This window comes from Nocardiopsis lambiniae (genome assembly GCF_031845465.1).
In the GTDB taxonomy this organism is placed as follows: domain Bacteria; phylum Actinomycetota; class Actinomycetes; order Streptosporangiales; family Streptosporangiaceae; genus Nocardiopsis; species Nocardiopsis lambiniae.
Genome location: NZ_JAVREP010000008.1, coordinates 171,913 through 229,583 on the forward strand (window position 1 = coordinate 171,913; position 57,671 = coordinate 229,583).

Sequence of the window (57,671 nt, forward strand, 5' to 3'; positions counted from 1 at the left end):
CCCCGGTACCGCAGTGGGGACACCCCGAGGCGTGGCCGCAGCCGCAGCCCGGAAGACGGGGGCGCGGGGTGCTGGTGGCGTCCGCGCTGGCCGCGACCGTGGCGTTGGCGGCGCTGGCCGCCAGCATCGCCATCGTCGTCGCCACGCCGCAGCCGGAACCGACACCGACGGGCGAGGACCTCTCGGCCTACTACGACGAACGGCTCTCCGAACCGCCGGAGGAGGTCGTCGTCGACATCGCCGACCACCCGCTGTACGACACGGCCACGCCCGCGGAGATCCCCTGCGACGTCCCCGACCTGGAGATGGGCTCCGACGACTCCTGGGAGGAGTTCGCCACGGCCACCGGGCACTGCCTGGACGAGCTGTGGGCCCCCGTCTTCGACGACCTGGGACTGAGCGTGGGGCCCCCCGAGATCACCGTCACCCGCGAGTCCCCCGACTCCGGTGACGAGGAGGGGTACACCCTCGCCTACTACGAGGGCGACTACGAGCGCATCACCGTGGTCCTGCCCAACGTGCGCACGCTCGGCGGACAGATCCCCGCCGAGGCGCGCGAGGACGTGTGGATCGCCCTCATGGGCCACGAGTACGGCCACCACGTGCAGTACGTGACCGGCATCCTCGACATCTCCCACGACCTGCGCCGCACGGCGGCCAGCGAGGACGAGGAGCTGGACACCCTGCGCCGCACCGAACTCCAGGCCGAGTGCATGGCCGGGATCGGGCTGCGGGCCATCACCGACGCCGACCGGCGATCCCTGAACCGGGTCAACGCCAACTTCAACGGCGGCGGCGACCTGCCCACCCACGGCACGGCGACCAACCGGGCCGAGTGGTTGGAGCGGGGCTGGGACGAGAGCACCGTGGGTGGCTGCAACACCTACGGCGCCGACCCGGACCAGGTCACCTGATCCGTTCGCCGAGGATCTCGCGGTAGGCCGACCACCCGTGGAGCTTGACCCGTTCGCCGCGGTCGAGCTTGCGGGCCTGGTCGGCCTCGGCGGCGTCGATGCGCAACCAGTCGTCGTAGCCGCCGCGGTCTTCCACGACATCGTAGAGGTCGACGAGGTCCGGCGCGGACGCGCGCAGCACGGACGCGTCATCGAGCAGGGACCGCACGGTGCCGGCGGCGTCGGACTTGTTGGTGCCGATCACCCCGGTGGCACCGCGTTTGATCCAGCCCGCCACGTAGTCCCCCCGGACGACCTCGCCCCGTTCGTCCAGGACCCGGCCGTCGCGCTGGGGCACGGTGCGGGCGTCCGCGTCGAAGGGCACTCCCGGCAGGGGCACGCTCGCGTAACCCACCGAGCGGAGCACCATCCCGGCCGCCAGATCGACCGTCTCGCCGGTGCCGACCAGGTTGTCGCCCTCCAGGCGGGTGCGCTCCACCCGCACACCCGTGACCCGGTCGGTGCCCAGGATCTCCCGCGGGCGGGCCCAGAAGTGGAGGTGGACCGAACGCGGTCGCCCCTCGGGCGCGAGAGCGGCCCGTTCGCGCAGCAGGCGCAGGTTGGTGCGCGCGGCACGGGCGACGTCCCCTCTGATGGCCGTGTGGTCGATGTCGACCTGGGCCGGGTCCACCACGACGTCCACGCCGGGCAGGGACAGGAGGTCGCGCAGTTCCGGCGCGGTGAACCTGGCCTGGAGCGGACCGCGCCGGGACAGCAGGCGCACGGTGCGCACCCGGCTGGCCGCCAGCACGTCGAGCACGGGCTGGGGGATGTCGGTGTGCCGTAGTTCGTCGGCGGTCTTGACGAGGATGCGGGCGACGTCCAGGGCGACGTTCCCGGCGCCGACGACCACCACCTCCTCGGCGTTCAACACGAACCGTTCCAGCTCGCTGTCGGGGTGACCGCAGTACCAGTTCACGAAGTCGGTGGCGGCGGCGCTGCCGGGCAGGTCCTCGCCGGGCACGCCCATGCGCCGGTCGACCGAGGCCCCGGTGGCGTACACCACGGCGTGGTGGGTGCGCGCCAGGTCGGCGCGGGTCAGGTCGGTCCCGAACTCCACCCCGCCGACGAACCGTACGTCGGGGTGTTCCAGCACACGGCGCAGCGAGTGGGCCACACCCTTGATCTTGGTGTGGTCGGGGGCCACCCCGTACCGCACCAGACCGTACGGGGTGGGGAGCCGGTCGACCACGTCGACCCGCACGGGCACCCGACGCTGCCGGGTCAGGGATTCGGCCGTGTACAGGCCCGCGGGTCCGGAGCCGATGACGGCCACCTTGAGCGGTGCGGTTTCCCCATCGCGCTGCTGTTCGGGAGAGGTCATACCCCCATTCTGACAGTCGGGGGCGCGACCTCTCCCGTTCCGGCCGGAGCCGAGGCGTGTTCCGGGGGCACCGACCCCGCCGCGCGACGCCCCGGCATCCGGACACGCCTCAGGCGTTCTCGTCCTCCAGGGCCGGGTCGGTGGCCCCCTCGGTGTGACGCGAGACCGTCTCGGTGAGCTTGCGCGAGAGCTCCTGCGGGGTCAGCCCCTGCTGCTGGAGGATGGTGTCGCGCTTGGCGTGGTCCAGGAACTCCTGGGCGATGCCGAAGGTGCGCACGGGCACGTCCACGTCGTGGTCGCGCAGCAGGCGGGCCACGGCGTCGCCGACGCCGCCGGTACGCCCGTTGTCCTCGACCACGGCCACGACCCTGTGCCGGGCGGCCTCGGCGATCAGCGCCTCGTCCAAGGGCTTGACCCACAGCGGGTCGATGACGGTGACGCCGATGCCCTGGTCGGCCATCCGGTCGGCGACCTCACAGGCCACCTGGGCCATGGTGCCGACACCGACGATGAGCAGGTCCTCGGAGTGGCCCTCGCCGGCTCGGCGCAGCAGGTCCATGGAGCCGACCTCGCCGATGGCGGGCAGTTCCTCGGGGACGGCGCCCTTGGGGTAGCGCACGACGGTGGGGGCGTCCTCGACCGCGACGGCCTCGCGCACCAGGGTGCGCAGGCGCTCGGCGTCGCGGGGCGCGGCCAGGCGGAGTCCGGGGACCACCTGGAGGATGGACATGTCCCACATGCCGTTGTGGCTGGCACCGTCGTTGCCGGTGACGCCGGCCCGGTCCAGGCAGAAGGTGACGCCCTGGCGGTGCAGGGCGGCGTCCATGAGCACCTGGTCGAAACAGCGGTTGAGGAAGGTCGCGTAGACGGCGACGACCGGGTGCAGGCCGTTCATGGCCATGCCGGTGGCGGCGGTGGCGGCGTGCTGCTCGGCGATGCCCACGTCGAAGATGCGGTCGGGGTAGGCGTCGGCGAACCTGTTGAGCCCGGTGGGGTGGAGCATGGCCGCGGTGATGGCCACCACGTCCTCGCGCTCGGCACCGATCTCGACCATGGTGTCGGCGAACACCGACGTCCACTTGAGGGCCTTGGACCCGGGCTTGGCCTCGCCGGTGGCGACGTCGAACGGACCGGGGGCGTGGAACTGGTCCTCGTCGTGGTTCTCGGCGGGGGCGTACCCCTTGCCCTTCTGGGTGATGACGTGGACGATCACCGGTCCGCCGAAGTCGCGGGCGCGGCGCAGCGCCTTCTCCAGCGCGGGTTCGTCGTGGCCGTCGATGGGGCCGAGGTACTTCAGTCCCAGGTCCTCGAACATCATCTGGGGCTGGATGGCGTCCTTGATGCCCTTCTTGAGGCCGTGCAGGGCCTCGTAGAGGGGCTGGCCGACCACGGGGGTCCGGTTGAGGGTGTTCTTGGCCAGGTCCAGGGCCTGCTCGTAGCCGGGCGTCATGCGCAGGGAGGCGAGGTGGTCGGCGAGGCCGCCCATGGTCGGCGAGTAGGAGCGCCCGTTGTCGTTGACGACGACGACGAGGCGGCGGTCCTTCTTCGCGGCGATGTTGTTGAGCGCCTCCCAGGCCATACCGCCGGTGAGGGCGCCGTCGCCGATGACGGCGACGACGGAGCGGTCGCTCAGGCCGCGGACCTCGTTGGCCTTGGCCATGCCGTCGGCGTAGGACAGGGCGGTGGAGGCGTGGGAGTTCTCGATGAAGTCGTGCTCGGACTCGGCCCGGGAGGGGTACCCGGACAGACCGCCCTCGGACTTCAGGTTCGTGAAGTCGTGCCGGCCGGTGAGGACCTTGTGGGCGTAGGCCTGGTGTCCCGTGTCGAAGAGGATCGGGTCCTTGGGGGAGTCGAAGACGCGATGCAGCGCGATCGTGAGCTCGACGACGCCGAGGCTGGGACCGAGGTGGCCGCCGGTCTGCGAGCAGGACTCGACCAGGAAGTCCCGGATCTCCTGGGCCAGGACCGGGAGCTGATCGGCCGGAAGCCTCTTGAGGGCTTCCGGATTGTGCATCGACTCGAACAGTGTCACTGTCTCGTCAGTCCCCTCGTCCAGCGTGTCGGTTCAGTGTGCCGCGCCCGGCCCCTGACGTGGGTCGGCGTCGGCTACCGGCAGGTATACATACCCGAGTTTATGGCCCTACGCGCACGGGTCCCGCCCGCCCTCGGCGTGGGCCGCGCACCGGTGGGGTGCCCGTGCGTCGCCGTTCCCACGTCGAACCATGGGAACGTTGCCCCGTGCCACGGTTTTCGGCGTACATTACCCGCTTTCGAGAGCGGCTTCCGCCACCCGATCACCCCGGCAGAGGCTATCTCAGAACCGCCTGGACCAGCAGCGCGAACGCGGAGGCGGTCACGACGACGAGCATGCCGACGCGCAGTCGCGCGGCGTTGACCCTGCGACGCAGGAAGACCCCGGCCCCGAATCCGATCACGACCAACGGGATCGCCGTGAGCCCCACCACGACGATCCGGGTGTCGAGCTGACCGCCGACGGCGAGCGCGAACAGCGAGAGGGCACCGCCGAACAGGAAGAACGCGGCGAGCGTCGCGCGGACCCTGGCGGGTTCCTCGTACTGGTAGAGCAGGGCCATGGGCGGGCCGCCGACGGAGGTGGCGGTGCCCGCGAAGCCCGACAGCGCGCCCGCGGTGACGAGCGAGGCGGGGGTGATGCGCACCCGGAAGGAGCGCAGGGACAGGCCGACGGCGACGAGCACCATCACGCCGACCATTCCCGCCAGGGCCCGGGGCGGCAGGACGGCGACCACCCACACCGCCAGGACCGTCCCGGGCAGACGGGCGGGCAGCCCCCAGGCGATGCCGCGCCAGTCCACGTGGCGGTACTCCTGGAACAGCGTGAGGATCGGCAGGACGATGACGGTGACCAGGAGGGCCCCGGGCATGAGGGTGGGGTCCAGCAGGGACAGGACGGGCGCGGCGACCAGTCCGAGGCCCAGCCCGACGGTGCTCTGCACGGCCGCCCCGGCGATGACGGCGAGGGCGGCGGCGACCACGAACGTCCACGTGTCGCCCGCGGGGAGCACCCCGTGGCCGGTGGGTGAGAAGAATTCCGGGAGCACGGGGTGCGACGCTACACCCCCACCTCTCCGATCGGGATCACGAGGTGGGGGCGGAGGACGTTCCGCGTCCGCCCGCGCGACCGCCGCCGGACGCGGTCAGCTCGCGGTACCGGCGACCGGCGCGGTGTCCGGCACACCGTCGATGTACTCCATCGCCCGCTCCGGGTGCAGGAACCACTCGATGAGCCCGGTGGGGTCGGCGAAGGAGTTCGCGAACCGGTCGGCGGTGGCCTGGTGGCGCGCGGCCAACCGGTACAGCTCCCACACGTGCGGGGGACCCGAGAGCATCACCCGGCTCCACGCGACGACCTGACGGGCCCGCCGCCAGTGCTCGGCGAACGTCTCGCGCATGAACCGTTCGTCGAAGGGGCGCGTGCCGTGGTCGACGATCGCGCGACGGTGGACGTCGGCGGCCAGGGAGGCCATGTTGGCGCCCTGGGCGGTGATCGGGTCGGTGGCGACCACGGTGTCGGCCATGCCCAGGACCGGGACGCCGCCGTCGAGGCGGGCGACGGGAACGCGGACCACGGGCGTGTGGCCGCCGGTGAGGGCGGCCATCGGGTCGGCGGGCCGCGCCGGGGCGAACCGCTCGTACTCCCAGGGCGCGTAGCGGCGTACCACCCGCAGCAGGTGGTCCAGGACCTCCTCGGCGCGGGCCGTGGCGGGCAGCGGTCGGTCCAGGGGTCCCCCGGGCACCGCCTCGACCATGAGGGCGTCGCAGGGACCGTTCAGGGACAGCGTGGGCAGGCTGAACACCTCGCCCGCGCCGGGGACGGCGGTGCGGGCGAGCACGGGGCCGTCGGGGTGGGGCGCGGCCCCGGCGGCGTAGACCAGCGCCAGGGACCGTTGGGGCGCGTCGTGCGGCGAGCGGCGGTGGTCGATCGGGAAGACGTCGGAGAGGCCGCCGCGACCGGTGGCCACCACGACGAGTTCGTACTCGGTGGCCAGTCCGGCCAGTTCCCCGGGCCGGACCGGACGGCGGATCAGGTGGCCCCCGTCCCGGACGAACAGCTCCAGCCAGGTGGAGAGCTTGAGCCGCTGGTCGACGGAGCGCGCGGGTTCGTCGAGGCGGCCCCGCCAGGCCAGGTCGGGGAGGTCCGCGCCGGTGGGGTCGGCCACGCGCAGGCCGACGCCGTGGACCTCGGGCGCCCGGTCGTCCCAGAAGGCCAGGCCGTGCCGGCGCTCCCGGCGCAGCGCGGGCCCGAACAGGCACTGGGTGGAGGTGATCCGTCCGGCGCGGATCTCCGCCGGCCCGCTCGGAGAGACCAGGGTGACGTCGTAGCCCTCGGCCAGCAGGCCGAGGGCGAGTTGGAGACCGGACTGCCCGGCGCCGACGACGAGGATCCTTCGCATGCTTCCCGCTCTCTGGTTCGCGCCCGCACCGGACACCCGGCCGTGTTCCGGGCACGGCGAGAAGGGGCGTACGCGTGTTGCCCCGTGTACGACCCCGTGCGGACGGTGGTGTTCGCGGCGAACCTAGCAGTGCCGTCACGAAGGGTTCGGGCACCCCCGCCGACCGGGACCTTCGCCCCTGTGAGCCCAGGACCTGCGACATCACCGCGATGGGCCGATGGTCGGCGCGTTCGGGGCCCCGGACGCGACGAGGCCCCGGTCCGGCTACCGGGGCCGGACCGGGGCGGGGGCGGCGGGGAGTGGGCGCCGCCCCTTTCCGGGAGGGAGTGGAGGATCCGGGTGTCAGGCACCGCCCCTGGCGTGGGACTTGCGTCCACGCCGGGAGATCGCGTCGATGATGACCGCGATCAGCAGGACCGCCGCGGTGATCATGAAGCGCACCGAGGTGTCCATCTGGAGCAGCAGCAGACCGGAGGTGATGGCGCCGAGCACCAGGCCGCCCAGCAGCGCCGAGTAGGCGTTGCCCCGACCGCCGAAGAGGCTGGTACCGCCGATGACCGCGGCGGCGATCGCCATCATGAGCTCCGCGCCGCCACCGGTGGACACGCTCGCCGCGAAGTTGCGCGAGACGAGCATGATGCCGCCCAGGGCCGCCAGGGTGGAGGCGATGCCGAACACGGAGATCCGGATGAGGTCGACGTTGATGCCGGCGCGCCGGGCCGCCTCGGCGTTGCCGCCGACCGCGTACACCATGCGGCCGTAGCGGGTCTTGCGCAGGACCAGGTCCAGCACGACCACGAAGCCCACGAAGATGAGGAAGGCCAGCGGCACGCCCTTGTACTGGTTGAGCACCCACACCCCGCCCAGGATCGGCAGGGACAGCAGCGCGGCCCGGAAGACGATCTCGCTCGGCGGCTTGTAGGGCAGACGGGCCCGTCGGCGGCTCCGCTCGACCACGAACACCGAGAGCGTGTACAGGACCACGGTGATGGCCGCGATCGCCCAGCCCATGAACGGGACGAAGTAGGTCTGGGTGAGCATCGCGATGGCCCCGTTGGGGCTGGTGTTGATGGTGCCGTCGGAGCCCATCAGGTACAGGTGCACGCCCTGCCAGCCCAGCAGACCCGCCAGGGTGACCACGAACGCCGGTACCCCGAGTTTGGCGAAGACGGTGCCGTGGATCAGGCCGATGAGCAGACCGACGCCGATCGCGGCGGCGATGGCGCCCCATTCGGGAACGCCCTGCTTGACCGCGAGCACCGCCAGGACGGCCGCGGACAGACCCGCGACCGAGCCGATGGACAGGTCGATCTCGCCCAGCAGCAGGACCATGATGACGCCGGTGGTCATCAGACCGATGGCGGCGATCTGGACGGTGAGGTTGGACAGGTTCTGCGGCGACAGGAACCGATCGTTCATCGACTGGAAGACGACGGCGATCAGCAGCAGCCCCACGATGACGGGGATCGGGCCCAGTTCGCCGCCGCGCAGCCTGCGGCGCAGCGCGTCGAGCCAGCCCTTGGGCGAGGCGACCGTGGTCAGGAGCCGGGGGTCGCGCACGGGTTCGGCCGGTGCGGCTCCGCCCTCACCTGACGCCTTGGATACCGGGGTCTGCTGGGTCATCACTTGTCCTCCGTGGCCAGGGCCGAGGAACCGGTGCGCTCGGAACGGCGGCTGACCGGGTTGTCGGCGGCACCGGTGATGGCGGCCACGATCTCTTCGTAGCTGGTCTCCGCGATGGGGAAGTCTCCGGCGTTGCGGCCCAGCCGCAGCACCACGGCGCGGTCGGCCACCGCGCGGACGTCGGCCATGTTGTGGCTGATCAGGACGACGGCGTGGCCCTGGTCGCGCAGTCGCTCGATGAGGTCCAGGACCTGGGCGGTCTGGGCGACGCCGAGGGCGGCGGTGGGCTCGTCGAGCATCACCACGCGCGGCTGGCCCAGGAGGGAGCGGGCGATGGCGATGATCTGGCGCTGACCTCCGGAGAGGGAGGCGACCGGCACGCGCAGGCTGGGGATGCGGACCGACAGGGAGTCGAGGAGTTCCCTGGCCCGGCTCTCCATCTCGACCTCGTCGAGGGTGCCGGGGAAGTGCAGCTTCTCGTTGCCCAGGAACAGATTGGCGACGATGTCCAGGTTGTCGCACAGGGCGAGGTCCTGGTAGATGGTCGCGATCCCCAGACGTTGGGCGTCGGAGGGGGAATGGATGCCGACCTGGCGGCCGTCCCAGCGGATGACTCCGCCGGCGTCCGCGGGGTGGGCTCCGGAGATGACCTTGACCAGCGTGGATTTACCGGCGCCGTTGTCACCCAGGAGAGCGACGACCTCTCCCTCGGCGACCTGGAAGTCGACGTCGCTGAGCGCGCGGACCGCCCCGAAGGTCTTGGAGATCCCGGACAGTTCCAGGACTGGTGTACTCATGCGTTCGTTATCTCTTCTCTCGTCCCGGGGCGGGGCGGGCGGGCGGCGGGGGCCCGCCCGCCCCGTCGGGGCGTCGCACCGTGCCTAGAGGGCTTCCTGGCAGAAATCCGTGTCGGCGTAGTCGTCGGTGCAGATCTCCTCGATGGAGTAGATCCCGTCCGAGACGACGGTGTCGCCGACGTTCTCCTCGGTGACCGCGATGGGCTCCAGCAGGACCGCGGGGACCGTCTCGCCGTTGGCGTCCTCCACGTCGGTGAGCCTGTACTCGCCGAGGTCGGGGTCGGTGTCGGTGGCCAGGGCCACGGCCATGGCGGCGGCGATCTGCGCCTCCGGCTTGATGGCCTTGTAGACGGTCATGTACTGCTCACCGGCGATGATGCGCTGAATGCCGGCGAGTTCGGCGTCCTGACCGGTGACCGGCGGCAGGTCGTCCACGTCGACGCCGGCGCTGCGGAGCGCGGAGATGATGCCCGAGGCCATGCCGTCGTTGGCGGAGTAGACACCGATGATCTCGTCGACGCCCAGGGCGGTGATGGCGCCCTCCATCTGGGAGTTGGCCTGGTCCGGGGACCAGTCCGGGGTGTCGAACTCCTGGCCGATGTCGACCTGGTCCTCGAAGATCTCGTGGGCGCCGGCCTTGAAGTCGGCGGCGTTGGGGTCGGTGGGCGAGCCGTTGATCATGACGATCTGGCCTTCACCGGCGGTGCCCTCCTCCTCCAGGGCGGCGATCAGCGCCTCGGCCTGGACCTGGCCGACGCGGTGGTTGTCGAAGGAGACGTACATGTCCACGCCGCCCTGGGCGAGGCGGTCGTAGGCGACCACGGGGACGCCCTGGGCCTTGGCCTCACTGACGGTGCCGGCGGCGGCGGCGGAGTCGACCGCGTCCAGGACCAGCACGTCCACCCCGTCGGTGAGCATGGCCTGGGCCTGGGTCTGCTGCTCGTCGACGTCCTGGTCGGCGTTGGCGTAGGACAGTTCGCAGTTGGGGCAGAGCTCGGCGAGCGCCTCCTCGAAGAAGGGCTTGTCGAACGCCTCGTAGCGGGCGGTCTGGAGTTCGGGGAGGAGGAGGCCGACGTGGAAGCCCTCCTCGACGGTGTGGGTCTCCCTCTCGGCGTCCTCGCCCGAGGTGGTGAGCGAACCACAACCGGAGACGAGCAGGGTCAGAGCGGCGCCGGCGGCGGCGAGGCCGCCGACGACCGTGCGCTGGTGGACGGTGCGTGTACTCAACGCTGCACCTTTCGTAACGGGGGACGGATGTGAACTCGCGAGTGATGGTGTGAAGTAGACCCCCGGCGCAGCCTTGTCGTCAACTCCTGAACACATAACCGAAACATCACGGATATTGCGTTCATACCCTAAAGACAAAGAAAGCGCAGGTCAGAGGGGCTGCCCTCGATGGGTCACCCTCTCAGCATGCGCGGAAAGAACATGATCGAACACGCACGGGCAGCACAAACCTTCACCAGGAGAACCCCAAGGAAGGGTTTTCCGTGACGGTGCGTCGTTCAGTGGGCGCTCTGCGCGGCCATGCGCAGGGCCCCGTACAGGGACGCGTCCCGGCCCAGCGCGCTCGGCACCAGGTCCAGCCGGGACAGGGCACTGCCCAGGGCTCCCAGCTCCATCGCCCGGCGCATCGGGTCGAGCAGCAGCTCGCCCGCCTCGGCCAGTCCGCCGCCCACGATGACCCGGTCGGGGTTGAACAGGTTGGCCATGATCGCCACGCCCTGGCCCAGCGCCGTGCCCGCCTCGGCGATGATGCGCCGGCAGCCCGGATCGCCGGAGCGGGCGGCGCCCACCAGGTCGTCGACCCCGGCCGGGCCGGGGCCGTGGGCGACATAGCTGTTCTGGGGCAGCATCTCCATGAGGTAGCCGGCCCCGACGAACGTCTCCAGGCAGCCCCGGTTGCCGCACCGGCACACCTGCCCCCGGGGGTCCAGCGCTATGTGCCCGATCTCCCCGGCGGTGCCGCCGGCCCCGCGGAACAGTCCGCCCGAGACGATGATGCCCGCGCCCACCCCGTCGCTGATGATCAGGTGGACGAGGTGTTCGGATCCCTGACCGGCGCCCTTGTGCAACTCGGCCAGGACCGCGAGGTTGGCGTCGTTCTCCGCGACGACCGGGACGCCCAGCCGCTCGGACAGCGCCTCGGCCGGGCGGAAGCCCGCCCATCGGGGAACGCAGGAGATGCCGCCGACCTCGCCGCTGTGCGGATCGATCGGTCCGGGCACCGACGCCACCACGGAGGCCACCGTGGACAGGTCGACGCGGGCGCGCACCAGCGTGGTCTCGACCAGCCAGGAGGCGCGGCGCACCCCCCGGTCGGGATCGGCCGCCACGTCGTAGTCGATCTCCTCGCGGGCCAGCATGTTGCCCTCGCTGTCACCGATGGCGACCGTGACGCGCTCGGCGGTGAAATCGACGGCCACCACGGTGCCGGGCGGGCGCACCAGGGTGACGGCGCGGGCCCGACGGCCGTTGGAGGAGGTGTCGTGGACCGCCACCGTGCCCGCGGCGCGCAGTCCGCGCACGATGTTGGAGACGCTGGCGGCGGACAGACCGGTGGCCCGGGCCAGTTCGGCCTGGGTACGGGTGCCGTCGCGGCGCAGTACCTCGACGACGCGACGTTCGTTGGCCTGGCGCAGGGCGGACTGGGACCCCGGTGTCACTGCGGTGTCGGTCACCGGGCGTCCCCTTCGATCGGTCATCGGCACGGCACGGGCGTGCCTTGTGCGTCGAATGCTACAAGGATTGAACGCAAGCGGAAACCGCCCACCTGAGCACGTTAAGGTCCGAAGGTGACCGTAACGCGTGTGGACACCGGCCGGGCCGGGTGGGTGGCCCGACTGGCCGAGACCGTCGCTGAGGGCTCCGGGAGGGGCCGCGCGCGGGTCGTGGTCGTCGAGGGCCGGTCCGGTTCCGGCAAGAGCACGGTGGCCGGGCGGCTGCGCGCGGAGCTGGAGGCGCGGGGCGTCCCGGCGGCCGTGTTGTCGATGGAGGACCTCTACCCCGGGTGGCACGGGCTGGCCCGGGCTCCGGAACTGCTCGTGTCCTGGGTGTTGGAGCCGCTGCGCGACGGCCGCCCGGCGTCGTGGCACCGCTACGACTGGGAGCGCGGGGAGTTCACCGCCGCGCGCGTACCGGTCCCGTCGGAGGTGGCGGACGGCGGGGTGCTGGTGGTGGAGGGGTGCGGCTCGGGCGCCCGGATCGCGCGACCGTACCTGGACCTGTCGGTGTGGGTCGCGGCCCCCGACGCGGTGCGCGCCCGCCGACTGGACGCTCGGGGGGACGCCGCCGTCTACGCCCCCTACCGGCGGGTCTGGGCCGAGCAGGAGGCGGTCTTCTACGCGGCGGAACGCCCCCGGGAGCACGCCGACGTCATCGTCGACAACCCCCGGGGGGCGTGAGGGGGTCAGCCCGCCCCGACCGGAACGGGGGCGAGGAAGTCGGTGATCCGGTCCAGGACGTCGGGGTCGGTGAGGATGCGGTTGTGCCCGAGGCCGACCGTGCTGACCAGCCTGGTGCCCGCCCCCATCGCGGAGAGGACGCGCAGGGACTCGGCGTGGGAGATCACCGGGTCGTCGACATCGTGGAACAACAGCACGGGCGCCTTCAGGGTCTCGGCGTCGCGGTCGGTGGCGAAGCGTTCCCAGATGTCCCGGTCCCCGGTGAAGAAGGCGTCCTCGATGGCCCGGCGCAGGGCCTTGTTCACCCGGGGACCCCAGCCGAAGGCGGTGACGAAACCGTCCACGGTGCCCTCGAAGTCGGCCATCGCCGACAGCAGGACCAGGCGGTCGGCCCGGACCCCCTCCCTCACCAGGTGGGTGGCGAACAGCCCGCCCAGGGAGTGGCCGACCACGGCCGCGAAGTCGCCGTGTCGCTCCTGGAGCCGGCGGGCGATGGCCAGGGCGTCCAGGACGGTGCCGGCCGGTCCGCCGGTGGCCCCGTGGCCGGGCGCGTCCCAGGAGACGACGGTGTGTCCGGCCCCGGTGAGGGCGCGCACGAGCGGGGCCATCCGGGAGGCGCGCGAACCCCAGCCGTGGACCAGGAGTACGGGGCGGGCCCCCTCGCCCCAGGTGTACGTGGCGACCCGCCACCCCTGATGGCCGAAGTGGGCGACGCGGGCGCGGTCGTGCACGTCGCGGTCACGGTCGACCAGGGGGGTGTCACCGGGGTCGCTCCACAGGCGCAGGGCCCGTTCTCCGGCCACGCGCGGAGCGGTGACGGCGAGGACCTCCAGGTCGATCGGGTGCGGGGTGGTCATGGGAATCTCCTTGTTCGGGTCGGTGGCGCGGATCGGACGCGGTCCGTCATCTTCCGAGGGCGTGCGCGGGCAGGTCGGTCCCCTGGACGAAGGAGGTGATGGCGTCCAGGTGCTCTCCCACGGCGAGGGCACCGCTGTGGCCGAGACCGGTGGTGGCGATCATCCGCCCCCGTGCTCCGAGGTGTTCGAGGGTGCGCAGGGAGTGCGCGAAGGGCACGACCTCGTCGGTGTCGTCGTGCAGGAGCAGGAAGGGCCGGCCGAGCGTGTCGATCCGGTGGGTGGTGGAGAAGCGTTCCCACACCGTCGGGTCCGCCTCGAAGTAGTGGCGTTCCACCTCCGTGCGCAGCGCTTCCCGGGCGCGGGGGCCCAGCCGCAGGGCGTCGGAGAACGCCGTGAGGAGGTAGTCGAAGTCCGACACCCCGGACAGGAGGACCACCCGGTCGGCCTCCACGCCCTCTCGCAGCGCGTGGACCGCGAAGGGCACGCCCATCGAGTGGGCGACGACGGCGTGGAAGCGGCCGTGGCGCTCCTGGAGGAGTCGCTGGATCCGGAGCGCGTCGAGGATGGTCCCCACCGGCCCGGGCGTCGCCCCGTGGCCGGGGGCGTCCCAGGACACCGGGCCGTACCCGAGGTCGACCAGGCGTCGGATGAGCGGGGCGAAGCGCAGGGACCGCGAGCGCCACCCGTGGGCGAGCAGGACGGGGCGGGTGGTGTCGCCCCAGGCGTAGGTGGTCACGTCCCAAGCGCCGACGCGGATGGTCGCGGTGTCGGCGCTCTCGTGCAGCGCCCGATCCTCCTCCGGGATCGAACGGGGCGGGCCGGGGGCCGCCCACATCCTGCGGGTCAGTACTCCGGCCAGGCGCGGGGCGGGCAACGCCAGCGCGTTGACGGCGGCACCGATGAGGGGAAGTGGCTTGACTGCGCTCATGATCTTCTCCGGTTCACAAACTATACGAACGATCGTATTATTTGTTTGGGAGGAGGCTGCCGTCAAGTAGCGGCTATTCTGGCCTGGTAATCGACCTGTCGTTCGAACAAGGGCCGTCCGGCGAGAGACGGTGTGGGAGGCGCGCATGAGGACGGGGACCGACGGCCGTGTGCAGCGGGGCGACCAGACCCGGCGCGCCGTGCTGCGCCGCGCGGTGGACATCGCCTCGGTGGAGGGGCTGGAGGGGCTCTCCCTGGGCCGTCTGGCCAAGGAGCTCCAGGTGAGCAAGAGCGGGGTGTTCGCCCACTTCGGCTCCAAGGAGGAGCTGCAACTGGCCGCGATACGGGCCGGTCGGCGCATCTTCGCCGACCACGTGGTGATCGGGGCCATGGAGGCCCGCCCCGGACTCGAAAGGCTGTGGCGGCTCTTCGAGAACTGGTCGGAGTACTCGCGCGGACGGGTGTTCCCGGGGGGCTGCTTCTTCTACACCGTCAACGCCGAGTTCGAGTCCCGCCCCGGGCGGGTGCGCGACGCCCTGGCGCGGATCCGCGGCGAATGGCGCGACCTGCTCACCCGCGGTGCCACGGACGCCGTGCAGCTGGGCGAGCTGGCCGCCGACACCGACGTGGACCTGCTGGTGTTCGAGCTGGCCTCGTTCCTGGAGACCGCCAACTCCGACTCCCTGCTGGAGGACGACCTGGAGAGGCCCTACCGGCTGGCCCGCGCCGCGGTCGTGGCCCGGCTGTCGGCCCTGGCCACGGAGACCGCCCCCCGCCCGTGGGCGGAGAGCGGTGCGTGAGAGGGGCCGGGAACGAGGAGGGCACCGGACGCGGGACCCGGTCAGCCGCCGGTGAGTCGGCGGGCGTGGAGCAGGTCGGCGCGGATGCGCTCCACACCGGAGGTGAGTTCGGGGAGGCGGGCGGCGGCGTTGTTCAGCTCCATCACCCGCTGCCCGCGACGGACCGGATCGCCGTAACCGACCCGTAGGACCACCGAGAGCACGACCGAGGCGCAGAACGCGAGGACGGCCACCGAGACGAGGAACCCGCCGAGCACCTCGGCCCGGCCGGAGAGGTCGAGCACCAGGCCGATGGGGAGACAGAAGAGGGCGTGGTTGCAGTAACGGCGGATCCGGAAGAAGCGCTGCTGCTGTTCGACCTTGGCGTGCAGCGTCTCGTGTTCGGTGGAGACCTCGGTGTAGCGCTCCTCCCAGTAACGGCGTTGGCGGGCCAGCGCCTGAAGGGTGGCGAGGGCGCCGTAGATCGCGGTCGCGTGGCCCACGCCGACCGGACCGGGCGAGGCGTCCACCCGCCGCCACAGGATGTCGATCCACTCCCCCACCCCGTTGTCACCGCCGTTGGAGGGCGGTGTCATCCGTTCCGGGTGCAGCAGGAAGGTGAGGATGAGCGCGGGGTTGACGTTGGGGACGGCCGCCCGCCACCCGGCGAGCCCGCCGGTGAGCTCCTGGTGGAAGGCGTTGCCGGCGTGCTCGGCGGTGTCCAGGGAGTCGGCCAGGCGCTGATACGCCCCCGGGTCGGCGCCGTGGTGCAGGCCCATGAGCCGTAGGACCGCGGGGCGGGCCAGCAGGGCCATCTCGTTGGACCTCGGCGCCCCGGTGATCACCGGGCGCGGGTCCGAGAACAGTGCGGCCAGTTCGGGCAGGGTGGCGCCCAGACCGCGGAAGACCGGCGGCAGGTCGGGGCGGAGCTGGGCGATGAAGGAGGCCAGGGCGAGGTTCGCGTCGTCGGCGTGCCGACGGAACAGGGCGCGGTCGACGACCGTGTCGCCCAGGTCGTTCATGAGCCAGGCGCCCAGGGCGGCGCGCTCGGTGGCGTCGCCGAACACCCGGACCGCGGCGCCCCAGTCCCCCTGCATCGCCTCGGCGAGCGCGCCCGGGTCGGTGAAGCGGATCCCGACGAAGTGGTAGGGGGGCACACCGCCGATGCCGGTGTGGCGGGCCGACCCGCCGGCGGCCCCCGGAGCGGTGTAGGGCGGCGGGGCGGGCACCGGGGCGCCGGGGCCGGTGTAGGAGGCGGGCGACGGCGCGGCGGGAAGGGCCCGGCTCGGGGCGAACCGCGTGTAGGAGCGCGTGGGGTCTGCGCCGTGGTGCGGTGCCACCCGGGTGGGGTCCACCACCGGCGCGGGGGCGGCCCGGGTGGGATCCACCACCGGCGCGACGAGCGTGGGCGCCGCCGAGGCGCCCGGGAGGACCGGACCGGACGCGGTCACCCCGTTCGGGCCGGCGATGAGCAGGGTGAGCAGGGCCGAGGCGTCCGGTCTGCGCTCCGGGTCCTTGTCCAGACATCGGTGGACGATGCCCCGGAGGGGTTCGGTCAGGTCTCCCAGGTCCGGCGTGCCGCCGAGGATGCGGGCGATGCGCGAGGCCTGGGTGGGGGCCTGGAAGGCCTCTTCCCCGGTGGCGGCGTAGACCATCACCGCACCCCAGGAGAAGACGTCCACGGCGGAGGTGAGCCGGGCGCCCTCCAACTGTTCGGGCGCCATGTACCCGATGGTGCCCACCACACCGCTGGCGGTCACCGAGGTGGTCTCCACGGCTCGGGCGATGCCGAAGTCGATCACCCGGGGACCGTCGGGGGCGAGCATGATGTTGTCGGGTTTGAGGTCCCGGTGCACCACCCCGGCGGCGTGGACCGCCGCCAGTGCCGTCGCCGTGTTGACGGCCAGCCGCTGCAACTCCACGCCTCGGCGCGGTCCCTCCTCGGCGACGGCGCGCTGGAGGGTGGGTCCGTCGATGTACTCGGTGGCGATCCAGGGCCGTTCGCCCTCGGGGTCGGCGTCCAGGATCGCCGCCACACAGAACCCGCTCACCCGCCGGGCCTGCTCCACCTCGGCGGCGAACCGGCGGCGCATGTCCGCGTCACCCGCCCAGGAGGCGTGCAGTACCTTCACGGCGGCCCGGGTGCCGTCCTCGGCCTCACCGAGGAACACCTCGCCGAACCCGCCGCGCCCCAGGGAGCGCACCAGGCGGTAACCGCCCAGGACGGAGTCGTCCGCAGCGTCGTTCAACATCATGCCTTTCCGAACACGGACCGCCCGGGGTGACGGTGATGCGCCGGGCGGTGGTCGGGGCCTTCCCCGAACGGTGCGACCGGGATGAACGGGGCAGGGACATCGCGAACACGCGTACGTGGCGCCGACACACGGTGGCGCCCCGAGGGCGGGGCGACCGGGACCGTCTCACGGGCCGAGGAACATCGCGGGTTCCGTCGGGTCCGAATCGACCGCTTTTCCAGGACCACCTTACGACGGATCACCGTCCCCACCGCAACGGCGGTCACGTGAACCCCGTCGCCGTCATGGACCGGTCAGCGGGCGGGTCGGTGCGCACCGCGCAGGATCCGCTCGACCAGGTCGTCGGTGAGGACGCCGTACCCGGTCGCGGCCCACACGCTCTCCTCGGCGGGCACCTCGTAGTAGGGGACGGACCTCCCCTCGTACTCGGCGGGCAGCACCGTGGGGCGGACCCGGTCGCGCACGGCGCGGGCGCACTCCGGGCACAGCGGCACCCGGATCGTGCGGGAGCCGCCGAACTCGCGCCACTGGATCTGCCCGGTGTCGTTGCCGTGCAGCGGGTTGGCGTAACAGGGGCGTCGCGGGGTGCGCGACCCCGCGAGGGCGTCCTCGGCGAGGTCCAGCAGGACGAGCACACCGACCGCGTCGGTCAGGGTGGGCCCCTCGGCGATCATCCGGTCGTGCACCCGCGCGGCGGCGTCGCGGGCGTCCAGGGCCCGGGACAGATTCCCCCGGGCGGCACCGGAGTCGGCGCTGAGCCGCTCCCCCAGTTCGATGAGGTCGCGTTCCCCGCGCTCGACCAGGGACTCCAGGCGGGCGCGGTCGGCGTTGTCGAACGCGGCGTGCTGGGTGAGGGGCGCGGACGCGCGGCGACGGTCCCGTGGACGGACGGCGATCCGGTACAGCGGGACCGCCAGGCCGATCAGGACGAGGGCCCCCGCGACCGCGACCCAGGGGGTCCATGCCGCGCCGGCCGGGGTACCGGAGACGTCCGGTGGCCCCCCGATCTCGTCGTAGTAGGCCTCCTGGGCCTCCTCGTAGGCGGCCTCGGGATCGTCGGAGAGGGCGGCCTCCACGGCGGCGTCCACCAGCGTGGGCGGTGTCCTCTGCCCGCCCATGGTCACGTAGCTAGCGGTGAGCGCGCCGTAGAGGGCGGGGCGGCCCCGGTCGTCCGGGGCGCCGCCCAGGTCCTCTCCCTCGATATCGCCGCGACGGTCGTAGACCAGGTAGTGGCGTTCGCCGCCGCCCATGCGGTCGTGGACGGCCGAGGCGAGCGCCGAGGCGTCCCCGTCCCAGGGGTCGCCCTCGACGAGCGGGACGACGATGACGTACAGGTCGAGGTCGCCCTCCTCGATCCGCCGCACGGTGCGTTCGCGCGCCTCGACGGAGAAGGCGTCCTCGTAGGCGGGGTCCACCAGGACCGGGGACTCGGCCAGTGCGGCGGCGATCTCCTGCGCCGGGCTCGCGGGCGCCTCCGTGTCGGCGGCCAGGACCGGGGGGCCGTCGAGCAGGACCGCGGCCAGGATCATGAGCGGTACCGACGCCCGCAGGGCCGCCCGGAAGGGGCGGTCGGGCGTCTCACGGGGGTCAGTGGACACGCGTCTCCTTGAGCAGCAGTTCGACCATCTGATCGGGCCGGCGGGCCCCGAAGCGGTGACGGATCCACGGGGTGTCCGGGTCCCGCCGGTAGGAGTGCGCCGTGCTCCGGGTGCGGAGTCGGAGCATCCGCTTCTCGCGTTCGGAGTCGTGGAGTTCCGCGCACGCGCCGCACAGGGGGGTCCGTCCACCGCCGCCGATCCGGGAACGCGCGCGTTCGACGGCGAACGGGTGCAGCGGGTCGACGGAACAGGGCTCCGTCTCGGCGTCCGGGTCGTCGGCGACGGCCAGGACCCGGCGGGCCAGTACGGCGACCCCGAGCAGGTCGAGCGCTTCGGGATCACGGTCCATGAGCATGAGCGCGGCCTCCGCCTGCGCCATGAAGGGGGTCGGGATCCGATCCGGCTCCCTCTCCAGCAGTCCGCGCAGCAGACCCGTCTCCCGGAGCGCGACGCGGCGCAGCGCGCGCGGGCTCCGGATCGTGGGGTCGGCCCCTGCGGCGCGAACCCGTGCCAGGAAGACGGCGAGGTAGGTGAGGCCGATCGCGCAGGCGGCCAGGAAGGGACCCACGATCAGGAGCGCGGGGACGAGCCCGCCCGACCAGTAGCGTTCGCCGCGCGGACCGGGCAGGTGCGGCTCGTCGTCGGCGAACAGCGGCTCGTACCCGTCGCCCGGGGTGAACTCCATCTCCGCCACGTCGGCCACGGCCTGCTCCAGGGCGGCGGCCGGGGTGGCCCCCTCGTTGAAGGCCATGGGGGACCACAGCGTGTACGGGTCGATCTCCAGCCCGTGCGCGGCAGCCCCGACATCGGGTGCGACGATGCCGGAGCCGACGACGATGTACACACCGTCCTCCTCGGCAACCGACGCCAGCGCGGCGGCCAGGACCTCGGCGTGGCCTTCGGCCTCATCGTGGTGGTTCATCGTCACCACCGCCGCGTACACGGGCACGGGGGCGTCGGCGAGGAGCCCGGGCACCCTCTCCAGGCCCTCCCGTGGCAGGGGCATGATCGGGTCGACGTACAACGGTTCCTCGGCCAGGTGGGCGGCGATGGCCTCGACCCGCCCGGTGGACACCACGTAGGGGGCCTCCAGCCGGACCAGGTCCTCGGCGTCGGCCACCTCGTGCCCGCCGACGGGCGCGCTCATCATCCACTGGTAGCTGGAGGCGACGGCCACGCCGGTCAGGGACAGCGGGACCAGGACGGCCACGATCGACCCGACGAGTCGGCCGCGGCGTCCCTGGCGCCAGGCGACCCAACCGCCCACGCACAGGATCGCGCCGCCCGCCGCCCCCACCAGGAAGCCGAGGTTCTCGGGTCCGTTGTGACGCGTGGGGTCGATGTCGTCCAGGAAGGCGCTCAGCGCCCCCTCCCGCGGCTCCTTCTCGTCGCGCGCCGCCTCCACCGAGGAGGGGTCGGCCATTCCCTCGACCATGACCCGGGCGACCTCGTGGGCCGGGGAACCGTACACGTCGGCGGCGTACACGGCGTCCCGTCCGGCGTCCACCGGCAGGTCGATCCCGTAGGCGCGCAGTTCGGTGACGCCGCCCTCCGGCGGCAGGATCACGTAGAGGCCGTCCGCGCCGAGTCGGTCGTGCACGGCGGGCAGGATCTCGTCCATGCCGGCGTCGCTGCCCGCACCGAGGAAGGGCGTGACCACCACGTGATAGGGCACCCCGAGGGACGCGAAGGCCTCGTGCAGCGCGTCGGTCATCTCCTCGGGGGGCGTCATGCCGCCCACGGCTCCGTCCACCACCACGGCCGCGCCCTCGGGGTGCTCGGCCAGCAGTCCGGCGTAGTGCTCGGCGTAGGTCGCCTGTGGCCCGACGGTCGCGGGCCCGGAGTCGGTGGGATCGACGGTATCGGCCGCGGCGGGGGCCGAGAGGAGCAGCAGGGCCGGCGCCACCGTGAGGAGAAGTGCGCGGAGAGGGCCGCGGGCACGGTGAGGGAGGGGCATGGGCAGAGCCTAGTACCTCATTACGGACATCCGTAGGGCGGATCCTCGTTCGTCTCCCCCGCACCGATCCCCTCCGACCGGCGACGATGGCCGGTCCGGCCTCGAAGGGCGGGGAAACGGAGAAGGGGCCGCCATCGTCGTTCGGACGATGGCGGCCCCCTGGACCGCGCCCCGCGCCGATCGGGCGCGCGGGCGGGGAACCGTTTCCGCTACTGGGCGATCAGCTGGCGCAGCACGTACTGCAGGATGCCGCCGTTGCGGTAGTAGTCGGCCTCACCCGGGGTGTCGATGCGCACCACGGCGTCGAACTCGACGCCGGTGTCGGTGCTCACCTTCACCGTGGCGGGGATGCGCCCCTCGTTCAGCCCGGTCACGCCGGTGATGGAGAAGGTCTCCTCACCGGTCAGACCGAGGGAGTCCGCGCTCTGCCCCTCCGGGAACTGTAGGGGCAGGACGCCCATGCCGATCAGGTTGGAGCGGTGGATGCGCTCGTAGGACTCGGTGATGACGGCGCGCACGCCCAGCAGGCTGGTGCCCTTGGCCGCCCAGTCGCGGGACGAGCCGGAGCCGTACTCCTTGCCGCCCAGGACGACCAGCGGGGTGCCCTGCTCCGCGTAGTTCTGCGCGGCGTCGTAGATGAACGACACCGGGCCCTCGGGCCGGGTGAAGTCGCGGGTGTAGCCGCCCTCGGTGCCCGGCGCGATCTGGTTGCGCAGGCGGATGTTGGCGAACGTGCCGCGGATCATCACCTCGTGGTTGCCGCGACGGGAACCGTAGGAGTTGAAGTCGCGACGCTCCACACCGTGGGCCTTGAGGTAATCGGCCGCCGGGGTGCCCGGCTTGATGGCACCGGCCGGGGAGATGTGGTCGGTGGTGACCGAGTCGCCCAGCTTGGCCAGCACGCGGGCACCGGTGATGTCGGTGACCGGGGACGGGCTCTGGTCCATGCCCTCGAAGTACGGGGGCTTGCGGACGTAGGTGGACTCCGCCTCCCACTCGAAGGTGTTGCCGGTCGGGGTGGGCAGCGAGCGCCACCGGTCGTCACCGGCGAAGACGTCCGCGTAGGCCGACTCGTACATGTCGGCGGCGATCGCGGAGTCCATGACCTCCTGGATCTCCTCGGCGGTCGGCCAGATGTCGGCCAGGTGGACCGGCTGTCCGTCCTTGCCGATGCCCAGGGGCTCGGTGGTGATGTCCACGTCGAGCGAACCGGCCAGGGCGTAGGCGACCACCAGCGGCGGCGAGGCCAGGTAGTTCATCTTGACGTCCGGGTTGATCCGGCCCTCGAAGTTGCGGTTGCCGGACAGCACCGCGGTGACGGCCAGGTCGTTGTCCTGGACGGCCTTGGAGATCTCCTCCGGCAGCGGGCCGGAGTTGCCGATGCAGGTGGTGCAGCCGTAGCCGACCAGGTTGAAGCCGAGCTTGTCCAGGTACGGGGTCAGGCCGGAGCGCTCGTAGTACTCGGTGACGACCTTGGAGCCCGGGGCCATGGAGGTCTTGACCCACGGCTTGCGGGACAGGCCCTTCTCCACCGCCTTCTTGGCCAGCAGGGCGGCGCCCAGCATGACCGACGGGTTGGAGGTGTTGGTGCAGGACGTGATCGCGGCGATCACGACCGCGCCGTGGTCGACCTCGGTCTCGGTGCCGTCGGCCATGGTGACCTTGACGGGCTTGTGCGGCCGGGCGCCGTTGGCGGTCTGGGCCGGGGCGTCGGAGGCCGGGAAGGACTCCTCGCCCGCCTCGTCGACCTCGTCCTCGACGTAGTCGCGCACGTCGTGGCGCCAGGTCTGCTTGGCCTCGGTCAGGACGATGCGGTCCTGCGGGCGCTTGGGGCCGGCGATCGACGGGACGACGTCGCCCAGGTCGAGCTCCAGGTACTCGGAGAACTCGGGCTCGACGGCGGGGTCGTGCCAGAAGCCGTTGGCCTTGGCGTAGGCCTCGGTCAGGGCGACCTGCTGCTCGGAGCGGCCGGTCAGGCGCATGTACCGGATGGTCTCGTCGTCGATCGGGAAGATCGCGGCGGTGGAACCGAACTCGGGGCTCATGTTGCCGATGGTGGCGCGGTTGGCCAGCGGCACGGAGGTGACGCCGTCGCCGTAGAACTCGACGAACTTGCCGACCACACCGTGTCGACGGAGCTGCTCGGTGATGGTGAGCACGAGGTCGGTGGCGGTGGTGCCGGGCTTGAGCTGCCCGGTCAGCTTGAAGCCGACCACGCGCGGGATGAGCATGGAGATCGACTGGCCGAGCATGGCGGCCTCGGCCTCGATGCCGCCCACGCCCCAGCCCAGGATGCCCAGGCCGTTCTGCATGGTGGTGTGCGAGTCGGTGCCGACGCAGGTGTCGGGGTAGGCCTGGCCGCCCCGGCTCATGGTGACGCGGGCCAGGTGCTCGATGTTGGCCTGGTGCACGATGCCGGTGCCGGGCGGGACGACCTTGAACTCGTCGAAGGCGGTCTGACCCCAGCGCAGGAACTTGTACCGCTCCTGGTTGCGCTCGTACTCGATCTCGACGTTGCGCTCGAACGCGTCGGGAGTACCGAACAGGTCGACGATGACGGAGTGGTCGATCACCAGCTCGGCGGGGGCGAGCGGGTTGATCTTGTCCGGGTCGCCGCCCATGTCGCGGACGGCCTCGCGCATGGTGGCGAGGTCGACGACACAGGGAACGCCGGTGAAGTCCTGCATGATCACCCGGGCCGGGGTGAACTGGATCTCCTGGTTGGGCTGGGCCTTGGGGTCCCAGCCGCCCAGGGCGCGGATGTGGTCGGCGGTGACGTTCGCGCCGTCCTCGGTGCGCAGAAGGTTCTCCAGGAGGACCTTCAGGCTGTAGGGAAGTCGGTTGGAGCCCTCCACGGCGTCCAACCGGAAGATCTCGTACGACTCGTCGCCAACGCGCAACGTGTCACGGGCGCCGAAGCTGTTCGCGGACACGGTGTCTGCCTCCTGATCTCGCCACTTTGTCCCTGGCATCCTGCCCCATGGGACGGATGCGGGACCCATTGAGGCCGCCCTAACCGGTCGCCGGGTGGACGGAGGGCCGCGGGGGTGTCCTCCGACCGTATCCGACCTCTCGGAAGCGGCCATGACCTGCGACGACACCACTCGTCACAGGTCAGGCGGTCCGCTGCGCGCGGACGCCCGTGATGCTCGGGGCCGGGCGACGTCGAGAGGTCGACGTCACACACCCGGGCGCCCGGCCCGGGTCGGGGGGAACCCTCTTTTATCTTGATATCAAGTTATCCCACTTGTATCTCGATATCAAGTTATCGGGAGGGCCCCGACCCCCCGTCGGCGGCCCCCCGTTCAGCCCAACTGCGGCGCCACCCGGGCCGCCACCAGTTCCAGGTGCTCCAGATCGGCCATGTCGAGCAGTTGCAGGTACATCCGCTCCGCGCCGAGTTCACCGAACCGGCCGATCTTCTCGACCACCTCGTCGGGCGTCCCGGCCAGACCGTTCAGTCGCAGCTCCTCCACCTCGCGGCCGATGCGCTCGGCCCGCCGGGCGATCTCCGCCTCGTCGCGCCCCACGCACAGCACCTGCGCCGCCGAGTAGACCATCGGCTTCGTCCGCCCGAGGTCCACGACGGCCTTCCGCGTCCGCCCGAAGGCGGCCCCGGTGTCGGCCACCGAGCAGAACGGCACGTTGTACTCATCGGCGAACACGGCCGCCAGGCGGGGCGTGCGGCGCGGACCGGTACCGCCGATGACCACCGGCGGACCGGGGGTCTGCCACGGCTTGGGCAACGCGGGCCCCTCCGCCAGGCGGTAGTGCACGCCCTCGTGACGAAAGGTCTCGCCGACCGGTGTGGACCACAGGCCGGTGATGATGTCCAGCTGCTCCTCATAGCGGTCGAAACGCTCCCGTGCGGTCCGCGGGAACGGGATGCCGTAGACGGCGTGCTCCTCCTCGAACCACCCCGCGCCGAACCCGAACTCCACCCGACCGCCGCTCATCCGGTCCACCTGGGCCACCGCGATCGCCAAGGGCCCCGGGTGGCGGAAGGTCGCCGCCGTCATCAGCGTGCCCAACCGGACGCGCGAGGTCTCCCGGGCCAGACCCGCCAGTGTGATCCACGCGTCCGTCGGTCCGGGCAGGCCGCCGGAGCGATCGCCCATGCGCAGATAGTGGTCCGAGCGGAAAAGAGCCTCGAATCCGGCCTCCTCGGTCGCGCGGGCGACCGCGAGCTGGTCCTCGTAGGTGGCCCCCTGCTGGGGCTCAAGGAAGATCCTCAGGCGCATAAGGCCCATTTTCTCCCACCACGGAGGACGATCGCCCCTCGCCGCGCGGGTAGCGTCGAAAAGGCCCCCTTCCCGTGAACCGACCACCGATCGACGAGCGATAACCCGACCGTGAAGCTGCTTCGACGCGCACGCCGCCGCGTACCCTCCTACGGCCCCGACAGCGCCGACCCGGTGTTGTTGACCGCCATCGCCGCGGGCGAGGCGGAGGCCCTGGAGATCCTGCACCGACGACACGCCCCCTGGTTGCGAGCCCGTCTGAACTACCGGTGCTCGGATCCCGACCAGGTCGACGCGGCGCTCCAGGAGACCTTCCTGGCCGTGTGGAAGAGCGCCGGGTCCTTCACCCCCCGACCGGGGGACACCGACGCCGGCGCCTGGTTGTGGACCATCGCCATCCGCCAGCTCATCTCCCAGTTGCGCAAACGGGCCAACCGATGGATCGGCGAACTGGAGACCGAACCCTACGAGACCATCGGGGACGCCTCCGCGGAGGACACGGTGCTGCTCAACATCGAGCACGGACCGTTGGGTGCGGCGCTGCACTCCCTGTCCCCCGAACTGCGGGCCGCCATCCAGGCGACCATCCTGGACGGTCTCACCGTGAGAGAGGCCGCACAGATACTCCAGATCCCCGAAGGCACCGTCAAGACACGGGTGATGCGCGCCAAGGCGCGTCTACGGGAGGCATTGACGTCATGAGCGGTTGGCACTTGACCCCGGCCCAGGCACACGACTACGCGGCCCGAAGAACCGACGAGATCACCGCGATGTCGGTGGAGGCCCATCTGATGCACTGCCCACCCTGCCGTTCCATGCTGCCCGCCGACGAGGAGTGGCTGGCCGACGGTTGGGCCTCGCTCCGCGACGTCGTCGACCGCCCCCGTCGGGGCGTGGTGGAGACGCTGCTGTCGCACACCGGACTGCGCGCGGAGACCGCCAAGCTGCTCGCCGCGACGCCGCGCCTGTACCAGGCCTGGCTCGGCTCCACCGTGGTGGTGCTGATCGCGGCGCTGGCCGCCGCGCACACCCTGCCGCGCGGCTCCCTGATGTTCGTCTTCCTGGCACCGGTGGTGCCCCTGGTCGGGGTGGCCCTGGCCTACGGGCGGGGGATCGACCCCGCGCACACCCTGGCCTCCGTCACGCCCATGGCCGGCCAGCGCCTGCTCTTCCTGCGCACCTGCGCGGTCCTGGTACCGGCGCTGCTGCTGTGCACCGGGGCGGGGCTGCTGCTGCCCCACACCGTCACCGCCTGGGACGCGATCTTCTGGTTGCTGCCGGCCCTGACCCTGGTCTCCGGTTCCCTCCTGCTCGGCCGGGTGATGCACCTGAGCGTGGCCTCCGGGGTCGTGGGCGGACTGTGGGTGCTGGGCCTGATCCTGGTCTCCCTGTCCGGACAGGGTGTCCCCCTCGGGGTGTTCGCCCCGCAGGCGCAGATGTGGTGGGGCGTGCTCCTGGCCACCCTGGTCGGCGCGCTCGTGTTCAGGGTGAGGGTCGCGTGAGCCTCACCCTCACCGGGCCCGTGCGCCTGCGCGGGGTGACCCGCCGCTACGGCACCCGGGCCGCCCTGGACGGGGTGGACCTGGACCTGCGTCCGGGGGTGACCGGTCTGCTGGGCCGCAACGGCGCGGGCAAGACGACCCTCATGCGCTGCCTGGCCACCGACCTGGACCCCACCTCCGGCGAGGTGCGGCTGCTCGGCCGCGACCCGGGCAGGACGAGCGAACGCACCGAGATCCGGCGCAGACTCGGCTACCTGCCGCAGAACCCCGACTTCTACCCGCACTTCACCGCGTTCGCGCTGCTCGACTACATGGCCGTGCTCAAGGAGTTGGGCGGGCGCCGGGCCCGGCACGACGAGGTGCGCCGGGTGCTGCGCCAGGTGGGGCTGTACGACCGGCGGCACAGCCGGGTGCGCCGGCTGTCGGGGGGCATGCGACAGCGCCTGGCCTTGGCCTCGGCCCTGATGGGCGACCCCGACCTGTTGCTGCTGGACGAGCCGACGGTGGGGCTGGACCCCGAGCAGCGCATCCGGTTCCGCAACCTGGTCTCGCACCTGGCCACGCGCAGCACCGTGGTCCTGTCCACCCACCAGATCGAGGACGTGGCCGCGCTGTGCGGGCACATCGTGTGTCTGGACGGGGGGCGCGTCGTCTTCGACGGCGCCCCGGGCGACCTGGTCGACCGCGCACGGGGGCACGTGTGGGAGGGCACCGGGGATCCGGGGACCGGCCTCACCTCCTGGCGGCTGCCCGACGGGCGCCACCGGGTCCTGACCCCGGAGACGGCGGGTGCGCCCGGACCGTCCTTCACCGCGGTGGAACCCACCCTGGAGGACGCCTACCTATTGCTGATCGGTGTCTCGGGGACGGAGGGGCGGTGAGGCGCACCGTCATCTTCGCCCGGCTGACCCTGTTCAACATGCTGCGGCTGGTGCGCGGGCCGTTCCTGCTCCCCGGGGCCCTGCTGGCCGCCCTCTACGTCTGGGTGGTGTCCAACGAGTACTCCTCCTCCGTCGAGGAGTGGTACGGCATCCTGTCCCTCATCGGCCTGCTCTTGGGAGCCGTCGGGTTCGCCGCCGTGACCCCCTCGGCCGTGCGCGAGGCACGTTATCCGGGCACCTCCACGACCCCGTTGGAGCGCACCGGCCGAACCCTGTCGGTGGCGCTGTCCGCGCTCCCGCCCCTCTGGCTCCTCCTGGGCGCGATCGCCCTCTTCATGTACACGGACGACCCCGGGGGCCCGGTGGGGATCGTCAGTCCCTTCGCGCTGCCGGTGCCCTTCCTGATGGTGGCGGCCGGTCCGCTGGCGTCCCTCCTCCTGTCCGTGTGGACCCGGTCGTACCTGCCGCTGATCATCGTCGCCCTGTGCCTGCCCGTGTACCTGGTCTACAACGGCTTCCTGCTGTCGGAGCGGTTCAACAACGCGGTGTCGCGGGCGACGACCGCCGCCCAGCAGGTCATCAGCCCCTTCCAGAACCCCTCCGTGTCCCTGGCCGAACCGACCCTGTTCTCGCTGGTCTACACGCTCCTGATGACGGGCGTGCTGACGGCCCTGGTCGTGGGCGCCCGTCGGCGGGGCCGGGTCCTGGTCACGTCCACGGTGACGGCGGTGGTGCTGGGGGCCGGCGCGTTCGGGGTGACCGTCCAGGGGAACCGGGCGAACCCCTGGGACCGGTCGTACACCGACGACGAGGTCTACGGGGTCGACGGGCCCGCCCCCTGCATGGAGCTGGACGGGCTGACCTACTGTCCGCTGCCCGGTTACGAGCCCTGGGTCGAGAACTGGCACTCCACCTTCTCCGAGGTCCTGGGGGAGCTTCCGGCCTCCGTCCGGGAGGGGGCGCCGCTGGTGTGGCAGGACGCCCTCTACTACGACCGCTCCCTTCCCGAGACGGACCGGCCGGTATTGGTCCTCTACGACGACCTCGACCCCGACTGGGCCTACTGGCAGGGGTACGTGTTCCTGGACTTTTTGCGCAAGGCCCTGGGGATGGCGATATCGGACACCGGTCCCTACGGGGATTCCTTCTGCCGGTCCAACGGTCAGGCACGGACCCCGGTGATCGCCTGGGTGGTGGACACCGTCACCTCCCGGCACGGCCTCGAAGGGCTGGACCGGGCCGACTCCCTGGCGGGCGTCCTGAGCGAGCTGACCGCCTCGCCCATCGACCTGGAGGTGGCACGGGCCCTCACCGAACGGCCGCACGACGAGGTGTCGGCGATGGTGCACGGGCACTGGGACCGGATCGCCTCGGGGGAGATGAGCACCCCGGAACTGGCCCGGGAGCTGGAGATCCCCATCACCGACGCGAGTACGGAACCGGCCCCGGGGGAGGCGTGGGACGCCGTCTTCCCCGAACTGGAGAAGGGCATTTACCAGGCGTGGGACGTGGATTCACCCCCGTGCGCCCCCTCCCACCGGACGCCCGCCTGACCCGCGCCGGCACGGTTCGGCGCGCCGGTGCGGACTTTCCCGTCGCTTTGCCGGGCGGTCCTTAGACTCGCGATCATCCGTCACATTCCCGGCGCCGTGCCGCGTCGGGCCTTCCGCGAGGTGGACCACCGTTGAGTCTTCGCCGTACCGTCGCGTGCGCGACCGCCCTGGGCGTCATCGCGGCACCGGTGTCGATCGCCCCCGCCCTGGCCGCCCCGGCGTTCCCGGCGACGGCGAGCGGCACCCTCGTGGGTCTGTCCGTCGCGCCGGGCGAGGGCGGCGTCGAAGGGCTCTGGGGCACCATCTACGTCAGTTCCGAGGTCGGCGGGGAACGGCTGACGGCCGACACCGGGAACGACCCCGGAGGCCTCCTCGGACCGGTGTCGGTGGTGGGGCCCACCCAGGTGTCGGTCAACACCACGGCGACGGGGGAGGGACGCGCGGAGGCGGTCGCCGAACTCGGCGGGCTCACCCTGACACTGCTCGGGACCGACGTGCCCGCCGTCGAGGTCGGGCCGCTGTACAACTCCCTCACCTGTGACTTCTCCGGTGACCTCACGTGGGAGACCGGCCCGGAGGACGAACGGACCGTCACCGTGTTCGGCACCCCCGTCGCCCCGTCGGACACCGGGGAGACCACCGACGTCACGCTGCCCGACGGACGCACCGCCGAGGTCACGGTGACCGACCGGGTGCCCGATGGGGACGACACCGGGGAGGGGCGGATCCACACCGCCGTCGTGGCCACCGTCGACGAGACCGAGCTGTTCGACCTCACGATGGCCGCCGTGGCCGTGGAGTGCCCCACCGACGGAACCGGTGAACGGGACGCCCCCGAGACCGATGGGCCGGCCGAGGAGCGGGACGACGACGCCCGGGAGCCGTCGGAGGAGGGCACCGAACCTCCGGCGGACGAGACGGACGAGGGCGTCGACGGGAGCACCGGCGGTGCCGACGGGACGCCCGAGGGCGCGGAACAGTCCTCACCGCCCCCCGCGCCCGCCGCCGACGGCGAGGGCTCCGAAGCAGGGCCCTCGGGCCTGCCCCTCACCGGGGCCGCCCTGGCCGCGCTGGTCACGGCGGGGGTCCTGGCCCTGGGCGGCGGCGGTCTGGTCCTCTACCTGGCCCGCCGCCGTACCCACCACCCCACGGACGAGGGTTAGACCGCAGAACCGAACCCGGCGACGAAGCGCTCTTGGCGGCGGGTCTCGACGGCGTGCGGGGAGTAGTTCTCCCGCACGTAGGCGACGGCCTCCTGCGGGGGGACCCCGTCGAGGACGGCCAGGCAGGACAGGGCGGTGCCGGTGCGCCCCCGACCGCCCAGACAGGCGAACTCCACGCGTTCGTCGGCGGCGCGTTCCCACGCCGCCGTCAGCTCGCGGGACAGGGACCCGGGGTCGGCGGGGAGGCGGAAGTCGGGCCAGCGCACCCAGCGTCCCTCCCAGGGGACCGAGGGCGGGGCGTGACCCAGCAGGTACAGGCCCAGGTCGGGGGTCGGGCCCTCGGGGAGGGGACGGGCCAGCGGCCGTCCCCGGACCAGCCGCCCCGAGGGCAGGCGCAGGACGCCGGGAGCGTCGGGGTTCCACGTGTCGGTCATCCGGTGAGACTAGACGCGGCCGTCGCCGCCCGGAAAGAGATCCGATGAGCGGACGTGCATTACCCTGGCTTCCGTGAAGAACCCGCACTGGCACGTCGTGTTGCCCCCTCCGTACGCCTGACCGGGCGCACCGCACTTCCCCGTTCCCGAGGAGTCCCCGACCGCAGCGCGGTCGACCATCGTCGTGCGCCCGCACCGGACGTCCCCACCGCCCGATGACGGAGAGAACACGACCGTGTCGCACGACCTTTCTTCGACGACCCCCGCCCCGACCCTGCTCCGGGGCCCCCTGCCGATCCTCGCCGCGGCCGTCCTGTGGGGCACCACCGGCACCGCCGCCTCCCTGGGCCCCGCCCAGGCCCCCGCCGCGGCGGTGGGCGCCACCGGACTCGTCCTGGGCGGGTTCCTGCTGTTCCTGACCGGCCGGGGCTCCTGGTCGCTCATCACCCGGAGCGACCGGGCCACCCGGCGCTTGCTCGCCGCGGGCGCCGTGGCCGTGGCCGGGTATCCGCTGACCTTCTATCCGGCCGTGGCCGAGGCCGGGGTGGCCGTCGCCACCGTGATCACCCTGGGCTCCTCGCCGGTCTTCTCCGGGCTGTTGGCCTGGTGGGCGGACCGCAGGCGGCCCGACGTCCGCTGGGCCGTGGCGACCGCGGCGGCGGTGATCGGCTGCGCGGTACTGGTCCTGGGGTCGGAGGGCGGTGCCGACCCGGTGCGCCCGCTCGGTGTGCTGGCCGCGTTGACCGCGGGGTTCTCCTACTCCGCCTACGCGCTCATCGCCGAACGCCTCATCCGGGGCGGACACGGGTCCTCCCCGGTGATGGGCGCCCTGTTCCTGGGCGGCGGCCTGGTGGCCCTGCCGATCGTCCTCGCCCTGGGCACGGGCTGGTTGGCCACCGCGAGCGGGGCGGCGGTCGCCCTGTACCTGGCGGTGTTCACCGTGTTCTGCGCCTACCGGCTGTTCGGTCGGGGGCTGCGGCACACCCCGGCGGTGGTGGCCACCACGCTGACCCTCGCCGAACCGGCGGTCGCCGCGCTGCTGGGCGTGCTGGTGCTGCACGAGCGCCTGGCGACGGTGTCGTGGATCGGACTGGGCGTGCTCGTGGTGGGCCTGGCCGTGCTGCGCACGCCGTCGCCGCGCCGGCGCTGACCCCTCGCGGGCCGCACACGCGAACGGCGGGGCGCGCCGAGGTGCGCCCCGCCGTTCGCGTGTGCGGCTCACTCCCGCGCGGTGACCTGGACCTTGTCGGGGTAGAAGGCCGCGTACCCGGCGATCTCGGCGACCGCGGGGTAGGGCTCCTCGTAGACCCACAGGGCGTCGACCAGCTCGGTGCCGTCGACCGTGACCGTGCGGTAGGTGGCGGTCCCCTTGTAGGGACAGTAGGTGGTGGTCGGGCTCGACCGCAGGACCTCGGGGTCCACGTCGGCGAGCGGAAGGTAGTGGACCGGCGGGTAGGAGGCCTCCCGCAGGGTCAACGCCGCCGTGGTGTCGGCGATGACGCGGTCGCCGACCCGTGCGACCACGCGCGTGTCGGCGGGTCGGACGGTGATGGGGTGAGCGGTCCCGGGGGTCCTGCCCTGTTCTGCCATGGTGATCCTCCCTCTCGCCGCCGAGACTACCCCGCGCGGGCCGAGCGCGCGGTGACCGCTCCGACGCCGACCGGCGGCGCCCTTCTCACGGCTCGCCGGGGCGATGACGCGCCGGGAGGCCGGGCCCGATCTAGGCTGTTGCGCATGAGCGACCTGCCCGAACGCTGTGACGTCGTGATCGTGGGAGCAGGGGTGGCCGGGCTGGTGGCCGCGGCCGACCTGGCGGCATGGGGCCTCGACGTGACCGTGCTGGAAGCCGAGGAGAGCGTGGGGGGACGCGTCCGCAGCACCGTGCGGGACGGTCATGTGCTCGACCGGGGCTTCCAGGTGCTCAACACCGCCTACCCGGCGGTCCGCCGTCGCCTGGACCTGGACGCCCTGCGCCTGCACGCCTTCCCCAAGGGGATCGCCGTGCGCACCGACCGCGGACTCCTGCGGCTGGAGGCGTCGCCCTCCGGTGCCCTGTCGGCCCTGTCCCTGCTCTCGGGCTCCGTCGTGCGGCCCTCGGACCTCGTGCGCCTGCTGCGCATGGTGGGCGCCGACGCGCTGGAGCCGTCGGAGCGGATCAAGAGGCGTCCCGAGACCGACACCCTGACGGCGCTGCGCCGGAGCGGCCTGGGCGTACGGGCCGTGAACACCCTGGTGCGCCCCTTCCTGACCGGTGTCTTCCTCGACGCGTCCCTGAGCACGTCCAGCCGGGTCAACGACCTGGTGTGGCGCAGTTTCGCCCGTGGCCGGCTGGCCGTGCCCGAAGCGGGCGTCCAGGCCGTGACCGAACAGCTCGCGGCACGGACCGGCGGCACACGGATCATCCTGGGAACGCCCGTGCGCGAAGTCACCCTCGGGCGGGTGCGGACCGACGCCGGATCCGTCAGGGCCCGGGCGGTCGTGGTCGCGGTCGGGCCGGGCGCGGTCACCCGACTGCTGCCCTCGCTCCCCGCGCCGACCCTCCGTCCCGCCACCACCTACTTCCACTCCCGGCCCGCGCGGCGGCACGAGGACCCGCTGCTGCACGTGGACGGGCGTTCCGAGCGGCGCGGGACCCGGCTGAGCGGCGTCATGGTGATGACGGCCACCGTTCCGTCCTACGCGCCTCCCGGACGGGCCCTGATCGCCTCCTCCACCGTCGGCCCCGAACAGCCCTCCGAGGCGGAGGTCCGCGCCGAGGCGGCCCGGATCCTGGGAACGGACGACGGCGACTGGGAACATGTGGACACGGTGCACGTACCGGACGCCCTGCCCGCGGCGCCGCCGCCGATGGGCGATCTGCGCCGCCCCGTCCGACTGGAGAAGGGCCTGTACGTGGCCGGGGACCACCGTGACACGCCCTCGCTCCAGGGGGCGATGGTCAGCGGGGAACGGGCCGCCGCCGCGGTGCTGGCCGATCTGGCCACGCGGTGACACCGGACCGTGCGCCGAACACGCCCTAGTCCTGCGCTTCGCGGTGGCGACGGGCCGGGTTGACCGGCTCCAGCACCGCGAGACACTCCACGTGGTGGGTCATCGGGAAGGCGTCGAAGGCGCGTAGGCCCGTCAGCCGGTACCCGACACGCTCGAACTCGGCCAGGTCGCGGGCGAGCGTGGCCGGGTCGCACGACACGTAGGCCACCGCGCGCGGGCGGGTCCCGGCGATCGACCGGACCACCTCGGCGCCGGCGCCGGCCCGGGGCGGGTCCAGGGCGACGACGTCGGCCCGCACGTCGGCCCACTCGCGCAGCTGGGCGTCCACGTCGTTCCGTTCGATCCGCACCTGCTCCAGATCGCGCAGGTTGTACCGGGCGTCGCGCACCGCGTCGGTGCCGTTCTCCACGCCCATGGCGCGCCCCTCCGGGCCGACCGCCTCGGCCAGCGCGGCGGTGAACAGGCCGGCGCCGCAGTACAGGTCCATCGCGGTCTCACCGGGTTTGGGGACGAGCGCGCCCAGCACCGCCGCGGTGAGCACCCGGGCGGCGGCCGGGTGCACCTGCCAGAACCCGCCCGCGCCCACCCGGAACTCGCGGCCGTCGACGATCTCGCGGACCCCGCGCCGGCCGCGCACCTGCTGGATGCGACCGCCCTTGAAGCGGCGCAGCACCGCGCTGGAGGCCTTCAGCTCGGGCAGGGTGCCCAGCTTGGCCCCGGTCGGGGTGACCACGATCGCCCGGTCGGCCCGTTCGGCCGCGGCCACCGCCTCGACCTCGCGCACGCCCGGCCAGGGCAGTTCGGTGACGCCCAGTTCGCTGACGCCGGGGTGGGCGATGAGGCAGCGGTCGACGGGTTCGATGTCGTGGGAGCGGTGGCGGCGCAGCCCCGGGTTCCCGTCCGCGTCCACCGCGAACCGCACCCGGGTGCGCCAGCCCAGCCCACCGGGTGCGTCGGGCAGTTCCTCGACGACGACCTCGCGCTCGATCCCGGCGATGCGGCGCAGCTGGTCCGTGACCACCTTCGCCTTGAGCCCGCGCTGGGCCTCGGGGGTGACGTGCTGCCAGTCGCAGCCGCCGCAGGCGCCGGGGCCGGCGAACCGGCAGGGCGCCTGGACGCGGTCGGGGGAGGCGGTGAGGATCTCGATCGCGTCGGCGCGCAACAGGTTGCTGGTGCGCTCGGTGACCCGGACCCGTACGTGCTCCCCGGGCAGGGCGTGGCGGACGAACACCACCTGTCCCTGGTGGCGGCCCACGCACCAGCCGCCGTGTGCGACGTCCTCGACGGTCAGTTCGAACTCGTTCCCGACACTGGTCATGACGGTGCTCCTCAGGGATCGCGGATGTGCTGCGGCGGCGTCCACGGGGCGTCGCCCGTCGCGGGAGGATCCGGATCACCGACGGGGACGTTACGGGACGTCCCGGGTGCGCGGTCGGGGTGCGCACCGGTGGCGCACGTCCCGCGGGTGACCTGCACGCACGGTCACCGACCGCCCTAATCTACCGTCCTCCGGGGCGGGACCCGCCACGCTCGGCGATCGGAGGCCCCAGGGCCGGCTCCGGCGCGGACGCCCGGTGTCGGCCCGAACGCACGGGAACGGGACCGATGTGCCAAGGTGTCACTGAGGGGGCACGGGACGACGTCCCGCGCCCGGGAGGCGCTGTTTCGACGGGAGTGCGGGCGAGGTGCACATCGTGATCATGGGGTGCGGCCGCGTGGGGTCCACGCTGGCGCACACACTGGTGGATCTGGGACACACGGTGGCGGTGATCGACCAGGACCCCGAGGCGTTCCGCCGGCTGCGCGGGGACACCGCCAAACACGCGGTCCGAGGGCTCGGACACGACCGGGAGGTGCTGCTCAGTGCGGGGATCGACCGGGCGGGGGCGTTCGCCGCGGTGAGCAACGGCGACAATTCCAACATCATCGCGGCCCGGGTGGCGCGCGAGACGTTCGGCGTGGAGCACGTGGTCGCGCGGATATACGATCCCCGGCGGGCGGAGGTCTACCAGCGGTTGGGCATCCCCACCGTGGCGACCGTGCGCTGGACCGCCGACGCGATCCTGCGCCGGATGGTGCCCGGGGACGAGCGGCTCACCGCCGGCCCCGAATGGCAGGACGCCTCCGGGACGCTGGCGATGACCGAGGTCACCCTGCCCGAGGGGTGGGCCGGGCGGAGCGTGGCGTCGGTGGAGGAGGGCGCGCCGTTGCGCGTGGTCTACCTGAGCCGGCGGGGACGGATCGTGCTGGCCGGCACGGAGGTGGTCCTGGAGGAGGGCGACGTGCTGCACGTGGTGGCCGACAGCCGGGACCTGGACGGGCTGCCCGGAAGGCTGAACGAGGACGGGACGGAGGCGTAGGGATGCGGATCGCCATCGCGGGGGCGGGGAGCGTGGGCCGTTCCATCGCCACGGAACTGGCGGGCAACGGTCACGACGTGCTGCTCATCGACCGGGACACCCGGGCGATCGGCGTGGACGACCTGCCCGAGGTGGAGTGGCTGTTGGCGGACGCCTGCGAGCTGTCCACGTTGGAGGACGCCCGATTGGGCGACTTCGACGTGGTGATCGCCGCCAGCAGCGACGACAAGGTGAACCTGGTCGTGTCGTTGCTGGCCAAGACCGAGTTCGGGGTGGGGCGGGTGATCGCCCGGATCAACGACCCCGCCAACGAGTGGTTGTTCAACGACTCCTGGGGCGTGGACCTGGCGGTGTCGCCGCCCCGGCTCATCGCCGATCTGGTCGAGGACGAGCCGGAGGAGGAACCCTTCGACGAGGGGACCCTGCCGCCGTTGCCCGGGGCGGAGATCGCCGAGTCGGTGCTGCGCGCCGACAGCCCCTTCGCGGGCGGACCCGAGAGCGGGCTGATCGCCGCCCTCCCGGAGGGGGTGGCGCTGGTGGCCGTCGTGGGCCCCGGCGGTGTGCGGGCGCCCGAGCCCGAACGGGTCCTGTCGGTGGGCAACACCGTGGTGTTCCTGGCCGAGCCCGACTCCCTGGGCCCCTTGGAGGCACTCCTGGGGCCGGTGGAGGGGAACCCGGAGGCATGAGGAAGGGGTGCGCCCGTACGGGCGCACCCCGCGGTCCGGAGGGCGGATCAGTCCTGCGCGGCGGCGGGGCTCCCCTGCCCCTGCCCCTGCTCCAACGGAGTGCGTCCGCGCGCCAGCACCCACACCATTGCCGCGAACGCCGCCACCTGCAACGGCCAGCCCATGGCGATCTTGGAGAGGCCGAGCAGCGCGAACGTGTCGGCCCACCCGTAGGTGTCGGCCGCCCACAGGGGGTACTGCACCAGCACCCGGATCACGCAGGGCAGGACCAGCAGCCAGGTCAGCTTGGACGCCAGCGTGACCACGGCCGGGTTCTCCCGCCAGGAGGAGAAGTCCTCCTTGTTCCCGATGAACGGGCCGATCATCAGGCCGATCGCGGGCCAGCGCACCAGCACCGACAGGCTCAGCACCACGGCGTAGACGGCGTTGTAGATGATGCCGGGCAGGAAGGCGTCGGCGGCGTTGCCGCTGCGCATCGCGAAGATCGCGGCGATGCCGATCCCGAACAGGCTGGTGACCACGTACTGCACCGAGGAGCGCTGGACCAGTCGGAGCACGCCGAGCAGCACCGCGGCGGCCACGCCCAGACCGATCGACAGGCGCAACTCGGAGGAGACGATGTAGGAGATCGTGAAGGTCAGGGTGGGGATCGCGGCCTCGACCATGCCCCGTTTGCCGCCCAACGCCTTGGCGAGCTGGGAGCGGACCAGCGCCTCGACGGTGTCCTCGGTCACCACGGGGGGCTTGGACTCCTCGGGTTCCCGGCCGGTCCCCTCCTCGGCACGCTGCTGCTCAGTCATCTGCTCCCGGTCCGCTTCACGTCGTCGATGCCGCCCCGGGCGGGGGGCACGGTCATGGTGCCCCAGCCTACGCGAACCGGCGCCGCCGTTCCGGCCCCGTCCAGGGCGGTTATGGGAGGTCTCGCCCGGGTCCGTCACGACCCGTCCGTGCGACTTCTCACCCGATCCTCTTCGGAAGGGCCCGTTCTCCGGAGGCAGGCGGGCTCGACCACGTGGACGATCCCGACGTTCGGGACCGTCCCACGGGGTGGTGTCGGGCCCTCCGTCCTCCACGACGGGGAGGAGGTCGGCGTCCTGCCGCCGGCCGGGTGCGGTCACCGCCTCCCTCGGCGCCGGTGACCGGCGGGGCGACCCTGGCCAGGGGGGTCGGCACTCCGTACGCTGGCCCCGGAGAGCCGCCGATCCGAGGAGTCCGATGTCGACCATCCCCCGTCTCCGGAGGGACCACCTGGAGTTCGCCGCCCCGGTGGACCGGGAACTGATCCACCCCGGCGCCTCCCACGTGTGGTCCCCCCACTCCGTCGGCACCGTGCTGGCCCTGCTGGCCTCCGGGTCCTCACACCGGACCCTGGCGGAGATCGTCTCCCTGATCGGTCGTGACTTCGCGGGGCAGCTGGCCGACCTGGACGCGTCGGTGGGCCCCACCGACGGGTTGGACCTGGCCGTCCTCAACGGCCTGTACACACCCGCCGACCTGCCACTGCGCAGGACGTTCGTGGAGCACGTGCGCGCCCGGGGCGGAACCGAGGTGGCCAACGTCGACTTCAGGGGCGACTCCGAGGGGGTGCGGCGGTACATCAACGGCCGGGTCGCGCAGGTCACCCACGGGCTCATCGACCAGTTGCTGCCGCCCGGGCTGCCACCGCCCGACGTCCGACTGCTGCTGGTCAACGCCCTGTGGGTGAGGGTGGCGTGGCAGGAACCGTTCAAGCTCTCCCAGACCGGGCCCCGGCCGTTCCGGGCACCGGGCGGGACCAGACCCGTGCCCACCATGCACCGCACCGCCAAACTGCCGCTGGCCCGTGCCCACGGCTGGAGCATGGTCACCCTCACCGGCCGGCACGGCCTGTACCTGGACATCCTGCTGCCGGACGTCGCCTCCCCCACCCCTCCGCCGCTCGCCCCCGGTCTCCTGGCCGCCCTCCACCGGGGGGCGTCCCCGACGATGACCAGGCTGGCCCTGCCCCGGTTCACGGTGCGCACCAGCGTCTCCCTGCTGGGGCCGTTGGCCCGCCTGGGCCTGAAGGAGATGGTCACCGACCGGGCCCGGTTCGACGCCATCAGCGCGGAGCCGCTGAAGGTGAGCGAGATCCTGCACCAGGCCGTGCTGAGCGTGGACGAGAAGGGTGCCGAGGGGGCGGCGGCCACCGGTGTGATGATGCTGCGCGGGTCGGTCCTGCCGTCCCGGTCGGTGGAGTTCACCGTCGACCGGCCGTTCGTCCTCGCCCTGCGCCGCGCCTCCTCCCTCCTCTTCCTGGGCCGGGTGACCGACCCTGTCGACCCCGGTCCCGCCTCCTGACACCTCCCCGCTACCGGAAGGCCCGCCATGACACCGGACATCGACCCGGACCACCTGCACTTCGCCCTCTCCCTGGAACACGCCCTGGCCGAGACGGGCGTCTCGCACGTGTGGTCGCCGCACTCGGCGGGGACCGCGCTGACCCTGCTCGCCGAGGGATCCTCCGGGAAGGTGCGCGAGGCCCTCGCCCGCGCCCTGACCGCGCGGGGAGGTTCCCTGGCCGGACACGTCGCCGCCCTGGACGCGACGGTGGGGGCGGGCCCGGACGCCTTGGACGAAGGCGCGCGGACCCCCGACGACGACCCGGACGGCCCGCCCTCCCTGGACCTGGTCTCGGTGAACGACCTGTACGTCCGTCAGGGCGGCGCGGTCCTGCCGGGATTCGCCTCGGCGCTGGCCGCGCGCCCCGGGTCGGCGGTGCGTTCCGCGGACTTCGCCGCCGCCCCGGAGAGGGCGCGCGCGGACATCAACACCGCCGTCGCCGACGTCACCCGGGGAATGATCACCGACCTGATCCCGCGGGGGACCATCACCTCCGAGACCGAGTCCATCCTCGTCAACGCCCTGTGGGTGCGGTTGATGTGGCTCGAACCCTTCGAGGCGGCGGCCACCCGGGAACGGGTCTTCCACACGCCCGACGGCGACCGGTCGGTGCCGACCATGTGGCGTTCCGGCCACGCGCGGGTGGCCGAGGCCGACGGGCTGCGTCTGCTCACCCTGTCCGGCCGTCACGGACTCGACCTGGACATCGTCCTGTCGGAGGAGGGCGGCACGGAACCGCCGGCCCTGACCCTCGAATCGCACCGGACACTGCGGGAGGCGGCCCGCTCGGAGACGGTGAACGTGGCCCTGCCCCGGTTCCGGGTGGAGAGCGGTTTCGAGCTGCTGGAGGCCCTGCCCGATCTGGCGGCCGTGGCGGGGCGCCCCACCCGCGATCTGTCCGGCATCACCGGCGACCCGCTCCGGCTGGACGCGATCGTGCACCGGGCGGTGCTGAGCGTGGACGAGATCGGCGCGGAGGGCGCCGCGGCGACGGCGGTGTTCGCCGTGGCGGCGGCCATGCCGCTCGCGCCGCCCGTGGAGTTCGTCGTGGACCGGCCGTTCGCGTTCGTGCTGCGACGCGGCGCCTCCGTGCTCTTCCTGGGGCGGATCACCGACCCCGAGGACCCGGGGCCCGCGGGGTCCTCGGATCGCGGTCGGTGAGGGCGTGCGGGTGGCCCGCGCCGACCCTCCCGGTCCACGCGGGCCACCCCTGTCCCCGATCTCCGCGGTCAGTACGTCTACACCTCGAACACCTCGAACCCGGTGGCCAACGGCACCCCCGCCCACTCCCCCGCCATCTCGGCCATCCGGGGCAGGAAGGACTTCTGGTCGAACCCGTCCAGGTGGGCCAGGTAGACGGCGTGGGCGTCCAGGGAGGCCACCCCGTCGGCCAGGTCCTGCCCGCTCAACTCCACGTAGTGGCCGGCCTTCGGTGAGGAGCCGAACGCGACGAAGCGCACCTCCGACCAGGGCTCCAGCCCGTCGGTGAGCTGTTCGGGGAAGACCCACCGGTTGGCGGCGTCGCGGACCGCGTCGAGCAGGGCGGGGCCGAGCACCCGGTGATCGGCGTGGTTGAAGGCGCTCCCCCCGGAGAAGTGCTCCCGGAAGTTGATGGAGACGATCACCTCGGGCCGATGCCTGCGGATCGCCTCGGCCAGGGCGCGGCGCAACGGCAACCCGTACTCCAGGGTCCCGTCGGGGAAGTCGAGGAACTCCACCCCGACCGCGCCCACGGCCGCGGCCGAGGCGCGCTGTTCGGCCATGCGCAGCGGAGCGCACTCCTCCGGGGCGATGGTGTCGATGCCCGCCTCTCCCCGGGTGACCAGGAGTTCGGTGACCTCCTTGCCCTGGCGGGCCCAGCGGGCGATCGCGGAGGAGCTGCCGAACTCCAGATCGTCGGGGTGGGCGACCACGGCCAGGGCTCGGGTCCAATCCTCCGGCAGCAGGGCGGGGGCGCTGTCGTTCGTCATGGTTCCCACCCTACGGAAGGGGCCGGGCCGCGGCGGGGAGGCGCTTCGGGCCGGAACCGGCCACCCGCGCGCGGGAACGCGGACCCCGTGCACGGGAACGCCCCGGAGCGGTCGCTCCGGGGCGGTTCCACGACGGTCCCGCGCCCCTCAGGACGCGGAGGAGCCGTTCGGCGAGGCCCCACCGGGGCCGCGGGGCGCCGCGCCGTTGGGCGAGGTGCCGGTGCCGCCCTGCTGCGCGGCGGTGCGGCGGGCCTCGGCCTGCTGGGCGGCGCGGGCCTGGGCGGCCTTGGCCATCTGCTCCTGGATCTGCTTGGGCACGGTGATCTGGAGCAGTTCACCGGGCGGGCTGGGCTGGTCGCCGCGCACGACGATGATGTCGGAGAAGAGCTTCTCCACCTCGGCCATCATCTCCGGCTTGGCGGCGCCCTCACCCCGGATCACGCCGCGCAGCACCCAGCGCGGGCCGTCCACGCCGATGAACCGCACCCGCTGGGCGAGCTGCTTGCCGTCCTCGGTGGTACGGCCGGGCACCGGGACGAGCGCCTTGAGTTCGGTCCCGAAGGTGCCCTCGTGCTCCTCGGCCTTGCCGCCCTGCTTGACGACCTGCTCGCGCAGTTCCTCGCGCATCTCGTCCCACATGCCCGACGACTTGGGAGCGGCGAAGGGCTGCACCTGGAGGGCGCTCTTGCCGCGCACCAGGGTCACGCCGATGATCTTCTGCTTGCCCTGGCCGTCCTGGGCGACGTTGACCTGGACCTCGGTGCCCTGTTCCATCGGCACGCGCATACCGCCCAGGTCCATGCGCTTCATCTCGGGCGCGTCCTCGCCGGCGTCCCACGGCCCGGTCGCCCGGTGGCGGTCGGCCTCCTTGACGGGTTCCGCGCCCCGTTCCCCCGGCTCGACCTCGTTGCCGAAGGAGACGGCGCCCGCCACCCCCTCGCGGGGAGCCCGCGTCTCGGTTCTGTCGGTCTCTTCGTTCCGCTTCTTGCGGCGGCGTCCAAACACGCCCTCACCTCTTTGCTCTCCATTGGCCCCGGGATCGCACCGGGTGCGGGAATGTCGTCACCGCGATGCGGTGTGGCCCCCGGTCGAACCGAAACCGCCCGCTCCGCGCACCGACTCGGGCAGGGCGTCCGCCTCGACGAACACGGCCCGTTCCACACGCTGGATCACCAGTTGCGCGATCCGGTCGCCCCGGGTGAGCGCCACGGGGTCCGTGGAATCGGTGTTGAGCAGGGTCACCTTGATCTCGCCCCGGTATCCGGAGTCCACCGTGCCCGGGGCGTTGACGATCGTCAGGCCGCAGCGCGCGGCGAGCCCCGAACGGGGATGCACGAAAGCCGCGTAGCCGTCGGGCAGGGCGATGGCCAGCCCGGTGGGAACGGTGGCCCGCTCACCCGGGGCGAGAACGACGTCGACGGCGGTGTACAGGTCGGCGCCCGCGTCACCGGGGTGCGCGTACTCGGGCAGGGGAAGGCCGGGGTCCAGGCGGTGGACCGTGATCGGGATCCGGCCGCTCTCCAGGGATGCACTACTCACATTCGCCGAGCCTATCGCCCCCGGGACGTTGCGCGGATACACGTGCGGCCGGGGCGGACCGTCCCGCCCCGGCCGCACGACGCCGGTGGTGCTACTCCGCGGGTTCCCCCGCGGTCTCGGGCAGGGTGACCTCGACCGTCAGCTCGGCGTCGTCGGTGGGCTGGAAGTCGATCCCGGCGGCGCGACCGGCGGCGGCGATGTCGGTGGCCGCGGCACGGGCGGCCTCCACGCGCTTACCGGTGACCCGGACGTTCTCGACCTCGGCCCGCATGGACAGCTTGGCCTCGGACTTGGCCTTGCGGACGGCCCGCAGGACCTCGGCGGTCGCGGCCAGGACGGCGGGGTCGCCGTCGGCGGCGGCCGTCCGGTACTCGGCGGCGACCGGCCACGGCCGGGCGTGGACGGAGCCCTCCTGCCACCAGCTCCAGACCTCTTCGGCGACGAACGGGACGAACGGCGCGAAGAGCTTGTGCAGGGCTCCCAGGGCGATGAGCAGCGCGGCGCGCGCGGAGGCGCCCTCGGCCGACTCGGTGTCGTAGGCGCGGGTCTTGACGAGCTCCAGGTAGTCGTCGCAGAAGTCCCAGAAGAACCGCTCGGTGCGCTCCAGGGCCCGGGTGTGGTCGTAGTCGGTGAACGCCTTGGTGGCGTCCTCGACGACCTCGGCCAGGGCGGCGAGCATCGCGCGGTCCAGGGGCTCGGTGACGTGCGCCGGGTCGGCGGCGGCGTGCTCACCCGCGACGGACATGACGAACTTGCTGGCGTTGAGGATCTTGATGGCCAGCCGGCGGCCGACCTTCATCTGACCCTCGTCCATGGCGGTGTCGGTGCCGAGGCGACCGCTGGCCGCCCAGTAGCGGACCGCGTCGGAGCTGTACTTCTCCAGCAGCGCCAGCGGTGTGACGACGTTGCCCTTGGACTTGGACATCTTCTTGCGGTCCGGGTCCAGGATCCAGCCGGAGATGCCGGTGGTGTGCCAGGGCAGCGTGTCGTTCTCGGAGTCGGCGCGCACGACCGTGGAGAACAGCCAGGTGCGGATGATGTCCTGGCCCTGGGGACGGAAGTCCATCGGGAAGACGCGGGCGAACAGGTCCGGGTCGCGTTCCCAACCGGAGGCGATCTGCGGGGACAGCGACGAGGTCGCCCAGGTGTCCATCACGTCGGGGTCGCCCATGAAGCCGTTGGCCGCCCCGCGCCGGTCCTCGGTGTACCCGTCGGGCGCCTCGGAACTGGGGTCGACGGGCAACCGGTCCTCGGTGGGCAGGATCGGCTCGTCGTAGCGCGGGTTGCCGTCGGCGTCGAGCGGATACCAGACCGGGAACGGAACGCCGAAGAAGCGCTGGCGGCTGATGAGCCAGTCGCCGTTGAGGCCCTCGACCCAGTTCTCGTAGCGGGCGCGCATGTGCTCGGGGTGCCAGGTGAGCTCGCGGCCCCGCTCGATGAGCCTGCGGCGCAGTTCCTCGTCACGGCCGCCGTTGCGGATGTACCACTGGCGGGTGGTGACGATTTCGAGGGGCTTGTCGCCCTTCTCGTAGAACTTGACCGGGTGGGTGATGGGCTTGGGGTCGCCGACCAGGTCGCCGCTCTCGCGCAGCATCTCGACGACGCGCTCGCGGGCGGTGTGGACGGTGGCCCCGACCAGTCGGTCGTAGGCCTCGCGGGCGACGCCGGACTCCAGGCCGGTCGGCGGGTCGGCGAGGACGCGCCCGTCCCAGCCGATGATGGGGCGGGTCTCCAACTGGAGCTCGCGCCACCAGGTGACGTCGGTGGTGTCGCCGAAGGTGCAGATCATGGCGATGCCGGACCCCTTCTCGGGGTCGGCGAGCCGGTGCGCCTCGACGGGGACCTCGACGCCGAAGACCGGCGTGGTGACGGTGGTGCCGAAGAGATCCTGGTACCGCTCGTCGTCGGGGTGGGCGACCAGGGCGACGCAGGCCGCGAGCAGCTCGGGGCGGGTGGTCTCGATGTGGACCGGGGTGCCGTCGGGCTTGTGGAAGGCGACCTTGTGGTAGGCGCTGGGCCGCTCGCGGTCCTCCAGCTCGGCCTGGGCGACCGCGGTGCGGAAGGTGACGTCCCACAGGGTGGGCGCCTCGGCCATGTAGGCCTCGCCGCGGGAGAGGTTGCGCAGGAAGGCGCGCTGGGCGGCAGCCCGGGAGTCGTCGTCGATGGTGGCGTAGGTGTGCCGCCAGTCGACGCTCAGGCCCAGACGGCGCCAGATCGACTCGAAGACCTTCTCGTCCTCGGCCGTCAGCCGGTCGCACAGCTCGATGAAGTTGCGCCGGGAGACGGGGACCTGGCGCTTGGGGTCGGGCTTGGCCGGAGGCGCGAAGTCCGGGTCGTAGGCGACCGAGGGGTCGCAGCGGACACCGTAGTAGTTCTGGACCCGGCGCTCGGTGGGCAGGCCGTTGTCGTCCCAGCCCATCGGGTAGAAGACCGCCTTGCCGTTCATGCGCTGGAAACGCGCGACGGTGTCGGTGTGCGTGTACGAGAACACGTGGCCGATGTGCAGCGAACCCGAGACCGTGGGCGGCGGGGTGTCGATGGAGTAGACGTCCTCGCGCTCGGCCGTACGGTCGAAGTGGTAGACGCCGGACTCATCCCATACGTCGACCCACTTCGCCTCGATACCGTCCAGCGAAGGCTTGTCGGGCATGCGGAAGGAATGAGAGCGGTTGGTCATGGGGCAATGGTAGTGCGCTCCGGAGCGTGATCGCTCCGGGTTTTCCCACACCGCGCGCCCCGTTCACCCGCGGCCGACCGTACCTCGCGGGGGCGTTCCGTGCCGGGGGGTCCCGCACGTGAAAGGATCGTCTCGGTAGACCATGGTGGGACGGGCGGTCCGCCGCCCGTGCCCGTGCACACGACAAGAACGGTGAACGATTCACATGGCTAAGAAGGACGGCGGTGACGTCACTCCGGTCCTGTTGGGCTTCGTGGCCGGATTCGCGGCCGAGTTCGTCATGCGCAAGGCGCTGACCTTCGCCTGGACCCGAGCCACCGGCGAGGAGCCGCCCACGGACCTGGAGTCCCCCGACGTGAGTCTGGGCAGTGCCCTGGGCTGGGCGGTCGTCGCCGGTGTCGGGGTCGAGGTGGCCCGGGTGCTGGCGGTGCGCACCGCCCGCAAGGGCCTGCGCCGCACCGCTCCCGAGGTCCTGGAGTCCTGACCGCCCCCGGGGATCGCCCCGCCCGGGTGCCGTCCCCCTCGAAGGAAGACGACGGTGGGCGGCCCACCGCACCGTGAGTCCCGTGCGCTGGGCCGTCCACCGTCGTTCGTGTTCCCCGTGCTCCCGTGCCCCGTCACCGGGTCCCGGGATCGTGGCGGGCGCACCTGGACGGGACGGAGTGGAAACCGCCCCGCCCGGTCAGGTGCATTCCTTGCAGACCAGCTGTCCCGCCCGCTGCTCGGCGAGCTGGCTGCGGTGGTGGACCAGGAAACAGCGCGAGCAGGTGAACTCGTCGGACTGACGCGGCAGAACACGCACGGCGAGCTCTTCACCCGACAGGTCGGCACCGGGCAGCTCCATGCCCTCCGCGACCTCGTCGGGGTCGATGTCGATCGTGCCGGTGCCCTTGTCCACGCGCCGGGCCTGGAGCTCCTGAAGGCTGTCCTCGTTGATGTCCTCGTCAGTCTTGCGCGGGCTGTCGTAGTCGGTGGCCATCTCTGCTAACTCCATCCCCCTCGTTCAATGCCTCGTCGCGCGGGTAGTAACGCTTGAGAGACCTCGGTTGTGCCCGGTTCGGCCGATGAGTTCTCCCGATGTCGGTGAACCGTGCCCCCTCCCGGGCCACCGCTCACAGGTCGGCAGCACTTTCCTCGGGACCGTGTCCGAAGGCGGCCATGGAATGTCGCCGCATTCGGGTCCGGTTTCCTTGGAGTACTACCCAACGTCGGGTGCCCCGTAGACCTGGAAAAGCCGTTTCCGCCCACCCCGGACAAAGCGCGGATCACTCCCCCACCGCGGGCGAAAACCGAAGACATGCCCACGTCAGGAGGGATTCCCTCCGTGTCCACGCCCGAGGCAGCATACCCACCCGAGCTCGGCGCACGTGACCCGGATGGGCGTGTCTTCGGACACGTATAGATACCACGAAGTGTGGCGTGACGCAGCTTGGGCCCTATGCCTCGCCCCAGGGGATATGTTCGGGCACCCGGAAAGGTCGGGATTCAGCGCCGTTCCGGCGTCTCATCCGTTGGGACGGGGAGACAGACGGTGATGACCAGACCACCGCCGGAACGCGGCCAGGCGGTGACCACGCCCTCGTGGGCGCGCACCACCGAACGGACGATGGACAGGCCCAGTCCGGCGCTGCGGCCCGAGCCCACCCGATCGCCCGACCCGCGACGGAACGGCTCGAAGAGCCCCTCGATCTCGTAGGCGGGGATGATCTTGCCGGAGTTCTCCACCTGCACGGCGGGCCGGCCCTCGTACATGCCGCTGCGGACGGTGATCTCGCCGTCGGGGACGTTGTACTTGAGGGCGTTCTCCACCAGGTTGGCGACCAGCCGCTCCAACAGGACCGGGTCGCCCACCACCGGGGCCTGCCGCAGGTCCCTGCGCAGGGCCAGCCCGGATTCGGCGACCTCGGCGGAGAGTTGGCTGAGCACCGTCCCGGCCACTTCGCCCAGGTCGACACGGGCGCGCACCTCCAGCTCGCGGTCGCTCTTGGCGAGGAAGAGCAGGCCGTCGATGAGGCGTTCGTGGCGCGCGTTGGTCTCCAGCAGGGTGCGGCCCACGGACTTCAGGTCGGACGAGACGTCGGGGGCGGTGAGCGCCACCTCCAACAGGGTGCGGTTGATCGCCAGGGGCGTGCGCAGCTCGTGGGAGGCGTTGGCGACGAACCGGCGCTGGCCGTCGAAGGCGCGGTCCAGGCGTTCCAACATGCCGTCGAAGGTGTCGGCCAGTTCGCGGATCTCGTCGTCGGGGCCGGACAGGGCGATGCGTTCGTGCAGGGAACGCTCCGACAGGCGGCGGGCGATGCGGGTGATCTTCTGCAACGGCGACAGGGCCCGGCCCGCCACCGCGTACCCCAGGGCCACCGCGAGCAGCCCCACCAGGAACAGGGCCAGCAGCGAGAACCGGGTGACGTGGGTGAGGACCTCCTCGATGAGGTGGCCGTGCGCCACCAGCTCCGCGGCGCTCTCCTCACTGAGCAGGGCGTTGAGCAGCACCGCCACGATGAGGTAGTTGACCAGGACCAGCACCGAGCCGGCGGCGAAGAACAGCATCCCGTAGATCAGGGTGAGCCGGGCTCGCAGGCTGAGGTTGTCGGCGAACCGGTGGACCCGCTCCGAGGTGGGTGACCGTTCGGCGCCCGCCCGGGCCGGATCGGCGATGCTGAGGCTGCGCCACGTCCCGGTGTCACCGGGCCGGGTGGGTTCCACCTGGCCCGGCTCCGGCCGGCCCGGGGGTCTCACAACCGGTACCCCGCACCGGGCACGGTCTGGATGACCGGCGGCGCGCCGAGCTTCTTGCGCAGGGTCATCACGGTGACGCGCACGACGTTGGTGAAGGGGTCGGCGTTCTCGTCCCAGGCCTTCTCCAACAGCCCCTCGGCGCTGACGACGGTGCCCTGGGCGCGCATGAGCACCTGGAGGACCGCGAACTCCTTGGGTGTCAGGGGGATCTCGCGCCCCTCCCGGTGGACCCGGTGGTTGGCCGGGTCCAGGGTGATGTCGTGCCTTTCCAGGACGGGGGGCAGCGGCGGGGTGGAGCGCCGGGCCAGGGCCTGCACACGGGCCACCAGCTCGGGGAAGGCGAAGGGTTTGGCGAGGTAGTCGTCGGCGCCCAGGCTCAGGCCCTCGACCTTGTCCTGGACGGCGTCGGATGCGGTGAGCATCAGGATGCGCCCGTTGTAGCTCCTCCCCACCAGGGTGCGGGCGACGTCGTCGCCGTGGACCCCCGGGAGGTCGCGGTCCAGAACGACCACGTCGTAGTCGTTGACCGCGGTGTGCTCCAGAGCGGTGTCCCCGTCATAGGCGACGTCCACGGCCATGGCCTCGCGACGCAGTCCCACCGCGATGGCGTCGGCCAGGACACGCTCGTCTTCGACCACGAGTACACGCACTTCTCGTCCTCTTCGGTACCTGGGAGAAAAGGGGCCGCTGCCGGCGCATCCCCCAACACACCGGCAGCGGCGTTCTCGGTCCCGACCGCGTCAACCGTTCTCTCACGGCGGGAGTAAGGAGACGGTAAACCGCTCGCGCCTTCGGCGCGAACCGAACCTCGTCCTCACCCCGCGCCGGTGACGGGCGCTGGGCCGGGAGTCTCAACGACCCCTTTGCGAGCGGGGCGCCGCCGTCGGCGAATCCCCCAACCGCCGACGGCGGCGTAACCCCGCACATCTCGAATCTGACACATCAAGAATAAGGAACAAGTAAGCAACGGGCTTTGCACGGAGATGTGTCATGGGACACGTGGCCCGAACGTGCGAACGGCCCGGGTGGGCGCGCGCGGCGGTTCGTCCGGCCGACCCTCCACCACAAGGGCTTTTCCGTCTTCCGGAAGGCCGCCGGCCCGCGGGTCGAATCACGGAAGGATCACGTGCGGGGGGTGCCGGTTTGACCTGGATCACAGTGCGGTAGACGTAGGTGACACCCGCGCGGAACCCGACCGAGAGGCCGGACCGCGACGGGTACGCATGTCACAGGGACGTGACCACACCGAATCGCGCGCACGCCGCGGCCTGCGCGCGGACCGACTGCAACCGGAGCACACACGTGTTCCGGTGCCTACCCCTGGAAGAGGTGCAATGGGCGAGTTCTTCGCGGAGATCAAGGTCCGGATCAACGAGACCCGCGGTGCGCTCCAGTCGGCGCAGGCCGCCGGGGACGAGTTCCTCATCGACACCCACACGTCGGAGCTCGAAGACCTGTACCGCATCGCGGCCCGCAACGGTATCGACTGCGCCTGAGCGATCGTCCGGATCCCGAGGGACCGGAACGACGACCGGACATCGAGGGGGGCGCGAGGGGGACGATCCCCTCGCGCCCCCCTTCCGCGCCCGTCAGTCCCGGTCGGCGCCCAGCGGCGCCAGCAGGGCGTCCAAGGCGTCGTACAGCTCCGGGCGGGCGGCGATGACCAGATCGTTGGCGGGAGGACCGCCGTGGAGCCCGCCCACCCGGACACCGGCCTCGGTGGCGACCAGGCCGGGGGCCGCCCAGTCCCACGGGTGCAGGCCGCGCTCGTAGAAGGCGTCGCAGCGACCCGCGGCCACACCGGTCAGGTCCACCGCGGCCGAGCCGCCCCGTCGGATGTCCCGGACGAGCGGGGCGACCTCCAGCAGCACCCGGGCCTGCTGCCTGCGGCGCTCGGAGAAGTATCCGAACCCGGTCGCCACCAACGCCCGGTCCAGCGGTACCGCGGGCGGCGCCTGGAGGGGCTCGCCGTTGCGGCGGGAGCCTCCGCCCAGCACCGCCTCGTACATCTCGCCTCGCCGGGGGACGTTCACGGCGGCAGCGACGACCGTTCCGTCGATCTCGGCGGCGATCGAGACCCCCCAGTCGGGCTGTCCGTACAGGTAGTTGACGGTGCCGTCGATGGGGTCGACCACCCAGCGCACACCGCTGGTGCCGGACTCGTCGCCGCCCTCCTCCCCCAGGATCGCGTCGTCGGGGCGGGCCGCCAGCAGGCGGGAGCGGATGAGGTCCTCGGTGGCCCGGTCCATCTTCGTGACGATGTCGGTGGGGCTCGACTTGGTGTCGAGCACGGTGACGCCCGCCTGTCCCTCCGCGGCGAGTTCACCCGCCTCGGCGGCCACCCGCACGGCCAGGTCGCGCAGACTCTCGGGATCGGATGTGGTGTGGATGCTGCTCACTGCTCCGCTCTCAGGTTCGGGTGTGGAATCCGACCGCACTCTACGCCGCCGAGGAGACGGCCGGATGAATCACGGCCCCACCCCCGCCGTCGAGGTCTGCACGGACCGGGTCGGTGGATCGTCGGGACCCCGTCGACGCGGGTCTTCGGAGGGTGGTCCACGGTGAGAGGGGGGAGCCGGCCCGGGACGCCACGGCCGCGGTGTGGCCGTGGTCCTTCGCCGGCACGCCGCCGGCGGTGCGCCGGGCGCACGACGACGCGGTCCGCTCCTGGGCGCACGACCGGCGCCCCGGGGCGTCCCCGCGCACGGCGGAGACGTCCCGAGGCCCACCGCACCCGGCTCAGAGCAGTTCGGGCTTGGTCCACTCCTTGCCGTGGACGTGGTGCTCCAGGAACGCGAAGACCGTCTCGTACCAGATCTGCGCGTTGCCCGGCGTGAGGATCCAGTGGTTCTCGTCCGGGAAGTAGAGGAACTTGGCGTCGACCCCGTGGAGCAGCAGATCGCGCCACAGGCGCAGTCCCTCGTTGATGGGCACCCGGTAGTCCTTGTCGCCGTGGATCACCAGCATCGGCGTGACGATCTTGTCCGCGTGCAGGTGCGGCGAGTTGAGCAGGTACCGTTCCGGCTGCTCCAACGGGGTGCCGAACTCCCGCTCCCACACCGGCGGGTAGTCGGTGGCGCCGTTGAACGCGTCCAGCCCCCACAGGGAGGCGTGGGAGACGATGGCCTTGAACCGGTCGGTGTGCCCGGCGATCCAGTTGGCCATGTACCCGCCGAAGGAACCGCCCATCATGGCGGTGCGTTCGGCGTCGATGTCGTCACGGGCCTCGGCGGCGTCGGTGATCGCCATGATGTCGGCGAACACGCGCGGCCCCCACCGGCCCCAGGCCCGGCGCAGCATGTCCTGGCCGTACCCGGTGGACAGGGCGGGGTCGGGCAGCAGGACGGCGTAGCCCCGGGCGGCCAGGATCCACGGGTTCCACCTCCACGACCACCCGTTGAAGCTCATGTACGGACCGCCGTGCACCCACAGCACCAGCGGAGCGGGCGCCTCGGCGGAGGCCTCCTCGGGCAGCACCAGCCAGGATCGGATGCGGGCACCGTCGTCGGCGGTGGTCTCGATCTCGGTGAGGGTGCCGGGCATGGTCGGCTCGGAGCCCGGGGTGCGCAGGTGGACGGGGGCGCCGTCGGTGGCGTCGGCGTCCAGGCGCACCGGGGCGGGCGGGGCGTCCCAGGCGTCGCGCAGCGCGTACACGTACCGTCCGTCGGGGGACGGGTTGAGTTCGCTGTAGGCGCCGTGGTCACCGGTGATCCTGGTGACGGCGCCCTCGGCGAGGTCGGCGCGGAAGACGGGGCGGCGCCCGTTCTCGTCGGCGACGAAGAACAGCGACCGCGAGTCGGCGGACCAGGCGGTGCCGCGCTGCCACAGCTCCAGGCCCGGGTGGACGGGGGAGGTCTCGCCGGTCTCCCGGTTCAGGACCCACAGCTGGTACTCGCGGGGCTCGCCGTCGTAGTGCCCCTCGGAGCCGCGCGTGTAAGCGACCAGACGGCCGTCCGGGGAGACCAGGGGCGATTCGAGGTCGGTGTCCTCCTCACTGAGCAGGACGGTGCGCTCGGCGGTGGCGACGTCGATGGCCACCAGGTCGCACCGGTGGCCGCCGCCACCGGTGGGCGTGTTCCAGGTGGTGATGAGGACCGAGCCGTCGGGGGTGAGGGAGACCTCGGCGTTGAGCAGGGCCTTCCCTGCGTCGGAGGTGAGGTCGCGGGCCTCGGCCGGGCCCGTCTCGTCGTCGGCGGGCGGCTCGATGACGAAGAGGCGGGGGTGGTCGGGGCCGATGTCGGAGTCCCAGTGGCGGATGGGCAGCGATTCGTGCAGGATCGCGCTGACCCCGGCCTCTTCGCGGGCCTTGCGGGCCTCGGTGTCCTGCTCCTCGTCACCGCTGCCGGGCAGGGTGTCGGAGGTGAACGCGACCAGCCCGGAGTCGCGGGCGACGGTGAAGGAGCCGACACCGCCCGGGCGGGCCGCCACCCGACGGGCCTCGCCGCCGGTCGCGGGCAACAGCCACAGGGCGGACTTCGGCTTCTCCTCGGGCTTGGTGTCCGGGTCGGGGCGGCCGGTCGTGAACAGGACCGAGCCGTCGGGGAGGAAGTCGGCGCCGCCCTCGCCCTTGGCTCCACGGGTGAGGCGTCGGGGGGCGTCACCGCCCTCCGCCTCGGGAAGGACGTCGATCTCCCACAGGGCGCTGCGGAAGGACTTGGCATCGTGTGCGATGCCGCTGACGGGCGCGACCAGACGGGTTCCGTCGGGGGAGAGGCGCAGCCCGTTGACGCGCCGAAGGCGAACGTATTCCGGCAGTTCGTACCAGGAACGGACCAAGGCAGTTACTCCTGAGAGGGGGTGGATTCGTGATCTGCGTCGAACCCTATCCGCTCAGGGTGTCAGCGGTGTTTACCGAGGTGTCGGAGAACGGCCCGGGGCGTCGCCGCCGGCCGGGGGCGGGGAGGTGTCCCACCGGCCGGTGCGCGGAGCGCCCGTCAGGCCCGGGAGGGGCACTGGGCGCACGCCGGCAGGCCGCCGCCCCGACATCCCGCCCCGTCGCCTTCGGTGTACTCGCGGACCAGGTCGGAGACCATGGCCACGAACGCCGGGTGGGTGCCGGGGCTGAGGGCCCGCTCGTACCCGATGCCGAGTTTCCCGGCGGTATCGCGGGCCTCCACGTCCAGGTCGAACTTGACCTCCATGTGGTCGGAGACGAACCCGTGCGGGATGACGACGACGGCGGGCACGCCCTCCTCGGCGAGCTCCTCCATGCGGTCGTTGACGTCCGGCTCCAACCAGGGCTGGCTGGGCGGGCCGCTGCGGCTCTGGTAGACGACCTCGAAGGGGTACTCGCGGTCGAGTCGGTCCACGACCAGGCGGGCCACCCGGGCGAGCTGGGCGCCGTAGGCACCGTCGGGACCGAAGCCCAGCTCGGGGCCGCCGCTCTCCTGGGCCATCGTCGTGGGGATGGAGTGCGCGGAGAACAACAGGCGCACACCCTCGCGCTGCTCGGCGGGGAGCGCGTCCAGGGCGTCGCGGGTGTGCTCCACCAGGGGTTCGATGAACCCGGGGTGGTCGTGGAAGGGGCGGATGAGATCGATCTCGGGCGCGTCCTCGCCCAGGGCGGCGCGGACGCGGTCGATGTCCTCCAGGTAGGCGGTGCGGCTCGACCAGTTGCAGTAGGCGGAGGTGGGCAGGGCGAGCACGCGCCGCACCCCGTCCTCCTTCATCCGGGCGAGCGTGTCGGCGAGCATCGGGGCCCAGAACCGGTTGCCCCAGTAGATCGGCAGGTCGATGCCGTCCTCGTCGAACTTCGCGGTGACGGCGGCGAGCAGGTCCCGGCACTGCTGGTTGATCGGGCTCACCCCTCCGAAGAGGAAGTAGTGCTCACCGACCTCCGCGAGCCGCTCGCGCGGGATGTTGCGCCCGCGCGTGACGTTCTCCAGGAACGGGATGACCTCGTCCTCGCCCTCCGGGCCACCGAAGGAGATCAGCAGAAACGCGTCGTAAGGCCTCATGGACCTTATGAAACCAGCTCCGCGGGACCTCTCCACGGCACCCCCCGGTCAGCACCCCTGTGGTGTCGGCCTCGCCCGGACCAGGACCTTTCACCGCACTTCTCCTCTGTTCAGGAAAGTGACCGGCGAGTAATGTCGCCTGTCATGACAGATGTGTTGTGGCACACATGGGCGGACACCTATCAGGCCCGTCCCAAGCGCACCGCCTCCCCCAACGACACGCCCGAGGTCGTCGCGGCCGTGACCTCGGCCGCCGCGGACGATCTGCGGGTCCGCATGGTCGGGTCGGGACACTCCTTCACCGACGTGGCCGTCACCGACGGACTGCTGCTCTCCCCCACCTCCCTGACGAAGGTCCGCTCGGTCGACCCGGAGGCGGGCACCGCCACGGTCGAGGCGGGTCTGCCACTGTGCGACTTCAACGAGGTACTGGCCGGACACGGGGTGGCCCTGGCCAACATGGGCGACATCGCGGTGCAGACCATGGCCGGGGCGGTGCAGACCGGCACGCACGGCACCGGTCGGGACGCGGGCGGCCTGGCGAGCCAGGTGGTCGGCCTGGAGATGGTGCTGGCGGACGGTTCGGTGGTGGCGTGCTCGGCCGAGAGGGAACCGGAGCTGTTCCACGCCGCCCGAGTGGGCCTGGGCGCGTTCGGTGTGGTCACGGCGCTGACGATGGCGGTGCGCCCGTCGTTCCTGCTGCACGCCCGTGAGGAACCGATGCCGCTGGACGAGGTGCTGGAGCGGCTGCCGGAGCTGCGGTCCGACAACGCCCACTTCGAGTTCTTCTGGTTCCCCCACACCGGCAACACCAACACCAAGCGCAACAACATCAGCGTCGGTCCGGCGCGACCGCTGTCGCGCTTCAAGGCATGGCTGGACGACGATTTCCTGTCCAACACCCTGTTCGACGGCGTCAACCGGGTGTGCCGCCGTTTCCCCGGCACGGTCCCGACCGTGAACCAGATCAGTTCGCGCGCGTTGTCGGCGCGCGCCTACACCGATGTGTCGTACAAGGTGTTCGCGTCGGTGCGGGACGTGCGGTTCGTGGAGATGGAGTACGCGATCCCCGCCGAGCACCTGGTGGACGTGCTGCGCGAGGCCCGCCGGATCGTGGACCGGGGCGACCACAGGGTGAGCTTCCCGGTGGAGGTGCGGTTCGCCCCGGCCGACGACGTGTGGCTGTCGACGGCCTACGGGCGCGACACCGCCTATGTCGCGGTGCACATGTACAAGGGGACGCCGTACGAGGCGTACTTCGCCGATCTGGAGGCGGTGTTCACGTCGGTGGGCGGGCGACCGCACTGGGGCAAGATGCACACGCGGGACCGCTCCTACCTGGAGACGGTGTACCCGCGTCTGGGCGACGCCCTGGCGGTGCGCGACCGGGTGGACCCGGACCGCCGGTTCGGGAACGACTACCTGGACCGGGTGTTCGGCTGATCGACCACCGCCCGCGACCGGCCGCGACGGAACGCCTCCGGTACCCCGGGAACGCGAGGCGGGCTCCACCACCGGTGGGGCCCGCCTCGCGCACGGACAGCCCCCACGGTCGCCGTGCGGTGGCGTCGGTGTCGGGCGCGGGGCCCGTTCGCGCGGGAGGCCGGATCAGCCGACGGAGGCCGCGGGTGGGGGAACGGCGTTCTCCGTTCGTCCGGCGCCCTGGTCCCCGGTGCCGGATTCGGGCTGCGGTTCGCCGGTGCCCTGGCCCTCCTCCTCTTCCGCCGGCGGCGGGGTGGTGGTGCCGTCCTCCGGGGTCTGCGCGCCCGGGTCGGTCTGCTCGCCGTCCTCGGTCGGCGGCGCGGTGCCGTCGGTGTCGGGCGCGGGTTCGGTGGCCCCGTCCGTGGGCCCCTCGGGCGTCCACCCGGTGACGTCCTCCTCCGGGTCTCCGTCGGTCCCCTCCTCGGGCCCGGTGTCCGTTCCGTCCTCCTGGGTCGAGGACACCGAGGCGTCACCGCCGAACAGGGTGGGCGAGGTGGGCTCGTCCTGCCCCTGCGTCCACGCGGTCAAGGAGCGCCCGGTGAACAGCTCGAACACCAGAATGGCCAGCATGACCAGGGCGAACACCACGGCGGCGAACACCAGGCGTCGTCCGCGACGGGCCGGCGGGCCGTCTCCGGTCCCCGGCCCGTCCGGGCCCTCGTGGACGGCGGTCGCGCCGCCCCTGGCGTCGTCGTCCTCCCCGAACGCCTCGAAGCGCCCGGTGGGGTCCTCCAGGCCCTGGATCGGCAGGGCCATGGTGCGGGTGGCGTCGAGGTCTTCGGGCAGGCCGGGGATCGGTCCGGTCGGCGGCACACCGGGGATCGGACCGGTGCCCGGCGGGTCCAGCGGATGGGCGCCGGGACGGGGAGAACCGGTTCCCGTGGGATCGGCGTACCTGACGGTCTTCTCCGCGAACTGACGGGCCTGGGTGCCGCTGCGGGAGAACCACTCCTGGAGGAAGGGACTCGCCAGGGTGCTCAAGGTGGCCATGACCGCGGCCCCGATGACCGTCCCGTAGACGTTGAGGTAGGAGGCGGCCGTGGCGGCGGCGAGGGTGGCCGCGCCCGCCCCCGCGACCTGGGACAGGCTCAGATCGACGCGCTTGCTCCCGGGTTGCTCGTCCTCCTCCGCCTCCTGCTCGTCGTGGTACTCGGTCCGCCCCATGCGGCCCCCCTTTCGTGTTCCGTTCCGTCCGGAGGGCGCGCGACACGGCGCGCCGCGCTCCGGAACGGGCGTGTGTCGGGCCATGTGGCCCCATACGCACCAAAGTTCACATTCGACTCATGTACGGATAACTAAGGCTAAGGGCGACAGGGTTCCGATAACGCCATCAATAAAGATTGATCACTCTCCGATGGCCACCGGCGTGTCGAGTTGCGTCCGAGAGAATCCCCATACCCCTGGAAGCGACCGAGATCGGAGTTTTTCCCAGGCCTGGGGCGATTCGGGAGGCGCGGGATACCATCACGGCGGAGCCTTCGCACGGGAACGACGACATTTCCCCGTGATCGCTCCCGGTTGTGGAAGGGCCGACGTGCCAAGATTGGCAAAGGAAGCGACCGTGAGGACCCCGGGAGGGCCCGGGGCGCTCCCGACCGTGGACCGGTGCGCCACGGGCCGGGAGGCGGGCACACATGTTCGGGCGCGCCGGGCACGGTAGTGGCCGAACCGTTGTCGGCCGACCAGACTTGGAGAACGCGGGGATCGGTCACACGACCTGCCCTCGACGGGACGCGAAAGGGAGGGCGATGCACGAGCTTCGCCTCGTGGCCGTGAGCGAGGACGGCACCTACCTGGTGCTGGCCAGCACCGGCCGTGGAACCCGTTTCATGCTCCCCGTCGACGACCGCCTCCGCGCCGCTGTACGCGGCCAGTTCTCCCGGCTCGGCCAGTACGAGATCGAAGTGGAGAATCCGTTGCGCCCCAAGGAAATCCAGGCCCGGATCCGGTCCGGCGAGACCGCGGAGGCCATCTCCGAGATCTCCGGCATCCCCCTCGAACGGGTCCGCTGGTTCGAGGGCCCGGTCCTCCAGGAACGGGAGTACATCGCCCAGCAGGCCCAGCGCGCCGGCGTGCGCATCGCCGGCGAGACCGCCCCGGGGGGCACCCTGGAGGAGCTGGTCACCCGCAGGATCGGGGCCCACCAACTGGAGACCGGAGACGCGGTCTGGGACTCCTGGAAGCGGGAGGACCGCTCCTGGCAGCTCAAGCTCGTCTTCCTGGACGACGGC

Annotated in this window: 48 protein-coding genes (1 of these 48 running past the window's edge); 18 read left to right on the plus strand and 30 right to left on the minus strand. The window is 72.1% G+C overall.

Going from position 1 to position 57,671, the window contains the following annotated elements:
* The first annotated feature begins 68 nt into the window (after window positions 1–68).
* Entirely contained in the window at window positions 69–914 is an 846-nt protein-coding gene (locus RM479_RS14260; protein WP_311512219.1) for a neutral zinc metallopeptidase, read from the plus strand.
* Here the strand turns inward: RM479_RS14260 and RM479_RS14265 are convergent.
* The 8 genes from RM479_RS14265 to RM479_RS14300 all read right to left on the minus strand — a co-directional run bounded on the left by RM479_RS14265 (window position 907) and on the right by RM479_RS14300 (window position 11,811).
* On the minus strand, window positions 907–2,277 hold the full coding sequence (locus RM479_RS14265; RefSeq protein ID WP_311512220.1) for an FAD-dependent oxidoreductase: 1,371 nt from the start codon (window positions 2,275–2,277) through the stop codon (window positions 907–909). The two genes, RM479_RS14260 and RM479_RS14265, sit on opposite strands and share 8 nt — an antisense overlap.
* Window positions 2,278–2,386: 109 nt before the next feature.
* Window positions 2,387–4,309, minus strand: a complete 1,923-nt coding sequence (dxs, locus tag RM479_RS14270) for a 1-deoxy-D-xylulose-5-phosphate synthase (protein ID WP_311512221.1) — start codon at window positions 4,307–4,309, stop codon at window positions 2,387–2,389.
* Between the two features lie 277 nt (window positions 4,310–4,586).
* Window positions 4,587–5,357, minus strand: a complete 771-nt coding sequence (locus RM479_RS14275; protein ID WP_397222162.1) for a sulfite exporter TauE/SafE family protein — start codon at window positions 5,355–5,357, stop codon at window positions 4,587–4,589.
* 96 nt (window positions 5,358–5,453) lie between these two features.
* On the minus strand, window positions 5,454–6,710 hold the full coding sequence (locus RM479_RS14280; RefSeq protein ID WP_311512222.1) for a styrene monooxygenase/indole monooxygenase family protein: 1,257 nt from the start codon (window positions 6,708–6,710) through the stop codon (window positions 5,454–5,456).
* Window positions 6,711–7,052: 342 nt separating this feature from the next.
* Window positions 7,053–8,333, minus strand: a complete 1,281-nt coding sequence (locus RM479_RS14285) for a sugar ABC transporter permease (RefSeq protein ID WP_311512223.1) — start codon at window positions 8,331–8,333, stop codon at window positions 7,053–7,055.
* Window positions 8,333–9,130 carry an ATP-binding cassette domain-containing protein gene (locus RM479_RS14290; RefSeq protein ID WP_311512224.1) on the minus strand — a complete coding sequence of 266 codons (798 nt, stop codon included), beginning with the start codon at window positions 9,128–9,130 and terminating at the stop codon, window positions 8,333–8,335. The genes RM479_RS14285 and RM479_RS14290 overlap by 1 nt, the downstream gene beginning before the upstream one ends.
* 84 nt (window positions 9,131–9,214) lie before the next feature.
* Complete coding sequence (locus RM479_RS14295; RefSeq protein ID WP_311512225.1) at window positions 9,215–10,357, minus strand: substrate-binding domain-containing protein; 1,143 nt, start codon at window positions 10,355–10,357, stop codon at window positions 9,215–9,217.
* 278 nt (window positions 10,358–10,635) lie between these two features.
* Window positions 10,636–11,811: an ROK family transcriptional regulator gene (locus RM479_RS14300; RefSeq protein WP_311512226.1), complete on the minus strand. Its 1,176-nt coding sequence runs from the start codon at window positions 11,809–11,811 to the stop codon at window positions 10,636–10,638.
* A 114-nt stretch (window positions 11,812–11,925) separates the two neighbouring features.
* On the opposite strand from RM479_RS14300, the gene RM479_RS14305 reads away from it, so the two are divergent.
* Window positions 11,926–12,534, plus strand: a complete 609-nt coding sequence (locus tag RM479_RS14305) for a uridine kinase family protein (RefSeq protein WP_397222166.1) — start codon at window positions 11,926–11,928, stop codon at window positions 12,532–12,534.
* A 5-nt stretch (window positions 12,535–12,539) separates the two neighbouring features.
* Here RM479_RS14305 and RM479_RS14310 read toward each other — a convergent pair whose 3' ends face one another.
* Both RM479_RS14310 and RM479_RS14315 read right to left on the minus strand, forming a co-directional pair.
* Entirely contained in the window at window positions 12,540–13,391 is an 852-nt protein-coding gene (locus RM479_RS14310) for an alpha/beta hydrolase (protein WP_311512227.1), read from the minus strand.
* Window positions 13,392–13,437: 46 nt separating this feature from the next.
* Window positions 13,438–14,319: an alpha/beta hydrolase gene (locus RM479_RS14315; RefSeq protein WP_311512228.1), complete on the minus strand. Its 882-nt coding sequence runs from the start codon at window positions 14,317–14,319 to the stop codon at window positions 13,438–13,440.
* 145 nt (window positions 14,320–14,464) lie between these two features.
* Here RM479_RS14315 and RM479_RS14320 point away from each other — a divergent pair, with 145 nt between their 5' ends.
* The gene (locus tag RM479_RS14320; protein WP_311512229.1) at window positions 14,465–15,118 is read left to right on the plus strand and encodes a TetR/AcrR family transcriptional regulator; all 654 of its coding nucleotides are present in this window, start codon (window positions 14,465–14,467) and stop codon (window positions 15,116–15,118) included.
* 41 nt (window positions 15,119–15,159) lie between these two features.
* Here the strand turns inward: RM479_RS14320 and RM479_RS14325 are convergent, their stop codons facing one another.
* From RM479_RS14325 to RM479_RS14345, 5 genes are all read right to left on the minus strand, one after another.
* On the minus strand, window positions 15,160–17,352 hold the full coding sequence (locus tag RM479_RS14325) for a serine/threonine protein kinase (RefSeq protein WP_311512230.1): 2,193 nt from the start codon (window positions 17,350–17,352) through the stop codon (window positions 15,160–15,162).
* 293 nt (window positions 17,353–17,645) lie between these two features.
* Window positions 17,646–18,881, minus strand: a complete 1,236-nt coding sequence (locus RM479_RS14330) for a hypothetical protein (RefSeq protein ID WP_397222197.1) — start codon at window positions 18,879–18,881, stop codon at window positions 17,646–17,648.
* Window positions 18,882–18,939: 58 nt separating this feature from the next.
* On the minus strand, window positions 18,940–20,907 hold the full coding sequence (locus tag RM479_RS14335) for a hypothetical protein (RefSeq protein ID WP_311512232.1): 1,968 nt from the start codon (window positions 20,905–20,907) through the stop codon (window positions 18,940–18,942).
* 209 nt (window positions 20,908–21,116) lie between these two features.
* On the minus strand, window positions 21,117–23,840 hold the full coding sequence (gene acnA / locus RM479_RS14340; protein ID WP_311512233.1) for an aconitate hydratase AcnA: 2,724 nt from the start codon (window positions 23,838–23,840) through the stop codon (window positions 21,117–21,119).
* A gap of 372 nt (window positions 23,841–24,212) precedes the next feature.
* Complete coding sequence (locus tag RM479_RS14345; RefSeq protein ID WP_311512234.1) at window positions 24,213–25,148, minus strand: LLM class F420-dependent oxidoreductase; 936 nt, start codon at window positions 25,146–25,148, stop codon at window positions 24,213–24,215.
* A gap of 111 nt (window positions 25,149–25,259) precedes the next feature.
* On the opposite strand from RM479_RS14345, the gene RM479_RS14350 reads away from it, so the two are divergent.
* The 5 genes from RM479_RS14350 (at window position 25,260) to RM479_RS14370 (ending at window position 30,247) form a co-directional block, all read left to right on the plus strand.
* Window positions 25,260–25,850 carry an RNA polymerase sigma factor gene (locus tag RM479_RS14350; protein WP_311512235.1) on the plus strand — a complete coding sequence of 197 codons (591 nt, stop codon included), beginning with the start codon at window positions 25,260–25,262 and terminating at the stop codon, window positions 25,848–25,850.
* Window positions 25,847–26,650 carry a zf-HC2 domain-containing protein gene (locus RM479_RS14355; protein WP_311512236.1) on the plus strand — a complete coding sequence of 268 codons (804 nt, stop codon included), beginning with the start codon at window positions 25,847–25,849 and terminating at the stop codon, window positions 26,648–26,650. The genes RM479_RS14350 and RM479_RS14355 overlap by 4 nt, the downstream gene beginning before the upstream one ends.
* Window positions 26,647–27,531 carry an ABC transporter ATP-binding protein gene (locus RM479_RS14360; protein WP_311512237.1) on the plus strand — a complete coding sequence of 295 codons (885 nt, stop codon included), beginning with the start codon at window positions 26,647–26,649 and terminating at the stop codon, window positions 27,529–27,531. Before RM479_RS14355 ends, RM479_RS14360 begins: the two co-directional genes overlap by 4 nt.
* Complete coding sequence (locus RM479_RS14365; RefSeq protein ID WP_311512238.1) at window positions 27,528–29,084, plus strand: hypothetical protein; 1,557 nt, start codon at window positions 27,528–27,530, stop codon at window positions 29,082–29,084. Before RM479_RS14360 ends, RM479_RS14365 begins: the two co-directional genes overlap by 4 nt.
* 131 nt (window positions 29,085–29,215) lie before the next feature.
* Window positions 29,216–30,247: a hypothetical protein gene (locus tag RM479_RS14370; protein WP_311512239.1), complete on the plus strand. Its 1,032-nt coding sequence runs from the start codon at window positions 29,216–29,218 to the stop codon at window positions 30,245–30,247.
* Here RM479_RS14370 and RM479_RS14375 read toward each other — a convergent pair.
* A complete protein-coding gene (locus tag RM479_RS14375; RefSeq protein WP_311512240.1) occupies window positions 30,244–30,681 on the minus strand; it encodes a protein-tyrosine phosphatase family protein in 438 nt (145 codons plus the stop codon). The two genes, RM479_RS14370 and RM479_RS14375, sit on opposite strands and share 4 nt — an antisense overlap.
* Window positions 30,682–30,916: 235 nt before the next feature.
* Here RM479_RS14375 and RM479_RS14380 point away from each other — a divergent pair, with 235 nt between their 5' ends.
* Complete coding sequence (locus RM479_RS14380) at window positions 30,917–31,831, plus strand: EamA family transporter (protein WP_311512241.1); 915 nt, start codon at window positions 30,917–30,919, stop codon at window positions 31,829–31,831.
* Window positions 31,832–31,899: 68 nt separating this feature from the next.
* On the opposite strand, the gene RM479_RS14385 is transcribed toward RM479_RS14380, so the two are convergent.
* Window positions 31,900–32,271 (minus strand): DUF427 domain-containing protein, encoded by a 372-nt coding sequence (locus RM479_RS14385; protein WP_311512242.1) that lies wholly within the window; start codon window positions 32,269–32,271, stop codon window positions 31,900–31,902.
* A 144-nt stretch (window positions 32,272–32,415) separates the two neighbouring features.
* Between RM479_RS14385 and RM479_RS14390 the strand changes: the two genes are divergently transcribed.
* Window positions 32,416–33,672: an FAD-dependent oxidoreductase gene (locus RM479_RS14390; protein ID WP_311512243.1), complete on the plus strand. Its 1,257-nt coding sequence runs from the start codon at window positions 32,416–32,418 to the stop codon at window positions 33,670–33,672.
* A gap of 25 nt (window positions 33,673–33,697) precedes the next feature.
* Here RM479_RS14390 and RM479_RS14395 read toward each other — a convergent pair whose 3' ends face one another.
* A complete protein-coding gene (locus RM479_RS14395) occupies window positions 33,698–34,990 on the minus strand; it encodes a class I SAM-dependent RNA methyltransferase (protein ID WP_311512244.1) in 1,293 nt (430 codons plus the stop codon).
* Window positions 34,991–35,357: 367 nt separating this feature from the next.
* Between RM479_RS14395 and RM479_RS14400 the strand changes: the two genes are divergently transcribed.
* Window positions 35,358–36,032 (plus strand): potassium channel family protein, encoded by a 675-nt coding sequence (locus RM479_RS14400; protein ID WP_274811628.1) that lies wholly within the window; start codon window positions 35,358–35,360, stop codon window positions 36,030–36,032.
* A 2-nt stretch (window positions 36,033–36,034) separates the two neighbouring features.
* Complete coding sequence (locus RM479_RS14405; RefSeq protein WP_311512245.1) at window positions 36,035–36,718, plus strand: potassium channel family protein; 684 nt, start codon at window positions 36,035–36,037, stop codon at window positions 36,716–36,718.
* A gap of 47 nt (window positions 36,719–36,765) precedes the next feature.
* Here RM479_RS14405 and RM479_RS14410 read toward each other — a convergent pair whose 3' ends face one another.
* Window positions 36,766–37,518, minus strand: coding sequence for a DUF3159 domain-containing protein (locus tag RM479_RS14410; protein WP_311512246.1), 753 nt, complete (start codon window positions 37,516–37,518; stop codon window positions 36,766–36,768).
* Between the two features lie 415 nt (window positions 37,519–37,933).
* Between RM479_RS14410 and RM479_RS14415 the strand changes: the two genes are divergently transcribed.
* Both RM479_RS14415 and RM479_RS14420 read left to right on the plus strand, forming a co-directional pair.
* Window positions 37,934–39,037 (plus strand): serpin family protein, encoded by a 1,104-nt coding sequence (locus RM479_RS14415; RefSeq protein WP_311512247.1) that lies wholly within the window; start codon window positions 37,934–37,936, stop codon window positions 39,035–39,037.
* A 27-nt stretch (window positions 39,038–39,064) separates the two neighbouring features.
* A complete protein-coding gene (locus RM479_RS14420; RefSeq protein ID WP_311512248.1) occupies window positions 39,065–40,240 on the plus strand; it encodes a serpin family protein in 1,176 nt (391 codons plus the stop codon).
* Window positions 40,241–40,317: 77 nt separating this feature from the next.
* Here the strand turns inward: RM479_RS14420 and RM479_RS14425 are convergent, their stop codons facing one another.
* The 4 genes from RM479_RS14425 to valS all read right to left on the minus strand — a co-directional run bounded on the left by RM479_RS14425 (window position 40,318) and on the right by valS (window position 45,265).
* Window positions 40,318–41,049 carry a PIG-L deacetylase family protein gene (locus RM479_RS14425; protein WP_397222175.1) on the minus strand — a complete coding sequence of 244 codons (732 nt, stop codon included), beginning with the start codon at window positions 41,047–41,049 and terminating at the stop codon, window positions 40,318–40,320.
* A gap of 147 nt (window positions 41,050–41,196) precedes the next feature.
* Window positions 41,197–42,054, minus strand: a complete 858-nt coding sequence (locus RM479_RS14430; RefSeq protein ID WP_311512250.1) for a DUF3710 domain-containing protein — start codon at window positions 42,052–42,054, stop codon at window positions 41,197–41,199.
* A gap of 57 nt (window positions 42,055–42,111) precedes the next feature.
* A complete protein-coding gene (gene dut / locus RM479_RS14435; RefSeq protein ID WP_311512251.1) occupies window positions 42,112–42,588 on the minus strand; it encodes a dUTP diphosphatase in 477 nt (158 codons plus the stop codon).
* 91 nt (window positions 42,589–42,679) lie between these two features.
* Window positions 42,680–45,265, minus strand: a complete 2,586-nt coding sequence (gene valS, locus RM479_RS14440; RefSeq protein ID WP_311512252.1) for a valine--tRNA ligase — start codon at window positions 45,263–45,265, stop codon at window positions 42,680–42,682.
* Between the two features lie 205 nt (window positions 45,266–45,470).
* Between valS and RM479_RS14445 the strand changes: the two genes are divergently transcribed.
* Window positions 45,471–45,749 (plus strand): DUF4235 domain-containing protein, encoded by a 279-nt coding sequence (locus RM479_RS14445; RefSeq protein WP_274811637.1) that lies wholly within the window; start codon window positions 45,471–45,473, stop codon window positions 45,747–45,749.
* 198 nt (window positions 45,750–45,947) lie between these two features.
* Here RM479_RS14445 and RM479_RS14450 read toward each other — a convergent pair whose 3' ends face one another.
* The 3 genes from RM479_RS14450 to RM479_RS14460 form a co-directional block, all read right to left on the minus strand.
* Entirely contained in the window at window positions 45,948–46,244 is a 297-nt protein-coding gene (locus RM479_RS14450) for a DUF4193 domain-containing protein (RefSeq protein ID WP_274811661.1), read from the minus strand.
* A 506-nt stretch (window positions 46,245–46,750) separates the two neighbouring features.
* The gene (locus RM479_RS14455) at window positions 46,751–48,001 is read right to left on the minus strand and encodes a sensor histidine kinase (protein ID WP_311512253.1); all 1,251 of its coding nucleotides are present in this window, start codon (window positions 47,999–48,001) and stop codon (window positions 46,751–46,753) included.
* Complete coding sequence (locus RM479_RS14460; protein WP_311512254.1) at window positions 47,998–48,651, minus strand: response regulator transcription factor; 654 nt, start codon at window positions 48,649–48,651, stop codon at window positions 47,998–48,000. The genes RM479_RS14455 and RM479_RS14460 overlap by 4 nt, the downstream gene beginning before the upstream one ends.
* A 684-nt stretch (window positions 48,652–49,335) precedes the next feature.
* Between RM479_RS14460 and RM479_RS14465 the strand changes: the two genes are divergently transcribed.
* Window positions 49,336–49,497 carry a hypothetical protein gene (locus RM479_RS14465; protein WP_274811640.1) on the plus strand — a complete coding sequence of 54 codons (162 nt, stop codon included), beginning with the start codon at window positions 49,336–49,338 and terminating at the stop codon, window positions 49,495–49,497.
* 93 nt (window positions 49,498–49,590) lie between these two features.
* On the opposite strand, the gene RM479_RS14470 is transcribed toward RM479_RS14465, so the two are convergent.
* The 3 genes from RM479_RS14470 to RM479_RS14480 all read right to left on the minus strand — a co-directional run bounded on the left by RM479_RS14470 (window position 49,591) and on the right by RM479_RS14480 (window position 53,958).
* A complete protein-coding gene (locus RM479_RS14470; protein ID WP_311512255.1) occupies window positions 49,591–50,400 on the minus strand; it encodes an inositol monophosphatase family protein in 810 nt (269 codons plus the stop codon).
* Between the two features lie 340 nt (window positions 50,401–50,740).
* On the minus strand, window positions 50,741–52,777 hold the full coding sequence (locus RM479_RS14475; protein WP_311512256.1) for a S9 family peptidase: 2,037 nt from the start codon (window positions 52,775–52,777) through the stop codon (window positions 50,741–50,743).
* 158 nt (window positions 52,778–52,935) lie between these two features.
* On the minus strand, window positions 52,936–53,958 hold the full coding sequence (locus tag RM479_RS14480) for a ferrochelatase (RefSeq protein WP_311512257.1): 1,023 nt from the start codon (window positions 53,956–53,958) through the stop codon (window positions 52,936–52,938).
* Between the two features lie 144 nt (window positions 53,959–54,102).
* Here RM479_RS14480 and RM479_RS14485 point away from each other — a divergent pair, with 144 nt between their 5' ends.
* Window positions 54,103–55,401: a D-arabinono-1,4-lactone oxidase gene (locus RM479_RS14485; protein ID WP_311512258.1), complete on the plus strand. Its 1,299-nt coding sequence runs from the start codon at window positions 54,103–54,105 to the stop codon at window positions 55,399–55,401.
* A 165-nt stretch (window positions 55,402–55,566) separates the two neighbouring features.
* Here RM479_RS14485 and RM479_RS14490 read toward each other — a convergent pair whose 3' ends face one another.
* Window positions 55,567–56,604, minus strand: a complete 1,038-nt coding sequence (locus RM479_RS14490) for a hypothetical protein (RefSeq protein WP_311512259.1) — start codon at window positions 56,602–56,604, stop codon at window positions 55,567–55,569.
* Window positions 56,605–57,188: 584 nt separating this feature from the next.
* Here RM479_RS14490 and sepH point away from each other — a divergent pair.
* Window positions 57,189–57,671: the 5' portion of a septation protein SepH gene (gene sepH / locus RM479_RS14495; protein WP_311512260.1), read on the plus strand. The gene runs 1,023 nt beyond the window's last position; 483 of the gene's 1,506 nt are visible here — the first part of the coding sequence; it begins with the start codon at window positions 57,189–57,191; the stop codon falls past the right edge of the window.

Bases quoted from the DNA above. Each gene is read 5' to 3' on its own strand.
- RM479_RS14450 (WP_274811661.1), bottom strand. From the start codon at position 46,244: ATGGCCACCGACTACGACAGCCCGCGCAAGACTGACGAGGACATCAAC.
- RM479_RS14315 (WP_311512228.1), bottom strand. From the start codon at position 14,319: ATGAGCGCAGTCAAGCCACTTCCCCTCATCGGTGCCGCCGTCAACGCG.
- RM479_RS14465 (WP_274811640.1), top strand. From the start codon at position 49,336: ATGGGCGAGTTCTTCGCGGAGATCAAGGTCCGGATCAACGAGACCCGC.
- RM479_RS14290 (WP_311512224.1), bottom strand. From the start codon at position 9,130: ATGAGTACACCAGTCCTGGAACTGTCCGGGATCTCCAAGACCTTCGGG.
- RM479_RS14345 (WP_311512234.1), bottom strand. From the start codon at position 25,148: ATGCGCCTGAGGATCTTCCTTGAGCCCCAGCAGGGGGCCACCTACGAG.
- RM479_RS14385 (WP_311512242.1), bottom strand. From the start codon at position 32,271: ATGGCAGAACAGGGCAGGACCCCCGGGACCGCTCACCCCATCACCGTC.
- RM479_RS14320 (WP_311512229.1), top strand. From the start codon at position 14,465: ATGAGGACGGGGACCGACGGCCGTGTGCAGCGGGGCGACCAGACCCGG.
- RM479_RS14480 (WP_311512257.1), bottom strand. From the start codon at position 53,958: ATGAGGCCTTACGACGCGTTTCTGCTGATCTCCTTCGGTGGCCCGGAG.
- RM479_RS14280 (WP_311512222.1), bottom strand. From the start codon at position 6,710: ATGCGAAGGATCCTCGTCGTCGGCGCCGGGCAGTCCGGTCTCCAACTC.
- RM479_RS14415 (WP_311512247.1), top strand. From the start codon at position 37,934: ATGTCGACCATCCCCCGTCTCCGGAGGGACCACCTGGAGTTCGCCGCC.
- RM479_RS14395 (WP_311512244.1), bottom strand. From the start codon at position 34,990: ATGACCAGTGTCGGGAACGAGTTCGAACTGACCGTCGAGGACGTCGCA.
- RM479_RS14390 (WP_311512243.1), top strand. From the start codon at position 32,416: ATGAGCGACCTGCCCGAACGCTGTGACGTCGTGATCGTGGGAGCAGGG.
- RM479_RS14405 (WP_311512245.1), top strand. From the start codon at position 36,035: ATGCGGATCGCCATCGCGGGGGCGGGGAGCGTGGGCCGTTCCATCGCC.
- RM479_RS14445 (WP_274811637.1), top strand. From the start codon at position 45,471: ATGGCTAAGAAGGACGGCGGTGACGTCACTCCGGTCCTGTTGGGCTTC.
- RM479_RS14325 (WP_311512230.1), bottom strand. From the start codon at position 17,352: ATGATGTTGAACGACGCTGCGGACGACTCCGTCCTGGGCGGTTACCGC.
- RM479_RS14310 (WP_311512227.1), bottom strand. From the start codon at position 13,391: ATGACCACCCCGCACCCGATCGACCTGGAGGTCCTCGCCGTCACCGCT.
- RM479_RS14355 (WP_311512236.1), top strand. From the start codon at position 25,847: ATGAGCGGTTGGCACTTGACCCCGGCCCAGGCACACGACTACGCGGCC.
- valS (WP_311512252.1), bottom strand. From the start codon at position 45,265: ATGACCAACCGCTCTCATTCCTTCCGCATGCCCGACAAGCCTTCGCTG.
- RM479_RS14285 (WP_311512223.1), bottom strand. From the start codon at position 8,333: ATGACCCAGCAGACCCCGGTATCCAAGGCGTCAGGTGAGGGCGGAGCC.
- RM479_RS14330 (WP_397222197.1), bottom strand. From the start codon at position 18,881: ATGATCCTGGCCGCGGTCCTGCTCGACGGCCCCCCGGTCCTGGCCGCC.
- RM479_RS14410 (WP_311512246.1), bottom strand. From the start codon at position 37,518: ATGACTGAGCAGCAGCGTGCCGAGGAGGGGACCGGCCGGGAACCCGAG.
- RM479_RS14265 (WP_311512220.1), bottom strand. From the start codon at position 2,277: ATGACCTCTCCCGAACAGCAGCGCGATGGGGAAACCGCACCGCTCAAG.
- RM479_RS14335 (WP_311512232.1), bottom strand. From the start codon at position 20,907: ATGCCCCTCCCTCACCGTGCCCGCGGCCCTCTCCGCGCACTTCTCCTC.
- RM479_RS14375 (WP_311512240.1), bottom strand. From the start codon at position 30,681: ATGACCGACACGTGGAACCCCGACGCTCCCGGCGTCCTGCGCCTGCCC.
- RM479_RS14490 (WP_311512259.1), bottom strand. From the start codon at position 56,604: ATGGGGCGGACCGAGTACCACGACGAGCAGGAGGCGGAGGAGGACGAG.
- RM479_RS14485 (WP_311512258.1), top strand. From the start codon at position 54,103: ATGACAGATGTGTTGTGGCACACATGGGCGGACACCTATCAGGCCCGT.
- RM479_RS14420 (WP_311512248.1), top strand. From the start codon at position 39,065: ATGACACCGGACATCGACCCGGACCACCTGCACTTCGCCCTCTCCCTG.
- RM479_RS14425 (WP_397222175.1), bottom strand. From the start codon at position 41,049: ATGACGAACGACAGCGCCCCCGCCCTGCTGCCGGAGGATTGGACCCGA.